The organism is Agrococcus sp. TSP3-2-1 (assembly GCF_049897585.1).
In the GTDB taxonomy this organism is placed as follows: domain Bacteria; phylum Actinomycetota; class Actinomycetes; order Actinomycetales; family Microbacteriaceae; genus Agrococcus.
This window is the reverse complement of record NZ_JAFCWN010000001.1, coordinates 110,259-163,461: the sequence shown is the minus strand read 5'-3', so window position 1 is coordinate 163,461 and position 53,203 is coordinate 110,259. Positions and strand designations below refer to the sequence as shown.

Here is a 53,203-nt window from a genome sequence, read left to right as displayed (position 1 = left end):
GCTCGGCATCTGCCTCGGCCACCAGATCATCGGCCGCGCGCTCGGCGGTGTGCACCGCGAGGGCGTCGTCGACGCCGTCGGCATCCTCGACATCGAGCTCCTCGAGCCCGACCCGTGGCTCGGCGACCACGTCGGCCAGCTCGGCGCCATGCGCTGGAACAGCGACGTCGTGTCGCTCCCGCCGGGCGCGCAGCTGCTCGCGCGCAGCGCGACCGTCGACAACGACGCGTTCCGCTACGGCTCGGCGCTCGGCATGCAGTTCCACCTCGAGGCCGACGACCGCGTCATGCGGCTCTGGGACTCCGTGGCGTCGCCGACGCTCTCGGAGCTGCGCGACCCGGATGCCGTAGCCGAGTGGCGCGCACACCTCGCGAGCGACGAGACCCTGCTGGGCGTCGTCGAGCGCGGCTTCGGCGCGTTCGCGGAGGCGTGCGCCGCGCGACTCTGACGGCCGCGCCGCACCATCGGGGTCAGCCGGCGAGCTGGACCGTCGCCTCGGTCGGCCCGCCGCAGCGCTCGGTGCCGCCGACCCGCACCCAATCGGGCTGCACCACCGCCTCGGTCAGCACCGCGCCGTCCTCGCCGAGCGCGCGGAGCCTCAGCCGCTCGCCAGGGTCGTACAGCATGAACGTCGCGAGCTCGTCCCCGACGGTGACGCGGCCGGCTCCGATCTCGGGTTCGCCCTCGACGCCGCAGCCCGCCTCCGGGCACACCTCGAGCGCCGCGATGCCGTCGGCGGCCGACCCGAGCTCGACGTGCAACGTGCTCGAGTAGCCGACAGCGGTGCAGGCGGCACCGAACCCGCAGCCGGTCGTGCCTGCGACGACGGCGAGCGTCGCAGCGAGCGCTCCCAGTGCGCGGCGCACGGCTACACGACCGGGCGCAGCAGGCCGACCGGCTCGCCCGCGCTGCGCTGCACGAGGCCGAGCGGCTCGCTGAGCCGCTCGAGCGAACCCTCCGGGATCGCGCCGGCCCGCTCGAGCATCGCGAGGGCGACCGGTGCGCCGGCTCGCCGCGCGCCGTCGGCGCTCTTCACGACCGCGGTCGTGCCATCGGGAGCGACCATCGCTTGCGTGCCCTCCGCGCCGAACTTCGTCGCGCAGCGCGTACCCTCGATCACGACCGCATCGGGTCGGCCCGCGCCGTCGATAAGGGTGGGATGCCCCCGCATCGCGTCGCCGACGAAGCGTTGCGCACCGATGCCGTCGGGCGCGAGGCGCCGGAAGGCTCGCGCGAGCCCGACCGGGGTGGTCGCGAACACCAGCGCGCCGCAGCCGTCGCGCGCCGTACCGAGCACGCGCTCGCCGGTGGCGCGGTCGATGCCGTCCCTGAGGATGGTCGTGAGCGGGTGCGACGCCTCCCAGTAGCCATCCGGGGCCCCTAGAGCGCGCGCTACGGCGGCGAACGCGATGTGCTTGCCGACGCACATGTGCGCGAAGCGCCGCAGGGTGCCGTCCGGCGCCTTCATCGGCGGGCAGCGCAGCGACTCCTCGTCGACGCCGAGCGCGACCGCCATCGCTTGCGCGGCGGTGATGTGCTCCTCGTCGGCCCAGTGGCTCGCGCTCGCGAGCGCCGCGTGCGCGGGCTCGAGCTCGACGAGGCCCCGCTCGAGCAGCGTCGCCGCGAACAGGGGTTTGAGCGCACTGCGCGCGAGGAACGGTCGCTCGACCGGGCCGTGCGCCTCGATGACGCGGCCTTCGGGATCGATCAGCACGGCGACGCCGCGGTGCTCCGACTCGACGAATCCGTCGCGCTCGACGACGGCGAGGAGCTCGGTGGCTGGCATTCGCCCAGGCTAGTGCGCGACGCCTGCGCCTTCGATGCGCAGCAGCCGTCGCTTCGCCTCGACCCCGCCGACGTACTGCCCGAGCGCGCCGTCGCTGCGCACCACCCGGTGGCACGGGATGGCGACCGGGAGCGGATTGCGACGGCACGCTGTGCCGACCGCGCGCACGGCTCGGGGCGAGCCGGCGGCCGCCGCGACCTCGGCGTAGCTGCGCGTCTCGCCGTAGGGGATCTCGCGCAGCCGCTCGATCACGTCGCGACCGAAGCCGCGGGCGAGCGAGAGATCGAGCGGGCCGCCGAACGCGCGAGCACGGCCCGCGATGAGGTCGTCGATCGCGTGCGCCGCGGCGTCGAGGCGCGCGGGCGCCTCGAGGATGCGCGGGCTGAGGACGGTCGCGAGCCGCTCGAGGGTCGCGTCGGGCGCATCGCCATCGAACGTCACCGAGACGAGCCCCACCGGTGTGCTCGCGAGCAGCAGGGCGCCGAGCTCGGTGTCGAGGGAGCGGTAGGCGACGTCGAGCAGCCCCCGCTCGCCGGCGCGATCCGCGAGCCTCGACCGCAGCGCGGCGACCCGGTCGGCGGAGGGCTCGAGCTGGACGGCCGGGAACGGCGTTCGCGACGAGACCTGATCGATCATCGCTCCTCCTCCAGCAGCACCCGCAGCCGCCGGACGCCGTCGGACGACGCGCGACGCACCGCATCCGTCGAGGACTGCAGGTGCGCGGCGACCTCCGCGAACGGCAGCCCGCCGAGGTGGTGCAGCACGACCGCCTCGCGCTGACGCTGCGGCAGCTGCGCGAGCGCGCGAGCGAGGTCGAGGTCGCGCGCGCGACTGGGCGCGATGCGCTCCGGCACCTCGCCGACCACGAGTCTCGAGCGCCGTCGCAGCACGTCGATCGCCTTCCGGTGCGCGATCGTCACGAGCCAGCCCTCGATGCGCTCGTCGTGCGCCAGTGTCGGGTAGGCCTCGAGCGCGGCGAGGAACGTCTCGCTCCACGCGTCATCGGCATCGGCCTCGTCGAGGAGCGCCCGGCACACCCGCCACACGCGAGCGCCGTGCCGCTCGACGATCCTCTCGAACGGCGCACGGCTCACGCGACCGAATCTAGCCGCGCGCGCCGCTCGTGATCGAGCAGGTAGCGCTTGCGCTCGACACCGCCCGCGTAGCCGGTGAGCGCACCGGTCGAGCCGACCACGCGGTGGCACGGCACGACGATCGAGAGGGGGTTGCGGCTGTTCGCGAGCCCGACGGCGCGCACGGCGGTCGGCTGGCCGATGCGGGCCGCGATCCAGCCGTAGGTGCGCGTCTCCCCGTAGGGAATCTCGCGGAGCGCCTCCCACACGCGCACCTGGAAGGCGCTGCCGGCGGGGTCGAGGGGCAGCTCGAACGCCTCCCGCTCCCCCGACCAGTACTCGTCGAGCTGTCGCACGGCATCCGCGAACACCGCGTCGTCGCGGTCGCCGAAGCCGGCCGGGTCGGGCGCGGGCCGATGCTCGGGCATGTAGACGCCCGAGAGCGCGCCGTCGCGGGCGACGAGGGTCAGCTCGCCGATCGGGCTGTCGATGGTGGTGTGCGTCATGGCCGTATTCCTCTCACACCCTGCCAACGCGCGAGGGGCGGGGAATGTGAGGTTGTGGATGGCAGCGGATGCGCGGGCCGCCCGTGCACGCCGCCTAGGCTCGGAGCATGGAGATCGCGCTCGTCCGGCACGGCCAGACGGACTGGAACCTCGCCGGCCGGCTGCAAGGCACGAGCGACATCCCGCTCAACGAGACCGGCATCGCGCAGGCGCACACCGCGGCCAGGCTGCTCGCGGCCGAGACGCCCGGCGAAGGCCGGTGGGATGCCGTGGTCTCGTCGACCCTCGAGCGCGCAGCCGTGACGGCCGACATCATCGCCGCGGAGCTCGACCTCGAGGTCGGCGGCCGCTTCGCGAGCCTCATCGAGCGCGCCTATGGCGAGGTCGAAGGACTCACGAAAGACGAGGCGATCGCGCGCTTCGGCACCGACTGGCCGGGCGAGGAGGACTTCGACGACCTGCAGCGGCGAGCGGTGGCGGCGATCGACGACGTCGCGGCACGCAATCCCGTCGGAGCGCTCGTGATCGTCTCGCACGGCACCTTCATCCGTGCGTTCGCCGACCACGTCACGGGCCTCGAGACCCGCACGCCCGACAACGCGCACTCCGTGCGCTTCCGCGGCACGCCCGGCGCGTGGACGCTCGTCGACGGGCTGGTGCTCGCGTGAGCCTGGACGCGCTCCGTGCGGCGCTGCCGGAGCACGTGCTCGTCACCGACCCGGTCGCACTCGAGATCGCGCGCGCCGACAAGTCGGGCCACCGCTCCCTCGCCGCGCCGCTCGCGATCGTCGAGGCGGAGGCGGTCGAGCACGTGCAGGCGGCGCTGCGCTGGGCGAGCGAGCATCGCGTGCCGGTCGTGCCGCGCGGCGCGGGCACCGGTCTCGCGGGCGGCGCGATCGCGGGCGAGGGCGAGCTCGTCGTCTCGGTCGACCGCATGCGGCGCCTGCTCGACGTCTCGCTCGTCGACCAGTCCTGCGTGGTCGAGCCGGGCATCCGGAACGCCGAGCTGGGCGAGCTGCTCGCCGAGCACGGCCTGTGGTGGCCGCCCGACCCGGCGAGCCGCGCGATCTCGACGGTGGGCGGCAACATCGCCACGAACGCCGGCGGGCTGCTGTGCGCGAAGTACGGCGTGACGCGCGAGTGGGTGCTCGCGCTCGACGTCGTGCTGGCCGACGGCAGCCTCATCCCCACCGGTCACCGCACCGTCAAGGGCGTCACCGGGCTCGACGTCACGGCGCTCATGATCGGCTCGGAGGGGACGCTCGGCATCGTCGTCGGTGCGACGCTCAAGCTGCGCCCGCTCGTCGAGGGCGGCATCTGGACGGTCGGCGCCTTCTTCGACGACGAGGCCGTCGCCGCCGCCGCGTGCACCGCGGTGACGGCCGCGCGCATCCGCCCCGCCATCATGGAGCTCGTCGGGCGCGACGCCGTCTCGATGCTCGCCGCCTACACCGGGCAGCCGATGGAGGGCGCGTTCGTGCTCGTGCAGACCGACGACCTCGGCGCCGCCGCGACCTCGGAGGCGGTCGCCGCGATCCTCGCCGCGCACGGCGGGCGGGTCGAGCGCACCGACGACGCGGCGCGGTCGGATGTCCTGGTGCAGGTGCGCAGGCAGGTGCACTTCGCGCTCGAGTCGTTCGGCACGGTGCTCGTCGAGGACGTCTCGGTGCCGAGATCGCGGCTCGCGGACATGTTCCGGGCGTGCGACGAGGCATCCGCTCGGCACGGCGTGCGGCTCGCGACGACCGCGCACGCCGGCGACGGCAACCTCCACCCGACGTTCGTCTTCGACGGCACCGAGCCGAGCGACGAGATCTGGGCGTGCGCGAACGAGGTGTTCGAGGCGGCGATCGCGATGGGCGGCACGCTCACCGGCGAGCACGGCGTGGGCATCCTGAAGCGCCGCTGGCTCATCGACGAGCTCGGCGAGCGGCAGCTCGAGCTGCAGCGCGCGGTGCGGGCCGCCTTCGACCCGCTCGGCATCCTGAACCCCGGCAAAGCCGTCTGACGCCTTCCCGTTCGTCGAGTAGGCCGAAGGCCGTATCGAGACGATCGCAACGATCTCGATACGGCCGCGGCCTACTCGATCAGCGGTGGCGGGTCAGCGGACGGCGACCAGGTCGCACACGAAGATGAGCGCCTCGTTCGGGCCGATCACGCCGCCCGCGCCGCGCTCGCCGTAGGCGAGGTGAGGCGGGATGACGAGCTTGCGGCGGCCGCCGACGCGCATGCCGAGGATGCCCTGCTCCCAGCCCTTGATGACCATGCCGACGCCGAGCGGGAACTCGAGCGGGGCGCCGCGGTTGTAGGAGGCGTCGAACTCCTCGCCGGTCGAGTGCGTCACGCCGACGTAGTGCACGCTCACCTGCTTGCCGTTCACCGCCTCCTCGCCGTCGCCGACGGTGATGTCGGTGATCTCGAGGTCAGCGGGCGCGGGGCCCTCGGGGGCGTCGATCTCGGGCTTCTCAGTCATGCGCCCATCCTCGCACGCGCCCGCCCGAGTGCCTCCGCGCATCCGACCACCCGACCTCCAGCCTGCGCGCGTAGCCTGGGGCCACTCGCCCGCCGACGGAGGGCGCGACGCGAACTCAAGGAGGACTCCATGGCCATCACCTCGAACGCGAGCACCAGCTGGAACGGGCCGCTCAGCAGCGGCTCCGGCACGACCACGCTCGGCACCGGCTCGAGCTTCGACCTCACGTGGAAGGCGCGCGCCGAGGAGGGCGGCGCCTCGACGCCCGAGGAGTTCATCGCCGCCGCGCACGCCTCCTGCTACGCGATGGCGCTCTCCCACGCGCTCGAGGAGGCCGGCCACGCGCCCGAGTCGCTCAGCACGAGCGCGAAGGTCTCGTTCGAGCCCGGCAAGGGCATCACGACGAGCGTGCTGACGGTGAGCGGGAAGGTGCCCGGCATCGACCAGGATCAGTTCGCGAAGCACGCCGAGGAGGCCAAGGCCGGCTGCCCGGTCTCGCAGGCGCTCGCGGGCATCGAGATCCAGCTCGAGAGCGCCACGCTCGAGGGCTGAGAAAGCCATCGCGGAAGCGGGTGGGATGCCTTACATTCAGCAGTAGACCCGCGCAGGGGCCTCGACGGGCCTGCGAGGGAACCACCCACCACCACTCGCAAAGGAACGCCAATGGGCTTCAAGCAGCTTCCCACCCACCTCCTCCTCTCGCCGCTGGGCGAGGATGACTTCATCATCATGGGCGGAGAGGACGACTTCATCATCATGGGCGGCGGCAGCTCCAAGTAGCCTCGCCCCGACCCCCGCGGCCGCGGTGCTGACAACGATGTCGGCCCGCGGCCGCGCTGCGTCCGGGGGCTGTCCGCTCAGCGCGACGGCGGCGGGATGAGCGCGAGCAGCTCCCACACGGTGTGCGCGGCGGCCAGCCCGGTGATGCCCGCGTGGTCGTGGGCGGGCAGCACCTCGACGACGTCGCCGCCCACGATGTCGAGCCCACGCAGCTCGCGCAGCACGCCGAAGAGCTCGCGGGTGCTGATGCCGGCGACCTCCGGCGTGCCGGTGCCCGGCGCGTGCGCCGGATCCAGCACGTCGATGTCGATCGACACATACACCGGCCCGGTGCCGAGGCGGTCCCGGATGCGCTCGGCGAGCTGCTCGGGCGAGTGGCGGGCGAAGTCGTCGCTCCGGATGATCGCGAACCCGGCCCGCGCGTCGTCGTCGAGCTCGCTCGGGTCGTAGATGCCGCCGCGGATGCCGACGTGCTGGCAGTGCTCGAGATCGAGCAGCCCCTCCTCCGCGGCGCGGCGGAACGGCGAGCCGTGCCAGATGCTCGCGCCGTGCAGCGTGTCCCAAGTGTCGAGGTGCGCGTCGAAGTGGAGCACCGCGAGCGGGCCGTGGCGCTCGGCGGCCGCCCGCAGCAGCGGCAGCGCGATCGTGTGGTCGCCGCCGATCGCCACGACGGTCGTGCCGCCCTGCACGAGCGTCCGCGCCTGCTCGTGGATCGCCTCGACGGCCGCCTCGATGTCGTAGGGTCCGACCCGCAGGTCGCCGCCGTCGACCACCTGTCGGTCGCGGAACGGGAACGACTCGTGCACCTGGTGGTACGGATGCAGCTGGCGCGAGTGCTCCCGCACGTGCGCCGGCCCGAAGCGCGCGCCCGGGCGGAAGCTCGTGCCCGAGTCGAACGGGATGCCGACGACGGCGACGTCGGCGTGCTCGACCTCGTGCAGCTGCGGCAGCAGCGCGAAGGTGGCGATGCCCGCGTAGCGCGGCAGCCCCGGGTCGTCCCGCTGACCGATCATGTCGTCTCCCTGTCCGGCCCGGTCGAGGCGCACGACCGTGCCGGATGCGGTCGCTCTCGTCGCGATTCTGGCACGCGACAGTCGCCCTCGTGCCACCGAGCGGCCCGGATGCGAGCACACCGAGGAGCACGAGAGAATGGTGGCGGAGGTGCGGCAGTGGACCACGAGGGCACGCAGGGCGACGGATCGGCGATCGACGCGATCGAGCGCTATGCGCGCCGGGCTGCGCGGATCGGCAGGATCGCCGCCGAGGAGCGCACCCCGCACGAGGAGGCGCACGAGATCGCTCGAGCGACGGCGCTGCTCGCGGCGCGCGACTACGGGCGCGACGCCGCGCGGGCGCGGCTCCGCCGCTCGCCGCTCCTGCACGGCCTCCTCGCGGTCGTCGTGCTCATCCCGGTGGCGAGCGCCTTCATGCCCGACGGCCGCGGGCTCACGCTCTTCTCCCTGCTGTCGCTCGTGTACGTCGCCGTGCACGTGGCCGAGCTCACGGTCGGCAGCCCCGTGCACCGCTTCGCCGGCCGGCTGCCCGCCGCGGTGCAGCAGTTCCTCTCTCCGCACCAGGTGCTCTTCGAGCAGGCGGTGCTGCACGCCTACACCGAGCGGAGCCGCGAGCTCGGCGCGGTCGGCTGCTCGTGCGGCGTGCACGACGACGCCCCCTGACATCATCCGCAGGGACGACGCGCGATCCGTCGCCGGTGCGATGTGGCGCCACGCTCGCGTCGGCTGTGATGGAGGAATGAAGAGACGCCTCCCCGCCATCGCCGCCCTCGCGGCGGCCTCGCTCGCCACGGCAGCCCTGACCGGCTGCACGAGCCTCACCGACACGCTCGAGCGCGTCCACAGCGAGTCGTTCGACACGCGCGCCGCGGCGTCCGACGGCTGGGTCGGCGTGACGATGCCGGAGTGGCTCCCGGAAGATGCGTCGAGCATCCGCACCACGGCGACCACGAACGAGAGCAGCGCGGTCATCGCGTTCTCCGGTGGTGAGCCGAGCGGATGCGCGGAGGGCACTCGCTCGACGCTCCCGTTCGATGGGCGCTACGGCGGGTTCGCGGATGCGAGCGAGCTGCCCGAGGCGGTGCTCTGGTGCGGCCCGTACGAGGTGCACGAGACGACCGAGGGGTGGCTCGCCTGGTTCAACGCCACCGAGCAGGGGCAGACGCCCGACTCCTGAGCGCCGGTGCCGGGCTCAGCCCTTCGGGTGGCGCTCCCGCTCGAACGTCAGGTCGAGCGACCACGAGGGTGGCTCGCCCTCGGCGTGCAGCCGCTGGGAGTGCGGCTCGAGGCTGTTCCGGAACAGCGCGGGCACCGTGAAGCCGTCACCGCTCGCGAGCAGCCGTCCCCGTGCGTCGAGCAGGAGCGCGTGGCGCACCACGCCCTCGTCATCCGGGGCGCTCGTCCACCGCAGCTCGGTCGCCGACGGCCAGCGCTCGAGCAGCCGCGCTCGCAGCCCGTTCATCGCCGCCGCGAGACCCTCGGCCATCCGCTCGTACGCTGCTCGAGCGACCTCCGGGTCGGGCGTGAGCTCGCTGTCGTCGAAGTCCATGGTGCTCGCGATCCTGGCACCGCTCTGAGCCGTGCCCGTCCCGACGCGCGAGCGCACGCATCCGGGAACCACGAAGGCCACTCGCTCTCGCAAGTGGCCTCCTACTGTCTCAACACAGTGCGCGCCCGGAGGGACTCGAACCCCCAACCTTCTGATCCGTAGTCAGATGCTCTATCCGTTGAGCTACGGGCGCTTGGCCGAACGGCCAGGGATCAGACTACCTGATCCCTGGCCGTCAGCGCGAATCGAGCCGCGTCACGAGGACGCGACCAGGCTCACAGGGGGCGAATGTTCGCGGCCTGCGGGCCCTTGTTGCCCTCGACGATCTCGAACTCGACTGCCTGAGCCTCTTCGAGGGTCTTGAAGCCGTTGGACTGGATCTGGCTGTAGTGAGCGAACAGATCCTTGCCGCCGTCGTCCGGAGCGATGAAGCCGAAGCCCTTGCCGGAGTCGAACCACTTGACGGTGCCGGTTGCCATATTTCCTTCAATCATGCTGTGCGGCCGGAGCCGCGTTCAAAAGCGCCGAGCAAGATCCGCCCTGCGCCGTCCTCAGCGTAGCGTCGATCACCGACGCCGCGCTGAGAACTTTTCCGCCGGCTTGCGCCGGAGGAACGAGCGAGGCCCCGCGTTCCAGAAGGAAGCGGGGCCTCAGTCCGTGGAGACGGAGGGATTTGAACCCTCGGTCCCCTATTGGGGACTCCACCTTAGCAGGGTGGTGCACTAGGCCGGACTATGCGACGTCTCCGTGGCCCGCGGTGGGCAGGCCGACCGCAAGTCTAGCAAAGCGGGGAACGGTCTCGATACGCGCGCTACTCGACCAGCGGGGCGGTCAGCCGCCGAAGGGCACGACGCACGACTCCTGCGACGCGTCCTGGCCGATGACGCCCTCGAGCTCGTCGGTCGGCGTCGGCGTGGGCGTCGTGCCGGGTTCGGCGCTCTCGGTCGGCTCAGGCGTCCCGGTCGGATCAGGGGTGGCGGATGCCGTGGGCCCGGCCGTCGGCGCGGGCGTCTGGTCGGTCGATCCCACACCGAGCGAGTCCTCGCCGAGCTCGATCGGCAGGTCGAGCCGGATGCGGCGCATGAGCTCCTCGGCGCGCTCCTCGTCGGGGACGACGCGCGCCCCCTCCGGCACGTTCGGGAAGAGCACGAACTGCATCGTCTCGAGCGGGATGTCGGCGAGCACGCGCGCCATCGACACCATCGTGCCGATGTCGCCGAGGCCCGACGAGAGCGTCATGTTCTCGATCGCGACCTGCGAGATCGCGTAGAGGCGCGTGAAGTCGGTGAGCACCGCATCCGACTGGAGCGTGCGCACGAGCGACGAGAGGAACACCTGCTGCGACGAGATGCGCGCGAGGTCGGAGCCGTCGCCGACGCCGTGCCGCGAGCGGAGGAACTGCAGCGCCCGCTCCCCCTCGAGCTCGTGGACGCCGGCCTCCTCGATCTGGAGGCCCGTCCACGGGTCGTCGATCGGGCCGGCGAAGCAGACCGGCACGCCGCCGACCGCGGTCGACATGTTGATGACGCCCTGGAAGGTGATCATCGCCGCGTACGGCACGTCCATGCCCGTGAGGCTCTCGACCACCGTCGCGACGCACGCGAGCCCGCCGCGGCCGAGCGCCTGGTTGAACTGCACGTTGCGCGCGGCCGGCACCGTCTCGCCCGTCTCCGGGTCCTCGCACGCGGGGAAGTCGACGAGCAGGTCGCGCGGGAAGGAGACGACGCGGGCGCGGCTGTGATCCTCGTTCACGTGCAGGAGCATCGTGACGTCGTTGAGCTTGCCGCCGTCGTAGGCCGACTCGCCGAACTCCTCGCCCTGCCCCTCGCGCTGGTCGGAGCCGACCATCAGGATCGTGAACCCGCCCTCGTAGGGCGCGAATCCGGCTTGCGCGGGCGGCACGTCGGCGGCGAGGTCGACCGTCGTGATCCCGGTCGTGACGCGCAGCACCGAGATGCCGACGACGCCGACGAGCGCGGCGAGCACGACGGCCAGGCCCAGCGCGATCCAGCGGAAGAGGTGCGCGGCCCCCGAGTGACGGCGCAGCCGCCCGTGGCGCGGCGTCATCGACGACGTGTCGACGACGGTCGTCGCGCGCTCGGCTGCCATGGGGCGCCCTCCAGGTCTCGGTCTCGTGCGGAGGGCGTGGGATTCGAACCCACGAGGCATCGCTGCCCACCGGTTTTCAAGACCGGCTCCATCGGCCGCTCGGACAGCCCTCCAGGCGCCTCGCGCGGGCTGGGTGCGCGGCGGGGCCTCGGGCGATTGTACGGCGCGATCGGATGCGTCGACTACGTCGCGCGCGTGACAACCCTGTGGCGGGCGGTCGCGCGGGTGCGCGGCGGCGGCTACGCGCGGACGAGCAGCCCCTCGAGCACCTCCGCGAGACCGTCGTCGTGCACGTCGGAGGTCGACTCGTTCGCGGCCGCCTTGACCTCGTCGGGCGCTTGCCCCATCGCGACGGCGCGGCCGCCGCCCGCGGCGACCCACTCGAACATCTCGATGTCGTTGCGGCCGTCGCCGACCGCGAGGATGCGCTCGCGCGGGATCCCGAGCAGGCTCGCGACGCGCTCGAGGCCCGTCGCCTTCGTCACGCCGTCGGGGGCGATGTCGAGCCACGACGAGTAGCCGATCGCGTAGGAGACCTTGTGGAGGCCCATCCGCTCGACGATCTCGAGGAACTCGTCGACCTCGTGGTCGGGGCTCATCACCACGACGCGCATCGCCGGCTGCTGGAAGAGGTCGTCGAACTCGACCTGCTCGGCCTCGTCGAGGTTCCAGTCGTGCATGCCGTTCGTGTAGCGACGGTGGCCGGCCGCATCCTCGACCATGTACGCGCCGCTCGGCAGCCCCTGCGAGATGGTGCGGAGCGCCTCCTCGGGGTCGAAGGTCTCGACGTGCAGCGGCTCGTAGCGGCCGTCCTTGCGCTCGAGCACGAGCGCGCCGTTCGCAGAGACGAGGTGGCTCGGCTCGATGCCGAGCCGCTCGGCCGTCGACTCGGTCGTGGACTGCGAGCGACCGGTCGCGAGCACGACGACGTGACCGGCGTCGACGACCGCACGGATCGCATCCGCCACTCGGGGCGAGAGCGAGTCGTCCTCGTGCACGACGGTGCCGTCGATGTCGAGCGCGATGAGCAGCGGCTCCATCAGGCACCCACCGTCGCGGGCTCGACGGGCTCGATGACGGCGAGGCCGCCGAGGTAGGGCTGCAGCGCCTCGGGCACGCGCACCGAGCCGTCGGCCTGCTGGTGCGTCTCGAGGATCGCGACGAGCCAGCGGGTCGTGGCGGCGGTGCCGTTGAGCGTCGCGACCGGCGCCGTCTTGCCGCTCTCGGTGCGGTAGCGCGTGCCGAGCCGGCGCGACTGGAAGGTCGTGCAGTTCGAGGTGGAGGTGAGCTCGCGGTACTGCTGCTGGCTCGGGATCCACGCCTCGATGTCGAACTTGCGCGCGGCGGAGGAGCCGAGGTCGCCCGCGGCGACGTCGATCACCCGGTAGTCGAGCTCGCACGCCTGCAGCATGCGCTCCTGGAGGGCGCGCATCCGGTCATGCTCCGCCTCGGCCTCGTCGGGCTTGACGTACGAGAACATCTCGAGCTTGTTGAACTGGTGCACGCGCAGGATGCCGCGGGTGTCGCGGCCCGCGGAGCCCGCCTCGCGGCGGTAGCACGTCGACCAGCCGGCGTAGCGCTTGGGCGCGTCGACGTCGATGATCTCGTCGGCGTGGAAGCCCGCGAGCGCCACCTCGGAGGTGCCGGTGAGGTAGAGGTCGTCGGCGGGCAGGTGGTAGACCTCGTCGGCGTGCTCGCCGAGGAAGCCGGTGCCGCGCATGATCTCCGGGCGCACGAGCGTCGGCGTCGTGAGCGGCGTGAAGCCGTCGGCGAGCACCTGGTCGAGGCCGAGCAGCATGAGCGCGAGCTCGAGACGCATGCCGATGCCCGTGAGGTAGTAGAAGCGAGAGCCGGCGACCTTCGCGCCGCGCGCGATGTCGAAGGCCTTGAGGCTCTCGCCGAGCTCGACGTGGTCGCGCGGCTCGAAGTCGAAGGAGCGCTCCTCGCCGTGCGTCGCGAGGGTGACGAAGTTCGCCTCCTCGCCCGCGGGCACGTCGGGGTGCACGAGGTTGCCGAGCCGCGAGACGGCGGTGTCGAAGGCGGCCTCGGCCTCGCTGACGCGCGCTTGCGCCTCCTTCACGCCGGCGGCGAGCGACTTGCCCTGCTCGATGAGCGCGGGGCGGTCCTCCTTGGCGGCCTGGCCGACGAGCTTGCCGTGCGCGTTCTGCTCGGCGCGCAGCCGCTCGAACTCCGTGATGGCGGCGCGGCGGGCGGCCTCGGCGGTCAGCGCGTCGTCGACGTGCGAGACGGGGTCGCCGCGGCGCTCCTGGCTCTCGCGCACGAGGTCGGGCCGGTCGCGCAGCAGCTGGGGATCGATCACCCCTCCAGTCTAGGAGCCGCGGGTGAACGGACCGTCGGAGCCGCGACGCCTCGGGATTCGTCCCGGATGCACGGGGTACTGTGCCGACATGCGCGCAGGCATCGTCTACAACCCGGTGAAGGTGGATCGCGACACCCTCGCCCGGCAGGTCGAGACCGCCGAGCCGATCGAGTGGTCGGAGCCGCTCTGGTTCGAGACGGATGCGGACGACTCCGGCCGCGCCGCGGTCAAGGCAGCGCTCGCCGAGGAGATCGACCTGCTCATCGTCGCGGGCGGCGATGGCACCGTGCGGGTCGCGGCCGACGAGATCACGAGCACCGACGTGCCGCTCGCGATCGTGCCGGCCGGTACCGGCAACCTGCTCGCCCGGAACCTCGGCATCGACGTGACGAACGTCGGCAACGCGCTGGCGACCGCGTTCGGCGGCGCCGAGCGCGAGATCGACCTCGGCGAGCTCGAGATCCAGGCGCCCGACGGCACGCGCTCGAAGCACGCGTTCGCGGTCATGGTCGGCTTCGGCCTTGACGCCGAGATGATCGACAAGACCGACGAGGGCCTCAAGAAGAAGGTGGGCTGGCTCGCCTACGTGGATGCGGCCGGTCGCGTGATCTCGTCGCTCGACAAGGTGCGGGTCGCGGTGCGGCTCGACGGCGGTCGCACGACGCGCTCGACGGTCAACACGATGCTGATCGGCAACTGCGGCACGGTGACGAACGGCATCATCATCCTGCCCGACGCCGCGATCGACGACGGGATGCTCGACATCGCGCTCGTGCGCCCGCGCGGCGTGCGCGGCTGGGCGCAGGTCGCCGGCTACATCGCCCGCAACAACCTCATCGTGACCAAGCTGCTGCGCCGCCGCGGCCACCTCGGGCGGCAGCGCACCGGCGCGGCGCTCGGCTACGGCCAGGCGAAGGAGACGCACGCGCGACTCGACGAGCCGCGCGCGGTGCAGGTCGACGGCGACGTCGTCGGCGAGGCGATCGCGCTCCGGGCGACGATCCGCGAGGACGCGCTCGTCGTGCGGGTGCCGCGCGAGCACGCGCGCGACGAGGGCCCGGCGGTCTGACACCCCGGCCGTTCGTCGAGCAGCCCGGCCGCTCCACCCGTTGGTCGAGCAGCCCGGCCGCTCCACCCGTTGGTCGAGTAGCCCGGCCGCAGGCCGGGTGTATCGAGACCGGGACCACCGCGGCGACAGGCATGGTCTCGATACGCGCCCTCCGGGCGCTACTCGACCAGCGGCTGAAGGGGCTCACCCGCGACGAGGCCCCGCAGCCAGTCGCGCGCCTCGACGAACGAGCGATCGGTGTAGCGGGGCTCGACGTGGATGCGCTGCCCGTCGGCCCGCGGGTACGAGCCCAGGAACGTCACCGACGGCGAGAAGCGCTTGAGGCCGAGCAGCGCATCCGCCACCCGCTCGTCCTTGATGTGCCCGTCGGCGTCGATGACGAAGCGGTAGCGGCCGAGCCGGTCGCCGATCGGCCGCGACTGGATGAGCGAGAGGTTGACGCCGCGGGTCGCGAACTGCTCGAGCATGTCGAGCAGCATGCCCGGCTCGTCGCTCGGCAGCTCGACGACGAGGCTCGTCTTGTCGGCGCCGGTCGGCTCCCCCGGCGCGCCCGCGCGACCGACGAACAGGAACCGGGTCACCGCATCCGGGTTGTCGCCGATCCGGTCGGCGAGCACGTCGAGGCCCTCGACCCAGTCGCCGATCGTGGGCGTCGAGAGCGCCGCCTGGGCGCCGCTCGCGCCGAGGTCGGCGGCGGCCGTGACGTTCGACGCCGCCGGGAGGTGGGCGCGGCCGGGCAGCTCGCGCTGCAGCCAGCCGGAGCACTGCGCCCACGCGACCGGGTGGGCGGCGACGACGCGGATGTCGTCGAGGCGCGTGCCGGGCAGCGAGACGAGCGAGAAGTTCACGCTCACGACGTGCTCCGAGAGGATGCGCAGGCCCGGGGTGGCGGCGAGCGCGTCCTGCGCTGCGGTGACACCGCCCTCGATGGAGTTCTCGATCGCGATCATCGCCGCATCGGAGCGGCCCTCGGCGACGGCAGCGAGCGCCTCGGCGACGTTCGCGACCGGCACCCGCTCGGTCTGCTCGAGCCCGGGCACCTGCTCGAGCGCCGCCTCGGTGAACGTGCCGCGGGGCCCGAGGAATGTCACGACGCGAGGCTGGGTCATGCCTCCAGCCTAGGTCGGTCGCGCGAGCCCGCCGCGCTCACGCGGCGGCGAGCGAGCGGATCGCGGCGAGCGTGCGCTCGATGTCGGCCGGCGACGTCGCCCACGACGACATCGCGCAGCGGAGCGCCGCGCGGCCCCGCCACTGGGCGCCGGTGACGACCGCGGTGCCCTCGGCGAGGATCGCGGCGCCGAGGGCCGTCGTCTGCTCGTCGGAGGGCATCCGGAACATCACCTGGGTGTAGCCGACCTCGTGCAGCAGCTCGATGCCGTCGATCTGCGCGAGGCCCTCGGCCATCGCGACGGCGTTGTCGTGGAGTCGCTCGATGAGCTCGGCGACGCCCGCGCGGCCGAGGCTGCGCAGCGCCGCCCACGCCGGCACGCCTCGCGCGCGGCGGGAGAGCTCGGGCGTGACGTCCCACGGGTCGAGGCCGGTGTAGACGAGGTAGTCGCCGCCGGTGCGGAGCGCCGCGATCGAGTCGGCCGGGTCGCGCACGATCGCCATGCCGCAGTCGTACGGCACGTTGAGGGTCTTGTGCGCATCCGTCGCCCACGAGTCGGCCGCCTCCATGCCCGCCGTGAGGTGCCGCAGGCGCGGGCTCGTCGCCGCCCACAGCCCGAACGCGCCGTCGACGTGCACCCACGCGCCCCGGTCGTGCGCGATCGGGATGAGCGCGGCGACGTCGTCGAACGCGCCGGTGTGCACCTCGCCCGCCTGCAGGCAGACGATGAGCGGCTCCTCGCTCTCGCCGAGCGCCGGTTCGAGCTGGTCGGGCAGCATGCGGCCCTCGTCGTCGGCGGGCACCACGACGATGTCAGCGCGGCCGATGCCGAGGAAGCGCACCGCGCGGTCGATCGAGCCGTGCCGGTCGGCACCCACGACGACGCGCACGGCAGGCGAGGTTCGCGACCTGGCCGCCGGTGACGAAGCCGACGCTCGCGCCCTCGGGCAGGCCGAAGAGGTCGAGCATCCACTGCCCCGCGATGCGCTCGAGCGCGACGGTCGTGGGCGTGAGCATCGCCGAGCCGGAGTTCTGGTCCCATGCGGAGACGAGCCAGTCGGCCGCGAGCGCCGCGGGGAGCGTGCCGCCGATCACGAAGCCGAAGAAGCGGGGGCCCGGGATTCCGACGAGGCCCGGGTCAGCGCCGGCCGCGAGCTGCTCGACGACCGCGGCCGGGTCGGCGCCGGCCTCCGGCAGCGGGCCGCCGAACACTTCGAGCATCTCCTCGAGCGTCGCGCGCGGCCACACCGGCCGCTCCTCGAGCGAGCGGAGCCAGTCGAGCGCGGCGGCGTGCGCGGCCTCGAGCGCCCGCTCGCGGTCGTCCGCGCCGTCGCGTGCGTCCACGGCGGCCAGTGTGGCACCGGCCCTGCACCCCGACAACGGGCGACTTCGGCGACCTCGGCCTTCTTCCCCGTGCACAACGCAAGCCCGGGATGACCGATCAGCGGCGGATGCGCGACCCCGCGCTGGGGCGCGGCGGCACCGAGCCGCCGGGCTTGCGTTGTGCACGGGGCGCGGCGCGGCGGCAGTCAGCAGGCGCGCGCGACCTGCCGCCGCCCAGCGGCCGGTGCTTGGATGGGCCCATGAGCAGAGCCGGCACCGTTGCCCAGCCCCAGGACCTCATCGACGTCGCCGCCCTCGAGCGCGCCTACTTCGAGCTCGTCCCCGACGTCTCGAACCCCGACCAGGCGGTCGCGTTCGGCACGAGCGGACACCGCGGCAGCGCGTTCGACGCAGCCTTCAACGAGACGCACATCCTCGCGATCACGCAGGCGATCTGCGAGTACCGCGCCGAGCAGGGCATCACGGGCCCGCTCTTCATCGGCCGCGACACCCACGGCCTCTCACTGCCCGCCGAGCGCACCGCGCTCGAGGTGCTCGTCGCGAACGGCGTGCGGGTGATGGCGGATGCGCGGGGCTCGGTGACCCCGACCCCAGCGGTCTCGCGCGCGATCCTCGCGTACAACCGGGACGCATCCGCTGACGCCGGGAATGAGGGCCGCGCAGACGGCATCGTCGTCACCCCGAGCCACAACCCGCCGCGCGACGGCGGCTTCAAGTACAACCCGCCGCACGGCGGGCCGGCCGACTCCGACGCGACGGGCTGGATCGCGAAGCGCGCGAACGAGCTCATCGCTGGCGGGCTCGCGGGCGTCAAGCGCGTCGAGGTGACGGGCGGGAGCGACCCGCGGGTCGAGCTGTACGACTTCCGCGAGGAGTACGTGAACGCGCTCGGCCGCGCGATCGACTTCGACGCGATCAAGGCATCCGGCATCCGCATCGGCGCCGATCCGCTCGGGGGTGCGGCGGTCGACTACTACGGCGCGATCGCCGAGCGCTACGGCATCGACCTGACCGTCACCAACCCATCCGTCGATCCGACCTGGGCGTTCATGACGCTCGACTGGGACGAGAAGATCCGCATGGACTGCTCGAGCCCCAACGCGATGGCCTCGGTGCTCGCGCGCAAGGACGAGTTCGACATCCTCACCGGCAACGACGCCGACGCCGACCGGCACGGCATCGTGACGCCCGACGGCGGGCTCATGAACCCCAACCACTTCCTCGCGGTCGCGATCGAGTACCTCTTCGCGCACCGGCCGCAGTGGCGCGCCGACGCGGCGATCGGCAAGACGCTCGTGTCGTCGTCGATGATCGACCGGGTGGCGGATGCGCTCGGTCGCCGGCTCTGGGAGGTGCCGGTCGGCTTCAAGTGGTTCGTGCCGGGGCTCGTCGACGGCTCGGTCGGCTTCGGCGGCGAGGAGAGCGCGGGCGCGTCGTTCCTGCAGGCCGACGGGACCGTGTGGACGACCGACAAGGACGGCATCCTGCTGTGCCTGCTGGCGTCGGAGATCCGCGCGGTGACCGGCAAGTCGCCGTCGCAGCTCTACGGCGAGCTGACGGCGCGCTTCGGCGCGCCGGTGTACGAGCGGGTGGATGCGCCGGCGACGCGCGAGAAGAAGGCGCGGCTGGGCAAGCTCACGGGCGACGCCGTCGCCGCGACGGAGCTCGCGGGCGACCCGATCGTCGCGAAGCTCACGGCTGCGCCCGGCAACGGCGCCGCGATCGGCGGGCTCAAGGTCGTGACGGAACGGGCGTGGTTCGCTGCTCGCCCGTCGGGCACCGAGGACGTCTACAAGATCTACGCCGAGTCGTTCGCCGGCCCCGAGCATCTCCGGCAGGTGCAGGCGGAGGCGAAGGCGATCGTCGACTCGGCGCTGGGCGGCTAGTCCGTCCGTCGACGGGGGCTGCTGCGCCCGACAGGGGCTGGCGTGCCCGCCCCTATCGGGCGGAACGGCCCCGGTCGCGAAGGCGCTCGTACCGCGACCGGCGTTCGTTCGCGGTGCTCGAGCTCGCGGCACTCGCGCGCCGAGCCGCGCTGCTCAGTGGGTGGCGCCGAGCTCGACGATCAGCACGCCGAGCGCGATGAGCGCGATGCCCGCGAGCATCGTGCGCGTGAGCGGCTCGCGGAAGAGCACGCGGCTCAGCACCGCGGTGAGCGCGACGCCGACCGCCGTCCAGATGCCGTAGGCCACGCCGAGCGGCATGCCGTTCGCGAGCGACACCGACAGCAGCGTGAAGGCGACGAGGTAGCAGGCCGCCACGACGAACGACCAGCGCCGCTTGGGTCGCTCCCCGACCGTCGCCATCCGCAGCGAGAGCGTGCCGCCGACCTCGGCGACGATCGACGCGATGAGCGCGAGCCAGGCGATCACGAGGCCGCCTCCTGGGCATGGCGCTGCGCCCGCTGCGAGCCGACCTCGACGAGCAGCACGCCGCCCATGATGAGCGCGATGCCGGCGCCCATGAGCGGCGTGAGCGCCTCGCCGAACAGCAGCGCCGAGGCGACCGCCGTGATGACGACGCCGCACGCGCCCCAGATGCCGTAGCCGACGCCGAGCCGCATGCCGGCGCGGAGGGCGAGGCCGAGGCACGCGAAGGCGCCGCAGTACCCGACCGCTACGGCCGCGTAGAGCGCCGGCGCGTCGAGCGCGGCCTTGAGCGAGAGGGTCGCGGTGACCTCGAGGGCGATGGCTGCGGCGAGGAGGAGCCAGCGCTTCACGGGCGGATCCGTCTCGATACGCGGCCTGCGGCCGCTACTCGACGAACGGGGGGGGGTAAGGGCGGCCGCTGCTCGACGAACGGGGGTCGGGGCGGCCGCTACTCGACGAACGGGGTAGGTCACCGGGCGAAGGAGTCCGTGACGATGCGCACGTCGGGGCCCAGCGCATCCGTCACGAGCTCGATGCCCGACTCGACCGTGAGCTCGTCGCGCCACGCCGAGCGCGTGATCGGCTCGGCCGCGTCGACGAGCGGGTGCAGCTGCAGGTTGCGGCGGTGGATCCAGTCCTGCGAGCGGAACTGCTGCGGAGTGAGGTCGAAGTGCATGTAGATCGGCACGGCCGCGGGGTCGACGACCTCGACAGGCCCGCCCGGCTCCCCCACGAGCTCGAACTGCGCGACCGCGCTCACGACGCGCGGGATCGCCATCTGCGTCGTCACCGAGTTGCCGAGCGAGTAGTAGACGAACGCGCGCGAGCCGTCGGCGCGCTCGAGCCACTCCGCCTCCTGGAGCACGTGCGGGTGCGTGCCGAGGATGACCTCCGCGCCGAGGTCGGCGAGCCGCTGCGCCTGCTCGCGCTGCCGTGCGTTGACGACGTCCGAGTACTCGTCGCCCCAGTGCACCGCGATGATTGTCGCGTCGGCGACCTCTTCGGCCTCGGCCATCTGCTGCTCGACGAGCGGGTCGTCGAGCCAGGTGACGACGAAGTCGTTCGTGGGCGTGTTCGAGAGGTCGACGAAGTTGAGGAAGGCGACCGTCATGCCGTTCACCTCGGCAGTCGGCACCTCCGCCTGCTCCTCCGGCGAGCGGAAGCCGCCCGAGAACAGCAGCGGGTCGAGCTCGTCCCACACCGCGCGCGTGCGGTCGACGCCCTCCTGCCCGCGGTCGAACGTGTGGTTGTTGCCGAAGCCGATCATGTTGCAGCCCGCGTCGGCGATCCCCTCGGCGAACTCGCGCGGCGCGTTGAACGCCGGGAAGTACGTCAGCCCCAGCTCGACGCCGCCGGAGGGCGCCTCCTGGTTGCAGTAGACGAGGTCGCTGTCGGCCCAGATCGGCCGCGCGGCGTCGAAGAACTGCCCGTAGTCGTACCCGCCGTCGTCGGTGCGCGCATCCATCGTCACCGAGTCGTGCGGCAGGATGTCGCCCATCGCGCTCACCGAGACGGTGATCGGTTCAGGGGTGGGCGTCGGGGTCGCGGATGCCGTGGGCTCGGCCGCGCCGTCGGTGGCCGTGGGCGCGGGGTCGAGCGCGCCCTGCTGGCAACCGGTCAGCACGAGTGCGGCCGCCGCCGCGATCGCGAGCAGCCCGCGCTGCGCTCGCGCATGCCCGCCGCGCACGATGGATCGGCCGGTGCTCACGCGCTCGCTCATGCCATCCAGGCTAGACGCGGCGGATGCAGCGGCGGTCGCGCCTCAGCGCTCGATCGCGACGGCGATGCAGACGACGACCGTGCCGACGAGCAGCAGCCACGACAGCGGCGAGCCGAGGGAGCCGCGACGGCTGCCCCCTCGCCGGTGCGAGGTCGAGCCGCTCGGCGAGCCGCCGAACGAGCCGCCGCCGCCTCGGACGCCGCCGCCCGAGAAGCGGAACGAGCCGCCGCGGAAGCCTCCACCGCCGCCCCGGAACCGAGGGCGCGCGCTGCGCTTCGCCACCCGCTCAGCCGCCGAGGTAGGAGAACAGGAACGCGATGACGATGATCGCCATGATCAGGCCGAACGCCGACCAGGACCCGCCACCGTCGCCGCCGCGACGCCGGTAGGAGCCGGAGCTGCCGCTCGAGCTCCAGTTCCACGAACTGCTGCCCCGCGAGCGGCTCGACGAGCGGCCGAACGAGCCGCCGCCGCCGCGCCGCGATCCACCGCCCGAGAAGCTCCGCCGCGACGAGCTGCGGCCGAAGCCACCCCCGCCGCCCCTGCGCCCACCGCTCACACTGCGCTTCGCCATGGCGCCACGCTACGGGGCTTCGCTCATCGACCGCCGAGGAGCGTGATCCCGGCCGCGACCGCGAGGATGAGCGAGCTGCGCGACCACGGCGCCGCGCCGCCCTCGGCCCGGTCGCCGCCCGTGCCGGAGCTCCACAGGTCGAGTCCTCCCGAGCCGCTCGAGCTGCCGCTCGAGGTCCAGCTCCAGGAGCTGCTGCTGGGCGTCGAGCCGCCTTCGCCATGGCGGCACGCTACGGCGCGTAGTCGGGCGCGGGCTCGAGCCCGAAGTGCTCCTCGAGGGTCGCGGCGCCGCTCTCGTGCATCGAGGTCGAGACCTCGACGCCGACGTAGCGGAGGTGCCACGGCTCCCACTCGTAGCCGGTGATGTGCTCGAGCCCCCGCGGGTAGCGCACGACGAAGCCGTGCTGCCACGCGTGCTCGGCGAGCCAGCGCCCGGCGGCCGTGTCGCCGAAGCACGTCGCGAGCCGGCACGCGCCGCCCGTGCCGGAGACGTCGATCGCGAGCCCCGTCTGGTGCTCGCTGTGACCGGGCCGGGCGCTCGTCGTGTCCGCCTCCGCCTGCCCGTAGCGGGCGACGTAGCCGCTGTAGAGCTCGGCCTGCCGCTCGTAGCCGCGGTAGGAGGAGAACACGAACGTCCCCTCCCCGATCGCTGCGCGCATCGCCTGCGACATCGCCGCGAGCGCCGCGTCGAGCTCGGGCCGCACGAGCTCGCCGCCCTCCTGCGCGCTCGAGACGGCGACGAGCTCCGGCCGGTGGTCGGGCGGCTGCAGCGGCCGCCGCTTGTTCACGACGACCTGCAGGCTCGCGCCGGTGTCGATGTCGAAGGCGGATGCGTCGGGCTCCGCCGGCGCGGGCGTCGCGCTCGGCGTCGGTGCCGGCTCGGGCGCCGCCGCGGGCACCGACGCGGCCGGCGACGACGCGGCGGGCGCCGGCTCGGCGGTCGTCGGCTCGGCGGTCGTCGGCTCGGCGGTCGCAGTCGGCTCCGGCGCCCCGGCGGCGCCGCAGCCCGTCAGCACGAGCGCTGCTGCCACCACCACCACGACTCGACGCACGCATCCATCGTGCCATCCGCCTCGCGACGCCGGCGCAGACTGGCGCGCGACTAGATCATTCGGTAGACTAACGATCTTCCCGAGAGCTGAGGACCCCTATGCCGCAGCGCGATCCGCGCGCCGCCGAGAGCACCGCTGTGCCCGGCGACCCCCTCATGACCCGCCGCCAGATCATGCTCGTGCTGGTCGGCCTGATGATCGCCATGTTCCTGTCGTCGCTGTCGCAGACGGTCGTCGGCACGTCCATGCGCACCATCGCGGACGACCTGCACGGGCTCGACCTGCAGGTGTGGGTCGTGACGGCATTCCTCATCGTCTCGACGATCGTGACGCCGATCTACGGCAAGCTCAGCGACATCTTCGGGCGCCGACCGCTCTTCCTCGCGGCGATCGTGCTGTTCCTCGTCGGCTCCATCCTGTGCTCGTTCGCGCAGGACATGATCCAGCTCGCCGCCTTCCGCGCCGTCCAGGGCCTCGGCGCCGGCGGCCTCATGGCGCTGCCGCTCACGATCATGGCGGATGTGCTGAGCCCGCGGGAGCGGGCGAAGTACCAGGGCTACTTCCTCGCCGTCTTCGGCGTCTCGTCCATCCTCGGCCCGCTCATCGGCGGCATGTTCGCCGGCGCCGACGAGATCCTCGCGCTCGACGGGTGGCGCTGGGTGTTCCTGTTCAACCTGCCCATCGGCGTCGCGGCGCTGTGGATGGTGTGGCGCTACCTGCACCTGCCCGCGCACCATGAGCGCGTGCGCATCGACTGGTGGGGGGCCGCGCTGCTCGTCGTCGGCGTCGTGCCGCTCCTGCTCGTCGCCGAGCAGGGCCGCGTGTGGGGCTGGACGTCGGTCAGCTCGATCGCGTGCTTCGCGGTCGGGGTCGTCGGGCTCGTCGCCTTCGTGCTCGTCGAGCGCCGCATGGGCGCCGCCGCCCTCATCCCGCTGCACCTGTTCGGCAACCGCGCCTTCTCGATGGCCACGCTGCTCGGCGTCCTCAGCGGCTTCGGCATGTTCGCCGGCATGATGATCATCCCGTTCGTGCTGCAGATCGTGCACGGCATGAACCCGACCGAGGCCGGGTTGGCGACGCTGCCGCTCATCGTCGGGCTCATGATCGCGTCGATCGCGTCGGGCCAGATCATCGCCCGCACGGGTCGCTACGGCGCCTTCCCGGTGCTCGGCCTCGCCTCCATGGCGATCGCCTACGGCGTGCTCGTGACCCTCCAGTGGGACAGCCCGCTCTGGGTGCTGCTGCTCGGGCAGCTGCTGCTCGGCCTCGGCCTCGGCCAGGTCAACCAGACGCTCACGATCGCGAGCCAGAACGCGGTGCAGCCGAAGGACATGGGCGTCGCGACGAGCTCGGCGACGTTCTTCCGGCAGCTCGGCGGCACCGCGGGCGTCGCGGTCGTCTTCTCGATGCTCTTCGCCCGCCTGCCCGAGACGCTCCAGACGGCGTTCGGGCGCCGCGACCTGCGCGCCGAACTCGAGGCAGCGGTGCAGGATCCCTCCGTGCTCGCCGACCCCGGCAACGCCCGCATCCTCGAGGTGCTCGCGCGCCCCGAGCAGATCGGCGGCGCGCTCAACGAGGATTCGTCGTTCCTCAACACCGCCGACCCGCGGCTCGCTGCCCCGTTCCTCGACGGCTTCTCGAACGCATCCAGCGGGCCCTTCTGGGTCGCGCTCGCGGTCGTCGGGGTCGCGCTCGTCATCGCGCTCTTCTTCCGCGTGCCGCCGCTGCGGCAGAAGTCGGCCATGGAGGAGGCGATGGAGGAGCGTGCCGCGCAAGCGCAGCTCGAGGCGGATGCGTCGGCCCCGGGCTCGATCGCCCCTCCCGTCACGACCGCGTCGAATCCGGTCGTGCGGACGCCCCGCGGTCGGGACGAGCCCTCCAGCGACTCCTGAGGCGCCTCCCAGGGAGCGTCCGTAGGTTGAATGGCGGAGCGACCGCTCCACGATCAAGGAGGTTGAGATGGGTCTCGACGACAAGATCTCGAACGCTGCCCAGGAGGCAGTCGGCAAGGCCAAGCAGGGCATCGGCGACGCGACGGACAACGAGCGCCTCGAGGCCGAGGGCCACAAGGACGAGGCGCGCGCCAACGCCAAGCAGGCGGGCGAGCACATGAAGGACGCCGGCAAGGACGTCAAGGACACCTTCAAGTAGGTCTCCGGTTGCGAAGGGGGCGAGCGCGTGCGCTCGCCCCCTTCGCGTACCTCAGTAGTTGAGCTCGTCGAGCTTCGCCGCGTCGATCTCGATGCCGAAGTCGCGCGCCTGCGCCTGGATCTTCTGCGCGCGGGCGAGGCGCGGCAGGTCGCTGCCGTCGCTGATCTTGCCGCCCGACTCCTCGAAGGCGCGCACGAAGCCGTGCGCCCACGCGACCTCGTCGGGGCTCGGGGCGAGGCCCGCGTTCACCATCGGCGCTTGCTCCTGGGTGAGCATGAGCTTCCCCGACATGCCCATCTCCTTCGCGAGCCGAGTGCCGGCGTCGAGGGCGTCCATCACGAGCGTCGGGCCGTCGATCGGCGCAGGCAGTCGCGCGGCGCGCGACGCGATCACGAGCTGCGAGCGCGCGTACGCGAGCGCGATCGGGTCATCGCCGGTCGCGGTGTCTCGCTTGAAGTCGCCCGTGCCGAACGCGAGCCGGAAGGTCGAGGGCGCGTTCGCGATCTGCTCGACGTGGAGCACGCCGCGGGCGGTCTCCACGAGCGCGAGGATGCGCGTCCCCTCGGGCAGGCGGTCGGCGGTGTCGTTCACGTGGCTCGCGGACTCCGTCTTCGCGAGCATGACGCCCTCGAGGCCGGGCGCCTGCTCGAGCTCGGCGAGGTCGGTGCTCCAGAAGTCGCTCGCGGCGTCGTTGATGCGCACCCACGCGCGGTGGCCCGTCGAGAGCCACTCGACGGTGTCCGCGCGGGCCTGCGCCTTGTCCTTCGCGGCGACGGCGTCCTCGATGTCGATGATGATGGCATCCGCCTCGCTCTCCTGGGCGATCTGGAAGAGCTCCGGCTTGGAAGCCGGCACGAGCAGCCAGGAGCGGGCGATGGCGGGAGAGATGTCGGTGGGAGGCACGTGCTCCAGGCTAACCCGCGCGCTGCCGCGCGGCGGCGACGCCACTGGCTAGGCTCGCGGCATGTCGATGATGTACTCCGGCGGGCTCGGCATCGCCGGCCTCGTGCTCGGTCTGCTGCTCATCGCGGGCGGCATCGTGCTGCTCGTGATCGGCTCCCGGCGACGCGACGACTCCACATCGCGGCCGCCGCTCGCGATCGGCGTGACGCTGCTCGTGCTCGGTACCGCGCTCGCGGTGCCGACGCTGCTGTGGACCCTGATGCTCCTCATGGCGTGACCGGTGCCTGGGCGATCGTCCAGGATCCGCTCCTAGGCTCGGCGGCATGGACGCCATCTTCGGAATGTCGCAGGGAGTCGCCACCTGGGTGCTGGCGCTGGGCCTCGGCGCGCTCGTGCTGGGCACCCTGCTGCTCACGAGCGGGCGCCGTCGCCGCGAGAAGCAGGAGCACGGCTCGCAGAACCGCGTGCTCGCGATCGTGCTGATCGTCGCCGGCGCGATCGCCGCGATCCTCGGGGCGATCTCGTGGATCATGGCGCTCACGACGGGCGGCTGACCCGCCTCGGCCAGCCGGGCTCGGGCAGCCGACCCATCAGTCGGCGCGGCCCCGCAACCGGTCGATCTCGCGCCGCTCGCGGCTCGAGGGGCGACCGGCGCCCCGCGGCCGGAAGGGCACCTGCGCGACGTCGATCGCGCTCGGCCGGGGCGGCGAGCGGTCCTCGATCGCGTCGGCGGCGAGCGGCGCGCTCACGCGCTTCGCGAGCAGCTGCTTGACGATCACGATGCGGTCGAAGCCGTGGATGCGCACGCGCACCTCGTCGCCGACGCGCACCGGCTGCGCCGCCTTCGCCGCGTTCCCGTTGAGCTTCACGTGACCGCCGCGGCACGCCTCGGTCGCGGCTGCACGGGTCTTGACGAGCCGCACCGCCCAGAGCCAGACGTCGAGCCGCACGCGCTCGCTCATGCCTCGGTCAGCACCTCGAGCACCGCGGCGCCGTAGCGCTCGAGCTTCGACTCGCCCACGCCCGAGATGGTCGAGAGCTCGACCATCGTGCGCGGGCGCCGCTCGGCGATCGCCGCGAGCGTCTTGTCGTTGAACACGACGTAGGCGGGCACCGCCTGCTCCTTCGCCGTGCTGGCGCGCCACGAGCGGAGCGACTGGAACACCGCCTGCGCGTCGTCGTCGAGCTGCGCAGTGCTCTCCGAGCGGCGCGCGACCTTCGCCGGCGCCTTCACCTCGTGGCGCAGCCGCACCTCGCGCTCGCCGGCGAGCACGGCGGCCGAGCCTGCAGTGAGCGCGAGCACGCCGTACTCCCCCTGCGGCTGCAGCAGCCCCTGCGCGAGCAGCTGGCGCACGACGCCGCGCCACTGCACGGCGCTCAGGTCGCTGCCGATGCCGTAGGTGGCGAGCTGGTCGTGGCCGAATCGACGGATGCGCTCGGTGTCGGCGCCGACGAGGATGTCGACGAGGTGGCCAGCGCCGAACGACTGCCGCCGCTCGCGCTCCAGACGCACGATCGTCGAGAGCAGCTTCTGCGCCGGGACGGTGCCGTCGTAGGAGTCGGGCGGCGTGAGGCACGTGTCGCAGTTGCCGCACGGCTCGCTCGGCTCGCCGAAGTAGGCGAGCAGCTGCACGCGGCGGCACTCGACGGTCTCGCACAGCGCGAGCATCGCGTCGAGGTGCATCGTCTGGTTGCGCTTTCGCTGCGCGTCGCCGTCACCGTCGGCGATCATCCGCCGCTGCTGCACGACGTCCTGCAGCCCGTAGGCGAGCCACGCGGTCGACGGCTCCCCGTCGCGACCCGCGCGCCCGGTCTCCTGGTAGTAGCCCTCGACCGACTTCGGCAGGTCGAGGTGGGCGACGAAGCGCACGTCGGGCTTGTCGATGCCCATGCCGAACGCGATCGTCGCGACCATCACGACGCCGTCCTCGCGCAGGAAGCGCTGCTGGTTCGCGGCGCGCGTGCCCGCGTCGAGGCCCGCGTGGTACGGGAGCGCGTCGATGCCCTGCGCGCGCAGCCAGTCGGCGGTCGACTCGACGGACTTGCGCGAGAGGCAGTAGACGATGCCGGCCGCGCCGGGGTGCTCGTCGCGGATGATGCGAAGCAGCTGCGCCTTCGCGTCCTGCTTGGGCGCGATGCGGTACTGGATGTTGGGGCGGTCGAAGCTCGAGACGAACACCTTCGCGCCGTGCAGCCCGAGCCGCTCCACGATCTCGGCGCGCGTCTCGACCGTCGCGGTCGCGGTGAGCGCGACGCGGGGCACGTCGGGCCAGCGCTCGCCGATCACCGAGAGCTGCAGGTAGTCGGGGCGGAAGTCGTGCCCCCACTGGCTCACGCAGTGCGCCTCGTCGATCGCGAAGAGGGCGATCGGGGCGGCGTCGAGCAGCGCACCCGCGACGGGGAGCCGCTCGGGCGCGAGGTAGAGCATGTCGAGCTCGCCCGCGAGCAGGCGGCGCTCGACGTCGCGCCGCTCGTCGGGGCTCTGCGTCGAGTTCAGGTAGGCGGCGCGCACGCCCAGCTGCTCGAGCGCATCGACCTGGTCGTGCATGAGCGCGATGAGGGGGCTGATGACGACGCCCGTGCCCTCGCGCACGAGCGAGGGGATCTGGTAGCAGAGGCTCTTGCCGCCGCCCGTGGGCATGAGCACGACGACGTCGCGCCCGGCGACGACCTCGTCGATGATCTCCGCCTGCTCGCCGCGGAACGCGTCGTAGCCCCAGACGCGCGTGAGCGCCTCGAGCGGCGTGGCCGCCTTCGCCGTCGCGGCGATGCCCGGCGCGCGGGTCGCGGGGCGGACGGCGGTGCGCACCGCGCCCGCGGGCGCGTCGGCGTCGCTCGGCGGCACCCAGCCGTCGGCCGGCTCGCTCCAGGACTCCCACGCCTCGGGGGCGTCGTCGTCGCTCGGCGGCACCCAGTCGTCGTGCCTCGCGTCCGTCACGCATCCCCCTCCGTGGCCCTGCCCATCCAGCCTAGGCGCGGTGACCGACACGACGTGCGGGGCGACGCCGGTCCTGTGGGCTCAGCGTCGGCGCTCGAGCCACTCCTCGAACGTGATGGAGCCCTTGTGCTGCTCGGTGAGGTTCGCACCCGAGCGCAGGTAGTCGAGCAGCGACGGTGGGAACGGGCCGTTGACGATGAGGCCGCGCGCGCCCGTGATGCGCTGCCACGACTTCGCGAGGTCGCGCGAGACGCGCACCTCGGGCCCTGCGATCTCGGTGAACCGCTTGCCGGTCGGCTCGAGCGCCTCCTGCGCGACGAGCGCCGCGACCTCGCTCACCGCGACCGGCTGCAGCCGGCCGCCGAGCGCGACCGGGATGGCGCCGAGCGCGGATCCGGCTTCGAACTGGTCGACCGACCACTCGTGGAACTGCGCCGCGCGCACGACCGACACCTCGAGGGGCGACTCGAGGTAGGCGAGCTCCTGCTGGCGCTTGCGGCGGTGGTAGCCGAGGCGCGAGCGCTCGACGCCGAGGATCGACAGCAGCACGACCCGGCCGACGCCGGCGCGCTCTGCCGCCTGCACGAGGTTGCGCGTGCCGATCGTGAAGGGGCGCAGGTCGAGCGGGTTGCGCGAGTTGAGCGCGTCGACGACGACGTCGGCGCCCGAGAGCGCCGCGTCGAGGCCCTCGCCCGTGACGACATCCGCCTTGACGCCGGGCGCGCCGGCGATCGCCCTACCCGAGCGCGACATCGGCGTCGGCAGCTCGCCCCGTCGGCCGATGGCTCGCACGATCGCCGAGCCCGCGTTCCCCGATCCACCCACGACGACGATCCGCATGCCCCCACCGTACGCCGGAAGCGCGCGCGGTGCAGTCGCCGAGGGCCCGGCACCGTCATCGGTCCGGGCCACTCGGATCACGCATCCGTCTGACGTGCGGATGCGTCGGGTCGACTACTCGGCGGCCGGCTCGGCCTCGGCGGCCGGCGCCGCCGTGAGCGTGTCGAGCAGGTCGTCGCCGGGGACCGCGGGGATCATCGGCGCCTCGATCTCGGCGCGGTCGAGCAGCTGCTGCGTGCGCTTGCGGCGCGCGGGAGCGATGACCGTCACGACCCGACCCGCGTTGCCCGCGCGGCCCGTGCGGCCGGCGCGGTGCAGGTAGGTCTTGTACTCGTCCGGCGGGTCGGCCTGCACGACGAGCGCGACGTCGTCGATGTGGATGCCGCGCGCGGCGACGTCGGTCGCGACGAGCACGTCGACCTTGCCGCGCTTGAGCTTCTCGAGCGAGCGGTTGCGCTTCGCCTGCGTCAGGTCGCCGTGCAGGCTCACCGCCGCGATGCCGGCGTCGCTGAACTGCTCGGTGAGCCGCTCGGCGTAGGCACGAGTGCGCGTGAAGACGATGATGCGGCCGGGGTTGGTGACGATCTGCTCGAGCACCGCGTCCTTGTCGTAGCGGTCGACGACGAGCACCTGGTGGTCGATCGTCGAGGTCGACTGCTCCTCACCGGCGACCTCGTGGACCGCCGGCTCGGGGAGGAACTCGCGCACGATCGTCTGCACCTCGGCGTCGAGCGTCGCCGAGAACAGCAGCTTCTGGCTGCCGGGTCGCGTCTGGCGGAGGATGCGCTGCACCGGCTCGAGGAAGCCGAGCTCGCACATGTGGTCGGCCTCGTCGACCACCGCGATCTCGACGGCCCCGAGGTTGAGCTTGCGCTGCTCGACGAGATCCTCGATGCGGCCGGGCGTGCCGATCAGGATGTCGACGCCGCGGCGGAGCGCCTCGACCTGGCTGTCCTGCTTCACGCCGCCGACGATCACGGTCGTGAAGATGCCGACGGCGCGGCCGAGGCCCATGACGGTGTGGTTGATCTGCTGCGCGAGCTCGCGGGTCGGGGCGAGGATGAGGGCGCGCGGCGGCCGGCCGAGCTCGCGGCGCTCCGGGCGGTTGCGCAGCAGCATCTCGACGATCGGGGCGCCGAACGCGATGGTCTTGCCGGAGCCGGTGCGGCCGCGGCCGAGCACGTCGCGCCCCGCGATCACATCGGGGATCGTGGCTGCCTGGATCGGGAAGGGCGACGCGGCGCCCATCGACTTGAGGGCTCCGGCGATCCCGGCGCCGAGGCCGAGGTCGACGAAGGAGACGCCCTCGACGTCGGCAGCGACGGTCGCGGTCGCGTCGAGCCGGTCGAGCACGACGTCCTCCTTCGGCGCGAAGGGCTTCGCGTCGGTCGAGGGGTAGTAGGTGCTGTCGCGGCGCTGCGGCCGGTCGTCGAAGCTGCGGCGCGGGCGCTCCTCGGGGCGGCGGTCGCCGCCTCGCTCGTCGCGGTCGCGGAAGCCGCGCTGCGGCCGCTCGTCGCGGTCGGAGCGGCGGTCGCCGCGCGGGGCGCGGTCGTCGGAGCTGCGGCGCGGGCGGTCGTCGCGGCTGCCGGAGCTGCGCTGCGGGCGCTCGTCGCGGTCGAACCGACGACGGTCGCCGGCGCGGTCGTCGAAGCGGCGCTGCTGCGGGCGTTCGTCACGGTCGAAGCGACGCTCGCCGCCACGCTCGTCGCGGTCGCCGAAGCCGCGCTGCGGGCGCTCGTCCCGATCGAAGCGACGGCGGTCGCCGCCACGCTCGTCGAAGCGGCGCTGCTGCGGGCGGTCGTCACGATCGAAGCGACGCTCGCCGCCACGCTCGTCGCGGTCGCCGAAGCCGCGACGCGGGCGCTCATCACGATCGAAGCGACGCTCGCCGCCGCGGTCGTCGAACCGTCGCTGCTGCGGGCGCTCGTCGCGGTCGAACCGGCGCTCGCCTCCGCGGCGCTCGTCGCGCCCGGCTCCGGCGCCGAAGCGGCCCCGGCCCTGGTGCTCGTCGCGGGCGCGGTCGAACCCGCGCGGCCGCTCGCCGCGGTGCACGCGGTCGTCGCGCTGCTGATCGCGACCGCCCTGCGCTGCCCCGCGGGTGCGGAAGGCGGGACCGCGGCGGTCGTCGCGCTTGCGCTCCTCCGGCGGGGTCCAGTTCGGGCGGCGCGATGCGCCCTGCGACCGCTGCTCGCGGTCCTCGCTCGTCCAGCGGCGCTTGGGCCGGGCGTCGCCGTCCTGCGCGGGGCGGTGGCCCCGGTGTCCCGGGCTGCGCGAGCCGGCACGCCCGGAGGGGCGGTCGTCGGATCGGCGGGCGCCCTGCGGGCGCGAGGAATTCTGTGCCATTGCTCGTCTCTTCTGCGCACGAGCGATCGATCGCACTCGCGCGGGTCATGCCGCATTCATCGCGGGGATCTGGTCGACCGCGAGGGTGCTCGCGGGATCTCCGGCCGCGGTGACAATCCATGCGGCGCACACGCGCCTGTCCCGAGCCGACCGACCCACTCTACGGCACGGCGCCCAGGAGCGACAGGGCGAGATCCGCGACTCAGCCCAGCTGGTCGTGCGCGCGCACGCCGCCCCGCATGACCGACGACGTCCACTGGCGGCCGTCGAACCAGCGCGCGTCGGCGCGCTGGAAGGGGTCGGCGTACCAGTCGGGCGGCACCTGCTCGGCCGCGACCGGCGCGAGCCCGATCGGCTGCGGCGCACCGTCGTGCGGCGAGTGCCCGGCGGGCGCGGACATCGCCCGCTGCTGCGCCTGCCACGCCTCGTAGGCCCGCACCTGCGCCTCGTGCGCCTCGCGCTCGAGGCGATCGAAGTCCGCCGGCGTCGGGATGGGCGGCGGTTCGCGGTCGGGCAGCTCGCGGCCGTACACGTCGCGCTCCACCGGCGCGCGCTGCCCGAACGACGGCGGCGCGCTCGCCGCACCCGGCGGCACGGCCGCGGACCGGTGGTCGGCGAGCGTCGGCTGCACGATCGCGCCCTGCTCCTGGCCGAAGTGCGTCGCGTGCGGCGGCACCGAGCCCGTCGAGCCGGGAGCGGGGCCGACGGGCGGCGACGAGGAGGTCGGCGGGTGGAAGCCGCTCGCCGCGCCCATCGCAGGGGCACCTGCCGGGCTCACGACCGCGCGGGCCGGGGTCGAGGTCGCCGCGGCGCCCGCAGCACCGTGCGTGACCGGCGCGGGCGGCACGGCGGGGCGAGGCGCCACCGTCGTGAGCACTCGCCCGTCGCGCGCCGCGTAGTAGTGCATCGACGAGTCAGCCGGCCACTGCCCCTCGATGCGCAGCTGCGCGTGGGCGCCGGGCCGCGCTGGCGGCACGAACGTCAATCGCGTGCCGGTGCCCGCGGGTGTGCGGACGGTGATGCGAGCTCCCTCGATGATGCCGTCGGCACGCGTGACGGAGATCGTGACCGGCAGGTCGCCCGCCGGCACGTGGAGCGTGATGTCGCCCCAGTCGAGCGGCGCCCGCAGGCCGCCGATGTCGAGCACCGGCGGATGCAGGAAGTCGTCGATGCGGCCGTCCGCGACGGCGGAGTGCACGATGAGGAAGCTGGGCACGGCATCCATCCTCCCTCGTCCCGTCACGACTGCGGCCCGCGACCGGACTGCGAGCCGCACTCATCTTGCCAGCGCCACCAGCGCGCTGGCTGTGAGCGGGATCAGCGCCTGCTGGCCGCCGCGAGCTCGCCGCGCCGCTCCGCGCGCGTGCCGCTGCCGATCCGCACGCGACGGCGCTCGATGGCGCCCTCCACGACGAGGTAGAGCACCGGCAGCACAATGAGCGTCAGCAGCGTCGACGAGATGAGGCCGCCGATCACGACGATCGCGAGCGGCTGCGAGATGAACCCGCCCTCGCCCGTGAGCCCCGCCGCCATCGGCACGAGTGCGAAGATCGTGGCGGCCGCCGTCATCAGGATCGGCCGGAGCCTGCGCTCCGCGCCCTCGACGATCGCCTCGCGCACCGGCCGGCCGCGATCGCGGTACTGGTTGACGAGGTCGATGAGCACGATCGCGTTCGTCACGACGATGCCGACGAGCATGAGCACGCCGACCATCGAGGCGACGCCGAGCGGCACGCCGGTGATGAGCTGCATCGCGATCGCACCGCTCGCGGCGAACGGCACCGAGATGAGCAGCAGGAACGGCTGCAGCAGGCTCTTGAACGTCGCGACCATGATGACGTAGACGAGCAGCACGGCGACGAGCGCCGCGATCCCGAGCTGGGTGAACGCATCCGTGATCTGGGTCGCGACACCGCCCACCGCTGCATTCGCGCCGTCGCTGAGCTCGAGCTCGGCGAGCGCGTCGGCGACCCCGGCCGACACCCCGCCGACGTCGGCGGCGTTCGGCGTGACGGTGACCGTCGCGGTGCGGGCGCCGTCGCTCGTCGAGATCGACACCGGCCCCTCGATCTGGGTCACCTCGGCGACGTCCGCGAGCGGCAGCGGCCCGTTCGGCGTCGGCAGCCGCAGCTCGCGCAGCTCGTCGAGGGTCGCGGCGGGCGCGATCGCGTCCATCCAGATCCGCACGAGCGAGCCCTCGAGCTGGATCTCGCCGATCGGCGTCGGCTGCATCGCCTGCGCGACGAGGCCCGAGACGGCCGCTTCGCTCAGCCCGAGGCTCGCGGCGAGCTCGCGGTCGACCGCGACCTGCACGAGCGGCTGCGCGCCCTCGAGCGAGTCGGTGACCTGCGAGACCCCGTCGAGGCCCGAGACGGCGTCGACGACGGATGCGGTGGCGGGCTCGAGCGCGTCGGTCGTGGGCGCCTGCACCTCGATCTCGATGTCGCCGCCGGCGAAGCCGCCCGACGAGCCGACCGTCACTTCGCCGTCTGCGCCGTCGCCGACCTCGAGGATGCGCTCCCTGAGCGCCTCCATGTCGGTGCCGTCGGCGGCGATGACGCCGTAGCTGACCGCACCGCCGCCGACCCCGCCGCCGGTGAAGCCCGCGAACCGGTTGGCGGTGCTCGAGACGGTCGCCGAGACGGTCTCGACGCCCTCGAGCCCCTGCAGCTCGTCCGAGAGCGACTCGGCCGCCGCGAGCTGGGCATCGAGCGACGCGCCCGGCTCGAGCTGCTGCGTGACGTTGACGGTCGTCTGACCGTCGTCGCCGAGGAAGTTCGTCGCGAGCAGCGGCAGCGCGGCGACGCTCGCGCCGAGCACGACGACCGCGCCGCCGAGCACGAGCCAGGGGCGCCGGAGGGTCGCGAGCAGGATGGGGCGGTAGCCGCGCCGCAAGCGGTCGGGACGCTCGGCGAGGGGCTGCGGCTCCGGCGCGGCCGCGGCGGCGACGGGGGCGGATGCGCTGCGCCGGCCGAGCAGGGAGCGTCGCGTCGGGCGCTCGGTCGCCGCGCTCGCGGCGGCGGCGCGCGCCGCGGCCTCCTCCGCCTCGACGACCTCCTTGGGCCGCTTGAGCAGCCAGTAGGCGAGCACCGGGACGATCGTGAGGGCGACGACGAGCGACGAGACGAGCGCGATCGTCACGGTGAGGGCGAAGGGCCGGAAGAGCTCGCCCGTGATGTCGCTCACGAAGGCGAGCGGCAGGAACACGATGACGGTCGTGAGCGTCGACGCGGTGATCGCGCCCGCGACCTCTCGCACCGCATCCAGGATCGCCTTCGAGCGCGACGGCTCGAAGCCCATGTGGCGCTTGATGTTCTCGATCACGACGATCGAGTCGTCGACGACGCGGCCGATCGAGAGCGTGAGCGCGCCGAGGGTCAGCACGTTGAGCGAGTACCCGGCGCCCCACATGCCGATGAAGGTCATGAGCACCGAGACCGGGATCGACACCGCGGTGACGATCGTCGACCGCACCGACCAGAGGAAGATGAGGATGACGAGCACCGCGAAGGCGAGGCCGAGCATGCCCTCGACCGCGAGCGCCTCGATCGACTGCTCGATGTAGGGCGCCTGGTCGAGCACGGTCGTGAAGGTGACGCCCTCGCCGAGCTCCGCCTGGAGCGTCGGCAGCAGGTCCTGCACGGCGTGCGAGACGTCGACGGTGTTGGCCGCTTGCGTCTTCGTGATCGAGAGGATGATCGCCGGCTCGCCGTCGACGATCGCGACCGAGGAGACGGGGTCGGTGTCGAGCGAGACGTCGGCGACGTCGCCGATCGCGATGTCGCCCGTGAGCGGCAGCGCCGCGACGTCGTCGACCGAGCCGAGCCGCGCGCCGATCTGCACGCTGAGCGTCTGCTCGCCGTCGTCGACCGTGCCGCCGGGCAGCAGCTGTCCGTGCTCGTCGATCGCGTCGGAGACGTCGAGGCGGCTGAGGCCAGCGGCCGCGAGCGCCGCGTCGTCGGGCGCGATCGTGACGCGCTGGCCGGGGGCGCCCTGCAGCTGCACCGCGCGCACGCCGTCGGTGCGCTCGAGCTGCGGGACCGCGATCGTCTCGATGCGGTCGACGAGCGCCGACTGCTCCCCGGGCCCCGAGACCGCGATGCGCAGCACCGGGAAGTCGGCGATCGAGCCGGTGAGCACGGTGGGCTCGGCGGTGTCGGGCAGCTGGCTCAGGATGCGGTTGACCGCCTGCTGCACGCGCTGCTCGGCCGTCGGGATGTTGGTGCCGTAGGTGAACTCGGCGAAGACGACGCTCAGCGACGTCGAGGAGGTGCCGCTCGTGCCCTCGAGCCCCGGCACGGACTGGACCGCCTGCTCGATCGGGGCGGTGACGTCCTCGCTCATGATCTCTGGGCTCGCGCCGACGACCGTGGTCGAGACGACGACGGCCGGCAGCTCGAGCTCGGGGGTCAGCTCGGTCTTGAGGCTCGACAGCGCGACGCCGCCGAAGATGGCGATGCAGATGGTCGCGAGCGCCACGAGCGCCCTGTTCTTGAGGCTGGCGAGCGAGAGCAGGTGCACTCGTCGATCCTGTCATCCCGGCGCTGCGGGGAGGGCCGCTCCGGCTGTGGATCGGCCTGCCCCGCGCACGGGTCGCGCTATGCCTTCCGGCGCTCGACGAACCGGCGCATCGCGTCGCGCACGTATGCGGCTCCCTCGGTCCCGCCGTAGTTCGCGGCGAACCGCTCATCGGCGACGTACATGTCCCCGAGGTTCGCGAACGCCTCGAGCGGCGGGGTCGCGGTCTGCCAGCCGGCACCGACCCAGGCGTAGTGGCGCTGCACGAGCGCCTGCACCTCGTCGGCGTCGACCGGCGTGCCGGCAGCGCGCGCGGCGGCGTAGCCGGCGGCGATGTCGACGTGCTCCTGGCCGAATCGGCGCTTGTCGTCCTCCGACATGCCCTTCCACCAGGCTTGGGAGCTCTCCCACGCCTTCCGGCCCCACCGCTCGGTGACCTCCTGCTCGTACCGGCTCTGGTCGAACCCGTCGAGCGCTTCCTCTGCCGTCATGGCGGCTCCTTCCTCTCGTGCCCGCAGCGTCTGCTCGACCGCGCGGATCTGCCTGCGGATGCGGTCGGCCTCCCGACCGAGGTCGGCGAGGTGGCTGCGCAGCGCCTCCTCGTCGGAGGCGCGCTGCAGGCTCTCGGCGATCGCCGGGATCCCGACGCCCAGTCCGCGCAGCAGCAGGATCCGCTGCAGCCGGGCGAGCGACGCCTCGTCGTACCAGCGCATCCCGCTCGCGTCGGTGCGGGCGGGGGCGAGGATGCCGACGGCGTCGTAGTGCCGCAGGGTGCGGCTCGAGACGCCGGCGAGCTTCGCGATGCGCTGGATCGACCACTCCATGCCGACGACGCTAGGGGTTGACGCAGCGTCAATGGCAAGCGCGATGCGCTGCGCGGTCTACCGTTGCGGCATGCGCCTCCTGCCCTCGATCGTCGCGGTCGCGATCGGCGGCGCCGTCGGCACCGCTGCCCGCGCGCTGCTCCAGGCAGCCATGCCCGGCGGGTGGGCGCTGCTGCTCGCGAACGTGCTCGGGAGCCTGCTGCTCGGCATCGCGACCGCCGCGCTCGCCGGAGCTCCCGCGTGGCTGCGACACGGGATCGGTGCCGGCGCGCTCGGCGGCTTCACGACGTTCAGCGCGATCGCCGTCGCGAGCGTCTCGGCGAGCGCCTCGAGCAGCGGCTGGGCCACGATCGTCCCGGCGCTGCCGGGCATCGGCATCGCGCTCGGCATGCTGCTCGCGGGGCTCGCCGCAGCCTGGGCGGGCCTCGCGATCGGCCGCCGCCTCGTGCGCGGGCAGGCTGCGTGAGCCCGCTCGAGCTGCTCGGCACCGCCGCCGCGGGCGGGATCGGCGCGGTCGTGCGCTTCCTCGCCGGTGCGCTGCCGCACCGCCGGCCCGTGCGGGCGACGATCGCGGTCAACCTGGTCGCGAGCCTGCTCGCCGGCGCCCTCACGGGCCTGCTCGTGCTCGACGACACGTGGCGGGCGGTCCTCGTCACCGGGTTCTGCGGCGGCCTCTCCACCTACTCGGCGTTCGCGGTGCAGGCGGTCGAGCAGCTCGAGCACCGCCGCAGCGGTGCCGCGGTCGGCACGATCGCGGTGACGATCGTGGGCGGCGCGATCGCCGCATCCGCGGGCCTCCTGGCGGGCGCGCTGCTCGTGCCGGCGCTCCCGGCGTGAGCCCGGGCACCCTATCCCCACCCGCATCCGCCCACACGGCGACAAGCGGGCGCGATGCTACGATGGAGGTTGGACTTAGCATCGCAGTTCTCACATCGTTCGTCGGCTCTCGGCCGGCGCCGTCCGCAAGGGGGGTCCAGCATGGGTCGTGGTCGTCAGAAGGCCAAGCACACGAAGCTGGCACGTGAGCTGAAGTCATTCAGCCCGAACATCAACTACTCCGTGCTCCAGCAGGAGCTGGGGGGAGCCCCCGCCGACGACGAGCTCGTCGACAAGTGGGCCGACTACGCCGACTACGCCCCCGAGGCCGGCGATGACTACGTCGACGAGCGTCAGCAGGGGCGCAGCGCCTGAGCCGGTCGCACGCACCCCGGCCGCGCCCGCGGCTCTGAGTCCCTGACGCGAAGGAGCCGATTGTGACGACGCACGGCATCACGAACGCCAAGCTGCAGGAGCCCGTCGAGGTCGGCAGCCACGCGACCGCCACGGCTCCCGTCTTCGAGTCCCTCTCGGTGCTCGACATGTTCAAGATCGGCATCGGCCCCTCCTCGTCGCACACGATCGGCCCCATGCGGGCTGCGCTCGACTTCGTCGCGCAAGCGGATGCGTCCGGCCGCTTCGATGAGATCGTGCGGCTGCGCGTCGACCTGCTCGGCTCGCTCGGCGCGACCGGCTCGGGGCACGGCACCGACACCGCGGTCATGCTCGGCCTCGCCGGGCTCGCGCCCGACACCGTCGAGACGCCGCAGATCGCCGCGACCCTCGACGGCATCCGCTCGAGCGGCGAGCTGCTGCTCGGCAGTCGCCGAGCCGTGCCGTTCGACGAGTCGAAGGTCTTCGTCTTCCGCCCGCTCACGGTGCGCCGCGAGCACCCGAACGCCCTCCGCATCACGGCCTACGACGCATCCGATCAGACGGTCGCGACCGCCGGCTACTACTCGATCGGCGGCGGCTTCGTCATGCGCCACGACGAGGGCGACGTGCTCTCGCCCGTGCCCGCGCCCGCGACGCAGCACCACCCGGTGCCCTACCCCTTCAGCCACGGCGACGAGCTCGTCGAGCTGTGCGAGCGCACGGGGCTCTCGGTGCACGAGCTCATGCTCGCGAACGAGGAGGCGTGGCGGCCGCGCGACGAGACGATCGCGCAGCTCGAGCGCATCTGGCAGGTGATGCAGGAGTGCGTCGCGCACGGCATCGAGACCGACGGCATCCTGCCGGGCGGGCTCGACGTCAAGCGCCGCGCGCGGGATTGGCACGCGAAGCTGCTCGAGCGCGACGCCGCCCCGAAGTCGGGCCGCCCCGACCTGCTCGAGGGCATGGAGTGGGTCAACCTCTACGCCCTCGCGGTCAACGAGGAGAACGCGGCGGGAGCGCGCGTCGTGACCGCGCCGACGAACGGGGCGGCCGGCATCATCCCGGCCGTGATGCACTACGCCGACCGGTTCGCGAACTGCGTCGACGACGAGGTCTCGTGGCACGTGCGGTTCCTGCTCGTCGCGGGCGCGATCGGCATCATCATCAAGTCGAACGCGTCGATCTCGGGTGCCGAGGTCGGCTGCCAGGGCGAGGTCGGCTCGGCGTGCGCGATGGCCGCGGCCGGCTTCGCCGCCGTGCTGGGCGCGACGCCCGCCCAGATCGAGAACGCGGCAGAGATCGGCATCGAGCACAACCTCGGCCTCACGTGCGACCCGATCAAGGGGCTCGTGCAGATCCCCTGCATCGAGCGGAACGCGATGGCGAGCGTCAAGGCGATCAACGCCGCCCGCATGGCGAAGCAGGGCGACGGCACGCACTACGTGAGCCTCGACACCGCCGTCGAGACGATGCGCCGCACCGGCGCCGACATGAGCGACAAGTACAAGGAGACCGCGCTCGGCGGTCTCGCGGTGGCCTTCATCGAGTGCTGACGGCCGCACCGGCCGAGGAGCAGGAGGACGAGCGATGGGCGCGAAGCGACGCGAGGCGCGGGCGATGGCTGCGCTCGAGCGACCCGGTGCGCGGGCGGGCATCGCCGCGGCCGCGGTGTGGGGCCTCGCCTGGAAGGGCGCGTCGCTCTGGCGAGCCGCGCAGGACGGCAGCAAGCCGTGGTTCGCGACGCTGCTCGTGACGAACACGCTCGGCGTGCTCGACGCCGTCTACCTCTTCGGCGTCAGCCGTCGCCGACGGTAGCGCCGGCTCGGGCCGAGCGAGCGGTCCGCGCTGCGCGCCCCCCTCGCTCGACCGCCGCGCTCAGTAGCCGTACTGCGTCGCGAAGATCGCGGCGAAGAGGACCGTGATCGCGATGGGCCAGAAGACGAAGGCCCAGATGAAGCCGAGGATCGACGTCACGAGTCCCCAGATCGCCATGGTCTTGCCCGCCGGCTCCTTGGCGAGGCCCATGCCCGACAGGATGCCGCCCGCGATCGCGTTGATGAACAGCGGGATGACGATGCTCGAGATGCCGAGGATGAGGCCCCACACCGACAGCTTGCGCTCGGTCGAGACCGGGGCGGCGCCGTACGCGCCGTACGCGTCGTACGAGGGGACCGCGGCGTACGCCTGACCGGCGTCGTAGGGCTGGTAGCCGGTCGAAGCGGCAGGCTGGTAGCCGCTCTGGCTCGTGGGCTCGTAGCTCGGCTGGGCGGGCTGCTCAGGGGGCGTGTACGTCATGCGATGGTCCTCGATGCTCGGTGGGCGTGCGTCGCGAGCGCGGGGCTCGACCCACCAGCCTAGAGCCGCGCCGGGACGACGGCGCAACCCGGTGAGCGGCACTGGTCAGGGAGCAGCGCTCATGCTCGTGAAGAGCACGCCGAGCACGCCGAGCAGCGGCAGCAGGTAGAACAGCAGCACCCACAGCAGGCCGACGCCGGAGGTGATGAGGCCCGTGATCGCCATCCCGCGACCGGCGGGCTCTCGCCGCAGCGCGATGAAGCCGAAGACGAGGCCGATGATCGGCACCACGACGAGCGCCCAGGCGAAGACGGCCGAGGTGATGCCGAGCACCATCGCCGTGATCGAGAGGCCCCGCTGCGGGACTTGCGCGTTGGGGTAGACCGGGGCGCGATAGACCGGCACGCCGTACGGCGTGTAGCTCGCGACCTGCGCGGCGGCCGGGTGGATGAGCTGCGCGTCGCCGCTGTGATCGAGGGGCGTCGAGTAGCGCTGCGCGACGTTCGGGGCGATGTACGCGGTCTGCCGCCACGCCGGCCCCTGCTGACCCATGGTCGGCGTGGCCGGGAGTCCCATGTCGGGCTGCGGCGCCGCGCTGCGTCGGCGGTCGCCAGCCGGAGCGGCAGGCTCCGGCGGAGACTGCTCGGACGTCGCGGAGCCGTCCTGCCAGCTCTCCGGCGACGCGTCTTGCCGGGGCCGGAAGCGGTCGACGTCTTCGGACACGTCGCCACCTCCTGCTTCGAGCACACGCTCATCCGTCGATTCCTCAGAACGCTACGCGTCGTGGCTCAAGATTCCCTGGACGCCGCGTGCGCAGCGCCTCCGCGACGAGGAGGTCAGCGGAAGGCGCCCGCGAGCCGCACTGCGCCGCCATCGACGCCCTTCGCGCCCTGCACCCACTCGGCGAGGTCGCGCGGCGCCTGCTCGACGCGGCCGACGACCGACGCGGCGATGCCGGCGTGGCGACTCGCGACGAGCACGCGGTCGGCATCCGCCGCGTCGACGACCACGAGCATCCCGAGACCGAGGTTCCAGGTGCCCTCCGCGTCCTCGAGCGCGAAGCCGCCGAGGCCGGCGAGCGCGCCGAAGACGGCCGGCACGTCCCACGCGGCGCGGTCGACCTCGACCGCGAGCCCTCGAGGCAGCACCCGTGCGAGGTTCGCGGCGATCCCGCCGCCGGTGACGTGCGAGATCGCGCGGATGCCGAGCCCCTGCTCGAGCAACCCGAGCAGCGGCAGCGTGTAGAGCCGGGTGGGCTCCAGCAGCGCCTCGGCCGCGACGCCGCCGAGCTCGTCGACCCGGTCGGTGAGCCCGAGGCCGCGCTCGGCGAGCACGTGGCGCACGAGGCTGAAGCCGTTCGAGTGCAGCCCGGAGGAGGCCATGCCGACCACGACGTCGCCCGCGCCGACGCGCTCGGCGCCGAGCACCGCATCCGCCTCGACGATCCCCACCGCGGCGCCCGCGATGTCGTAGTCGTCCGGAGCCATGACGCCGGGGTGCTCAGCCGTCTCGCCGCCCACGAGCGCCGTGCCGGTCGCCTCGCACGCCTCGGCGATGCCGCGCACGATGTCGGCGATGCGCTCGGGCACGACCCGGCCGCACGCGATGTAGTCGGTCATGAACAGCGGCTTCGCGCCGACCACGACGATGTCGTCGACGACCATGCCGACGAGGTCCTGCCCGATCGTGTCGTGCTTGTCGATCGCCTGCGCGAGCGCGAGCTTCGTGCCGACGCCGTCGGTCGAGGTCGCGAGCAGCGGCTTCGCGTACGAACCGGCCGCCGAGAGGTCGAAGAGCCCGGCGAAGCCGCCGACGCCGCCGAGCACGCCCGCGCCGTGCGTGCGCGAGACCGCCGCCTTCATGAGCTCGACCGCGCGGTCGCCCGCCTCGGTGTCGACGCCGGCGGACGCATACGGATCGGTCATGTGACCAGGGTACTTGGCCGCGCGATCACCGCTCGGCCCCGGCCGCGCGCACGGATGGCAGGATGGGCGCGGCACACCCACCACGTCGACGGAGACACCATGCGCGCACTCGTGACCCGAGGCCGGCCGGGGCTCGAGCTCACCGAGCTGCCCGAGCCCGAGACCCCACCGGGCCACGTGAAGGTGCGCGTGCTGCGCGCCGGCATCTGCGGCACCGACCTGCACATCGACGCATGGGATGCGTGGGCGCAGTCGGCGGTCGCCCCCGGCCTGACCGTGGGCCATGAGTTCTGCGGCGAGATCGTCGAGGTCGGCGAGGGCGTGACCGACTTCGCGGTCGGGCAGCTCATGAGCGGCGAGGGCCACGTCGTCTGCGGGCACTGCCGCAACTGCCGCGCGGGGCGCCGGCACCTGTGCATCCGCACGTCGAACCTCGGGGTGCAGCGCGACGGCTGCTTCGCCGAGCTCGTCGTGCTGCCGTCGTCGAACGTGTGGGTGCACCCGGGCCTGACCACCGCGACCGCGACCGCCGACCAGCTCGACGTCTTCGGGATCTACGACCCGTTCGGCAACGCCGTCCACACCGCGCTCAAGTTCCCGGTGATCGGCGAGGACGTGCTCGTCACCGGCGCCGGCCCGATCGGCCTCATGGCGGCGATGGTCGCGCGGCACGCGGGCGCACGGCACATCGTCATCACCGACATCGCCGAGCCGCGGCTCGAGCTCGCCCGCTCGCTCGGCTTCCGCGCGCTCAACCCGCGCGAGGCGTCGATCACGGACGTGCAGCGCGAGCTCGGCATGCAGGAGGGCTTCGACGTCGCCCTCGAGATGTCGGGCTCGCCCACCGCGCTCGTCGGCATCATCGAGAACCTCAACTTCGGCGGCCGCATCGCGATGCTCGGCCTCCCCGCCGAGCCGATCGAGGTCGACTTCGCCAAGGTCGTCTCGCACATGCTCACCATCCAGGGCATCTACGGCCGCGAGATGTTCGAGACCTGGTACGCGATGGCCGCGATGTCGCAGACCGGCCTCGACGTCTCCCCCGTCATCACCGACCGCTTCGCCTTCGCCGACTGGGAGGCCGCGTTCGAACGCGCGCGATCCGGCGGCGCTGGCAAGGTCATCCTCGACTTCACCGACAACCGCTGAGGAGCGTTCCCCGTGTACTCCATCCGTGCATCCATCGCCGACGAGCTCGCCGAGATCGAGGCCGCGGGCCTCACGAAGCGCGAGCGCGCGATCGACTCACCGCAAGCGGCGAGCGTCGTGGCGAACGGCGCCGAGGTGCTGAACTTCTGCTCCAACAACTACCTCGGGCTCGCCGACGACCCGCGCATCGTCGAGGCGGCGAAGGCCGCGCTCGACGAGTGGGGGTTCGGGATGGCCTCCGTGCGGTTCATCTGCGGCACCCAGACCCAGCACCTCGAGCTCGAGTCGCGGCTCGCGTCGTTCCTCGGCCAGGAGGCGTGCATCCTCTACTCGTCGTGCTTCGACGCCAACGGCGGCCTGTTCGAGACGCTGCTGGGCGCCGACGACGCCGTGATCTCGGACGCGCTCAACCACGCGTCGATCATCGACGGCATCCGCCTCTCGAAGGCGAAGCGCTACCGCTACGCCAACCGCGACATGGCCGAGCTCGAGGCGCACCTGCAGGACGCGCAAGGTGCGCGCCGCCGTCTCATCGTCACCGACGGCGTCTTCTCGATGGACGGCTACCTCGCCCCGCTCGAGGCGATCTGCGACCTCGCGGAGCGCTACGACGCGATGGTGATGGTCGACGACTCGCACGCGGTCGGCTTCACCGGCGCGACGGGCGCCGGCACGCCCGAGCTCGCCGGAGTGCAGCACCGCGTCGACATCATCTCCGGCACGCTCGGCAAGGCGCTCGGCGGCGCCTCCGGCGGCTACATCGCGGCCCGCGCCGAGATCGTCGACCTGCTGCGGCAGCGCTCGCGCCCGTACCTGTTCTCGAACGCGCTCGCGCCGTCGGTCGTCGCGGGGTCGCTCAAGGCGCTCGACCTCGTGGAGGGCGCCGGCGAGCTGCGACAGCAGCTGCGCCGCAACACCGAGCGGTTCCGCGCCGGCATGGAGCAGGCGGGCTTCGAGCTGCTGCCGGGCGAGCACCCGATCACCGCCGTGATGTTCCACGATGCGCGGCTCGCGGCCGAGATGGCGGATGCGATGCTCGAGGAGGGCGTGTACGTCACCGCGTTCTCGTTCCCCGTCGTGCCCCGCGGTGAGGCGCGCATCCGCGTGCAGCTCTCCGCCGCCCACTCGGACGCCGACGTCGACCGCGCGGTCGCGGCCTTCGCCGCGGCGCGCGAGCGCGTCGCCGGCTGAGGTCGAATCGCGACGACCGACGACCGACGCCCGGGACGGGCGTCGGCGCTGGGGTCGCGGCGACGACCCGAAAGGGTCGTCGCCCTCAGCTCCACCGCGCTAGAAGACCGGCTTGCCGCCCGTGACGCCGAGCACGGTGCCCGAGACGTAGCTCGCCTCGTCGCTCGCGAGGTAGACGAACGCGGTCGCGACCTCGATCGGCTGCCCCGGTCGGCCGAGCGGCGCGTTCATGCCGAAGTCCTTCACCGAGGGCTTCGTCGAGGGCTGCAGCGGGGTCCAGATCGGACCCGGCGCGACGGCATTCACACGGATGCCCTTCTCGCCGAGCTGCGCGGCGAGGTTCACGGTGAAGTTGTTGATCGCCGCCTTCGTCGACGCGTAGTCGAGCAGCGTCTCGGACGGGTCGAAGGCCTGGATCGACGAGCAGTTGATGATGCTCGCGCCCTCCCCCAAGTGCGGCAGCACGGCACGCGTGAGGTTGAACATCGCGAAGATGTTCGTCTCGAACGTCTGCCGCAGCTGCTCGTCGGAGATGTCGGCGAGCGACTCCTGCGCCATCTGGTAGCCCGCGTTGTTGACGAGGATGTCGAGGCCGCCGAGCTCGTCGACCGCCCGCTGCGCGAGGTCGAGGTTCGCCTGCTCGGTGCGCTGGTCGGTGGCGATGAGCACCGCCTTGCGGCCCGCCGCCTCGATCTGGCGGCCCGTCTCCTCGGCGTCCTCCTGCTCCTGCGGGAGGTAGGCGATCGCGACGTCCGCGCCCTCCTTCGCGAAGGCGATGGCGGTCGCGCGGCCGATGCCGGAGTCGCCGCCCGTGATGAGCGCGCGCTTGCCCTCGAGCCGGCCGCGGCCGACGTAGCTCGTCTCGCCGTGGTCGGGCACGGGCTGCAGCTTGTCCGTCCAGCCGGGCCACTCCTGGGTCTGCTCAGGCAGATTCTTGATGGATTCGGTGTCGAAGCTCATGTCGCCCACTGTGCCGCCGCAATCTGGACGTCGCTTGGGTGCTCGCCGAGCGCATCCGCCCGATCCCGAGTCGGCGCGCGACGCTCGGTAGGCTTGGGTGTCAATCCCGCGACAGAAGGAGCTCGCCTGTGTGCGGCATCGTCGGCATCGTCTCCGACTCGAGCGTCAACCAGCAGGTGTACGACGCTCTCGCGCTCCTCCAGCACCGCGGGCAGGACTCGACCGGCATCGCGACCGCCGAGGGCCGCTCGATCCACTTGAAGAAGGCCAAGGGCCAGGTGCGCGAGGCGTTCCGCACGCGCGACATGCGCGCGCTGCTCGGCGACTACGGCCTCGGCCACGTGCGCTACGCGACCCGCGGCGAGGCGGCGAACGAGCTCGAGGCGCAGCCCTTCTACGTCAACGCGCCCTACGGCATCGTGCTCGTCCACAACGGCAACCTCACGAACTCGCGCGAGCTCGAGCGCGAGCTCGCGACGGTCGACCACCGGCACGTCAACACCGGCAGCGACACCGAGATGCTCGTCAACGTGCTGGGCAGCGAGCTGCAGTCGCTCGTCAGCGGCGGCGAGCTCGACGCCGACCGGCTCTTCACCGCCGTGCGTCGCACGCACGAGCGCATCCAGGGCTCCTACGGCGTCATCGCGCTCATCGCCGGGCACGGCCTGCTCGCCTTCCGCGACCCCTTCGGCATCCGGCCGCTCGTGCTCGGCCGGCGCACGAGCGAGCGCGGCCGCAGCGAATGGATGGTCGCGAGCGAGTCAGTGGCGCTCACGGGCTCGGGCTTCCACGTCGAGCGCGACGTCGCGCCCGGCGAGGCGATCTTCATCACGCCCGACGGCGAGCTCGCCTCCGCGATGACGCACGACTCGCCCGTGCTGCTGCCGTGCGCGTTCGAGTACGTCTACCTCGCCCGCCCCGACTCGGTCATGAACGGCGTGAACGTGTACGAGTCGCGGCTCCGCATGGGCGAGCGGCTCGCCGACACGATCGCGAAGTACACGCCGTCGGGTGCGATCGACGTCGTCATGCCCATCCCCGACTCCTCGCGCCCCGCCGCGATGGAGGTCGCCCGGCGGCTCGGCATCGAGTACCGCGAGGGCTTCTACAAGAACCGCTACGTCGGCCGCACGTTCATCATGCCCGGCCAGCAGGAGCGGAAGAAGTCGGTCAGGCAGAAGCTCAACGCGCTCGAGAGCGAGTTCCGCGGCAAGAACGTGCTCGTCGTCGACGACTCGATCGTGCGCGGCACGACGAGCCGCGAGATCGTCGAGATGATGCGCTCGGTCGGCACCAACACCGTCACCTTCACGTCCGCCGCGCCGCCCGTGCGCTACCCGCACGTCTACGGCATCAACATGCCCTCGCGCGGCGAGCTCATCGCCTCAGGACGCTCGATCCCGCAGGTGAACGAGGCGCTCGGCAGCGACTTCCTCGTCTACCAGGAGGTCGACGACCTGCAGCGGGCGATCCTCGACGGCTCGAGCATCGAGGGGCTCGAGATGTCGTGCTTCACGGGCGACTACGTCACCGGCTCGGTGACCGACGAGTACCTCCGCTGGGTGGAGCAGACGCAGCTCAGCTGAGCGGCTCGGCCGCGGGGACTCGCTCCGGCACCCAGCCGCCGAGGCTCGCGACGAGGCACGCGATCGCCGCGCCGAGCACGACGTCGGGCACGGGCACCGCGCCGAGCAGCAGCGCGGCGAGGGCCGCACCCGCGGCGGCCGCGAGCGCGAGCAGCACCGGCGTCGCGGGCGCGGAGCGCACGTGCGCGCGGCGCGCGAGCTCGGCGAGGGCGACGGATGCGGCGAGCGCGATCCCGAGGAGGGCGGCGGCCACGAGGTCGAGGGCTCCCGGGCGGGCGATCGGCGCAGCGAGCGCCGCGACGCCCCCGAGCGTCGCGACCACGGCGGCCGCCCGGTCGCCGAGGAGCCGCTCGGCGACCCGCGCGAGCGGCGGCCCCAGGATCGCGCCGAGCGCGAGGGTGAGCGCGACGGGCGCCGCCGGCTGCGGCTCGTCGGCGCCGATCGCCGAGAGTGCGGGCCGCAGGGCCGCGATCGCGCCGGCACCGGCCGCCGCGAGCAGGACGAGCGCGAGCACGCGCGCCGCGAGGGGCCGGCCGTCGGCCCGGCGGGCGGCGGCGGTCGCGACGGGCGGCTCATGAGCGGCGGCGGCGCGGCCCGGCGCATCCGGACGCACGCTCACGAGCAGTCCGAGGGCGAGGAGCTGCGCGCCCGCGGCCATGAGCAGCACGGCGGATGCGTCGAGCGTGGGCACGAGCGGCACTGCCGCGGCGAGCGCGGTGCCGGCCGCCGCGGCGAGCAGCGTCGGCGCGGGGCGCACCGCGGGTGCGAGCAGGGGCTCGTCGTCCGCGCCCCCGATCGCGGCGGCGAGCTGCGCGCCGGCCGCGAGTCCGAGCAGCGGCGCGAGCACGAGCCACGGCGCGAGGTCGAGCAGCAGCAGCGTCGCGGTCGCCGCGAGCACTGCGAGCGCGAGCGCGGCCGCGACCAGGGCCACCGGTCGGGAGGCGCCCGCGGCGGTCGAGGCGCGCGCGAGCAGCGGTGCGGCGAGCAGCCCGAGCGCCGCGCCGGCGAGCGCCGTCGCACTGCCGAGGGCGAGCGCTCCGGGCGATCCCGCCGCGAGCGCGACGCTCGCGAGTGCCGCGAAGCCGGCGCCGAAGCCGATCCAGGCGAGCGCGTGCGCGACCGCGCTCCGCGCGCGCCCGCTCGGCATCAGGCTTGGCCGGGGCGGTCGTCCTCACGGCGCTCCGGGTCGCCGGCGCCGGGGACAGCGGGATCGACGGGGCCTGCGCCAGCGACCGGCGCGTCGCCGCCCAGCCGCTCGAAGCGCGCCTCGAGGGCGTCGTCATCGGCGGTCGTCAGCGCATCCGGCCGCCGCACCTCGACGCGCTCGGCGACCGTCGCGGTCGCCCGCTTCGAGAGGGAGCGGTCGATGATCACCGCGACGAGGGCGCCGAGCGCTCCGCCGAGCACGAAGCCGGCGACGATCATGAGCCCGATGACCGGGGTCGTGTCGACCGCGAGGCCGTTCTCGTCGACCGCCGGCGGCATCGCCGACGCGATGAGCCACCCGGCGACCGCGCCGACGAGGGCGCCGACCGCCATGAAGACGCTGTACTTCGGGGAGCGCCGCACCGTCACGTCGAACTGCTCGGCCGTGCCGGCCGGGTCGCCGGCTGCATCGCCCTGGGGCGTCCGATCGTGCGTCGCATCCATGGCAACCAGCATCCCACGCCGCGCACCGGCAGCGCTCGCGCCACTGCCCCGTCGGTCCCCCGCGTCGCGCTTCCGTCGTGCATCCCCGGCTAGTGTCTGGCGTGGGGCGCATCGCCCCTTGCGTCGACCCATGCACAACGAGGTGAACCATGTCCAACGCGACCGCTGAGAAGCGATCGGGCGCGCCGCTCGCGCGCGCCATGCGGCCCATCAACAACGTCGTCGAGCGGTGGATCCCGTCGGCGCTCGTCTTCGCGATCGTGCTGACGCTCGTCGTCGCGCTGCTCGCGCTGACGGTGACGCAGACGAATCCCGTCGACCTCGTCAAGAGCTGGGGCGACGGCCTCTCGGGGCTCCTCGCCTTCATGACGCAGATGGCGCTCATCCTGCTCCTCGGGCACATGCTCGCCAACACCAGGCCGGTGCGGAAGCTGCTCTCGAAGCTCGCGTCGCTGCCGCAGACGCCCGTGCAGGCCTACCTGTTCGTCTTCGTGGTCGCCTCGGTCGCATCCCTCATCACCTGGGGCCTCGGGCTCGTGGTCGGCGGCCTGCTCGCCCGCGAGGTCGCGGCCTCCGGCAGGGAGCGCGGTCTGCGGCTGCACTTCCCGATGCTCGTCGCGGCCGGCTTCTCGGGCTTCGTGGTGTGGCACATGGGCTACTCGGGCTCGGGCCCGCTCACGGCGGCGACGCCCGACTCGTTCATCGCCGAGCACCTCGGCGGCGAGGTCGTGCCGATCACCGAGACGACGTTCGCGCTCCCGAACCTGATCGGCGCCGTCGCGACGATCGTCGTCGTGGCGGTCGCGCTCGCGCTCGTCGCGCCGCGCGGCAAGGACCGGATCGTCGAGCTCGAGATGGACCTGCGCGAGCAGCTCGTCGAGACCGAGGAGGACGTCGTCACCCCCGCCGACCGGATCGACGCGAGCCGCATCGTCACGCTGCTCGTGGGCGCCGCGCTCGTGTTCTACCTCGTCGTGCACTTCGTGCAGGGCGGCACGCTCACCCTCGACATCGTCAACTGGTCGTTCCTCGCGCTCATCTTCCTGCTCGTGAAGAACCCGTTCGAGATCATCCGGCTGACGAAGGAGGCGGCCTCGAACGTCGGCGAGATCCTGCTGCAGTTCCCGCTCTATGCGGGCATCCTCGGCATGATGACCGGCTCTGGCCTCATCCAGGTCTTCTCCGACTGGTTCGTCGCCATCTCGACGCCGACGACCTTCGGCGTGCTCGCGCTGCTCTCGGCCGGCCTCGTGAACTTCTTCGTGCCCTCGGGCGGCGGGCAGTTCGCGGTGCAGGCGCCCATCCTGCTCGACGCGGCGGAGCGCATCGGCGTCGACCCGGCGATCCCGATCATGGCGGTCGCGTACGGCGACCAGTGGACCAACATGATCCAGCCGTTCTGGGCGCTGCCGCTGCTCGCGATCGCGGGCCTCAAGATGCGCGACATCCTCGGCTACACGACGGTGACGCTCATCGCGTCGGGACTCGTGTTCGCGGCGATCCTGCTCATCTGGTCGCTGTGACCGATCGCCGCTGGCGCTCGCCGACGGCGGGCGTCAGCGGCGATGCCGCAGCAGCGAGTCGAGGGTCAGCGAGGTCTTCGACAGCGCCGACGTCGACAGCGACGAGCTGGTGAGCGAGGAGCCGCGTCGGCGGATGCGCTCGGTGTCGGCCGCGTCGAGGCGGCCGATGAGCGCCGAGACCTCGTCCGAGGGGTTCGGCAGCTGACGCTGCTGCACGCGAGCGGCCTCGTCGACCGCCGCCTGGCGCACGCGCTGCGCCGCGCTCTTCCCGGCATCCTGCAGACCGCGTGCCTGCTGCGAGCGGGAGTCGACCTGCTGCCGCAGCTGCTCGATGCGCGCGAGCCGATCGGCGCCGGGCGCCTGCTGCCCGACCTGCTGCGCCGCGGGGCGCTGCCCTGGCTGCTGCATCGGCTGCTGCATCGGCTGCTGCTGCCGCTGCTGCGCTGGCGCCTGCTGCGGCACGCGCTGCCGGTCATGCGGCGCCTGCCACTGCGAGCTCGCGAAGACGTTGGGCTGCTCCCCCGAGCGGCGGGCGCGCTCGGCCTCCACCTCGCGCGCGGCGGCGTCGATGCGCTCGCGCCACGACTGCGGCACGCGATCCTGCAGGTGCTGCGCCTGCGCCGTCGCCTGCGTGCGGCGCTGATCGACCTCGCGCCGCACCTGCTGCGCGCCGGTGCGCACCTGCTCCTGCGCGCGCTTGCTCGCGGTGCGGGCGAGGCTCATGAGCGCGTTCCAGCCGCCGCGCAGCAGCAGGAAGCCGACGAAGGTCGCGCCGGCCGCGAGCAGCAGCGGACCGCCCGCTTGCTCGAGCGCGCCTTCGACGCCCGTGATGAGCGACACCTGCGCGACCCAGCCGATCCACTGGATGAGCGCCGGCACGCCGTTGAAGAGCAGCACGATGCCGATGATGAGCAGGACGATCGGGCCGATGAAGCCTTGCGGACGGACGACCTGTGCCATGGGGCAAGTATGGCGCTGGCGCTACCGAGCGGGTAGGCGGATCACCGGCAGCCACGCCGAGACGTCGGCGCGCACGCCCGAGGCGTGCACGGCTCCGCGACCCACCGCATCCGCCCACGTCTCCCTGCCCGTCGCGAGCGCGAGCCATGTCGCCGGGTCGGTCTCGATGACGTTCGGCGGCGTGCCGCGCGTGTGGCCGGGCCCCTCGACCGCCTGCACCGCGCCGAAGGGCGGCACCCGCACCTCGACGCTCTTGCCCGGCGCGCGCTCGGCGAGGCACTGGAGCGAGTAGCGCACCGCGAGCGCGCGGTCCTGCCGGCTCGGCTCGGGGGCGAGCGCGGCGCGCACGGCGTCGATGCCGTCGAGGTCGGGGATGCGCTTGGGCATGCCGCCAGGCTACGCGGCGGCGCCGACGCGGGCGGGTCAGGCGGTCGCCGGCATCGCGGCCGCCCGCGGCCGGGTCGCGCGCAGCCACGCGAGCCCGAGCAGCACGAGCAGCGTCACGTCGACGACGTCGCCGCCGTAGTACATGAGCTGCGAGGCGACGCGCGCATCGGCCGCCTCGACGCCCGCGGGCGGCTGCCCGTAGACGCGCTTCGCGAGCATCGAGTGCACGGCCATGAACGCGAGCAGCACGGCGGCGCGCACGCCGGTCGACGCGCGATGCGGATCGGGGTCGACGCCGACGAGCGCGGCGGTGAGCAGGTAGCCGGCGAGCAGCAGGTGGAGGTGCACGATCCCGTGCACGAGGGCGGATGCGTGCATGAGGCCGTACAGGTCGGTCGCGTAGAGCGCCCAGAGACCTCCGGCGTTGAGCGCGGCAGCCGCCACCGGGTGGGTGAGGAGGCGCAGCGGCGCGCTGCGCAGCACGCGCGAGAGGCGGCGCGCCGCGGTCACGGGGAGCGCCCGCAGCAGCAGCGTGACGGGCGCTCCGAGCACGAGCAGCAGCGGCGCGAGCATGCCGAGCAGCAGGTGGGCGAGCATGTGGCCGGTGAGGCTCGAGTGCGCGGCGAGCGCGATCGGGCCGAGCGTCGCAGCGCCCGCGGATGCCACGCCGAGCATCCAGCTCGTCGTGCGCAGCACCGGCCACGGTCCGCGGCGGCGAGCGGCACGCAGCGCCCGCAGGTAGCCGCCGACGGCGACGAGCAGCGCGGCGACGATGAGCGCGTCGTGCAGCGCCCACGACGCGTCGGCCGCGAGCGGCACCGCGCCGTCGTGACCGCCGTGGCTCGGCACGCTCAAGGCTCCGTCGGCGCCCGCGAGCGCCGCAGCACGACGAGCCCGATCGCGAGCACGACGATCGCCGAGCCGATCCAGGCGATGTCGTACGGCAGCAGGTCGACGTCGTAGCGCACCTGGTGGATGCCGAGCAGCTTGTGGTTGACGACCGCGTCGAGCAGCTGGAAGCCGCC

General features: G+C 73.0%; 60 protein-coding genes and 3 tRNA genes (2 of these 63 only partly in view). 21 read left to right on the top strand and 42 right to left on the bottom strand.

Annotated elements, in window-relative coordinates; all coding sequences use genetic code 11:
• On the top strand, positions 1 to 448 hold the 3' portion of the coding sequence (locus tag ACP7BI_RS00875) for a type 1 glutamine amidotransferase (protein WP_425843006.1). It extends 242 nt beyond the left edge of the window; the window shows 448 of its 690 coding nt (coding positions 243-690); the start codon falls outside the window, past its left edge; the stop codon is at positions 446 to 448.
• A gap of 22 nt (positions 449 to 470) precedes the next feature.
• Here the strand turns inward: ACP7BI_RS00875 and ACP7BI_RS00870 are convergent, their stop codons facing one another.
• The 5 genes from ACP7BI_RS00870 to ACP7BI_RS00850 are packed head-to-tail and all read right to left on the bottom strand — an operon-like array spanning position 471 to position 3,365.
• The gene (locus ACP7BI_RS00870; RefSeq protein ID WP_425843004.1) at positions 471 to 866 is read right to left on the bottom strand and encodes a hypothetical protein; all 396 of its coding nucleotides are present in this window, start codon (positions 864 to 866) and stop codon (positions 471 to 473) included.
• 2 nt (positions 867 to 868) lie between these two features.
• Positions 869 to 1,786 (bottom strand): asparaginase, encoded by a 918-nt coding sequence (locus ACP7BI_RS00865; RefSeq protein WP_425843002.1) that lies wholly within the window; start codon positions 1,784 to 1,786, stop codon positions 869 to 871.
• A 9-nt stretch (positions 1,787 to 1,795) separates the two neighbouring features.
• Complete coding sequence (locus ACP7BI_RS00860) at positions 1,796 to 2,422, bottom strand: methylated-DNA--[protein]-cysteine S-methyltransferase (RefSeq protein ID WP_425843000.1); 627 nt, start codon at positions 2,420 to 2,422, stop codon at positions 1,796 to 1,798.
• Positions 2,419 to 2,880, bottom strand: coding sequence for an RNA polymerase sigma factor (locus ACP7BI_RS00855; protein WP_425842998.1), 462 nt, complete (start codon positions 2,878 to 2,880; stop codon positions 2,419 to 2,421). Before ACP7BI_RS00855 ends, ACP7BI_RS00860 begins: the two co-directional genes overlap by 4 nt.
• Entirely contained in the window at positions 2,877 to 3,365 is a 489-nt protein-coding gene (locus tag ACP7BI_RS00850) for a methylated-DNA--[protein]-cysteine S-methyltransferase (protein ID WP_425842996.1), read from the bottom strand. The genes ACP7BI_RS00855 and ACP7BI_RS00850 overlap by 4 nt, the downstream gene beginning before the upstream one ends.
• A gap of 107 nt (positions 3,366 to 3,472) precedes the next feature.
• On the opposite strand from ACP7BI_RS00850, the gene ACP7BI_RS00845 reads away from it, so the two are divergent.
• Both ACP7BI_RS00845 and ACP7BI_RS00840 read left to right on the top strand, forming a co-directional pair.
• Entirely contained in the window at positions 3,473 to 4,033 is a 561-nt protein-coding gene (locus ACP7BI_RS00845) for a histidine phosphatase family protein (RefSeq protein ID WP_425842994.1), read from the top strand.
• Positions 4,030 to 5,373: an FAD-binding oxidoreductase gene (locus tag ACP7BI_RS00840; RefSeq protein WP_425842992.1), complete on the top strand. Its 1,344-nt coding sequence runs from the start codon at positions 4,030 to 4,032 to the stop codon at positions 5,371 to 5,373. Before ACP7BI_RS00845 ends, ACP7BI_RS00840 begins: the two co-directional genes overlap by 4 nt.
• 93 nt (positions 5,374 to 5,466) lie before the next feature.
• On the opposite strand, the gene ACP7BI_RS00835 is transcribed toward ACP7BI_RS00840, so the two are convergent.
• A complete protein-coding gene (locus ACP7BI_RS00835; RefSeq protein ID WP_026372692.1) occupies positions 5,467 to 5,838 on the bottom strand; it encodes an FKBP-type peptidyl-prolyl cis-trans isomerase in 372 nt (123 codons plus the stop codon).
• A 129-nt stretch (positions 5,839 to 5,967) separates the two neighbouring features.
• Here ACP7BI_RS00835 and ACP7BI_RS00830 point away from each other — a divergent pair, with 129 nt between their 5' ends.
• Entirely contained in the window at positions 5,968 to 6,390 is a 423-nt protein-coding gene (locus ACP7BI_RS00830) for an OsmC family peroxiredoxin (RefSeq protein ID WP_425842990.1), read from the top strand.
• Between the two features lie 305 nt (positions 6,391 to 6,695).
• Here the strand turns inward: ACP7BI_RS00830 and speB are convergent, their stop codons facing one another.
• On the bottom strand, positions 6,696 to 7,631 hold the full coding sequence (gene speB / locus ACP7BI_RS00825) for an agmatinase (protein ID WP_425842988.1): 936 nt from the start codon (positions 7,629 to 7,631) through the stop codon (positions 6,696 to 6,698).
• Positions 7,632 to 7,787: 156 nt separating this feature from the next.
• On the opposite strand from speB, the gene ACP7BI_RS00820 reads away from it, so the two are divergent.
• A complete protein-coding gene (locus ACP7BI_RS00820) occupies positions 7,788 to 8,294 on the top strand; it encodes a hypothetical protein (protein WP_425842986.1) in 507 nt (168 codons plus the stop codon).
• Positions 8,295 to 8,370: 76 nt separating this feature from the next.
• A complete protein-coding gene (locus tag ACP7BI_RS00815; protein WP_425842984.1) occupies positions 8,371 to 8,808 on the top strand; it encodes a hypothetical protein in 438 nt (145 codons plus the stop codon).
• A gap of 15 nt (positions 8,809 to 8,823) precedes the next feature.
• Here ACP7BI_RS00815 and ACP7BI_RS00810 read toward each other — a convergent pair whose 3' ends face one another.
• The 8 genes from ACP7BI_RS00810 to serS form a co-directional block, all read right to left on the bottom strand.
• Positions 8,824 to 9,180 (bottom strand): hypothetical protein, encoded by a 357-nt coding sequence (locus ACP7BI_RS00810; protein ID WP_425842982.1) that lies wholly within the window; start codon positions 9,178 to 9,180, stop codon positions 8,824 to 8,826.
• Between the two features lie 120 nt (positions 9,181 to 9,300).
• A tRNA-Arg gene (locus tag ACP7BI_RS00805) sits at positions 9,301 to 9,373 on the bottom strand.
• Positions 9,374 to 9,455: 82 nt separating this feature from the next.
• Complete coding sequence (locus ACP7BI_RS00800; protein ID WP_092666090.1) at positions 9,456 to 9,659, bottom strand: cold-shock protein; 204 nt, start codon at positions 9,657 to 9,659, stop codon at positions 9,456 to 9,458.
• A 179-nt stretch (positions 9,660 to 9,838) separates the two neighbouring features.
• A tRNA-Ser gene (locus ACP7BI_RS00795) sits at positions 9,839 to 9,927 on the bottom strand.
• 84 nt (positions 9,928 to 10,011) lie between these two features.
• Positions 10,012 to 11,289, bottom strand: coding sequence for an LCP family protein (locus ACP7BI_RS00790; RefSeq protein WP_425842980.1), 1,278 nt, complete (start codon positions 11,287 to 11,289; stop codon positions 10,012 to 10,014).
• A 28-nt stretch (positions 11,290 to 11,317) separates the two neighbouring features.
• Positions 11,318 to 11,402, bottom strand: a tRNA-Ser gene (locus ACP7BI_RS00785).
• A gap of 126 nt (positions 11,403 to 11,528) precedes the next feature.
• A complete protein-coding gene (locus ACP7BI_RS00780) occupies positions 11,529 to 12,329 on the bottom strand; it encodes an HAD family hydrolase (RefSeq protein ID WP_425842978.1) in 801 nt (266 codons plus the stop codon).
• On the bottom strand, positions 12,329 to 13,609 hold the full coding sequence (gene serS, locus ACP7BI_RS00775; RefSeq protein WP_425842976.1) for a serine--tRNA ligase: 1,281 nt from the start codon (positions 13,607 to 13,609) through the stop codon (positions 12,329 to 12,331). The genes ACP7BI_RS00780 and serS overlap by 1 nt, the downstream gene beginning before the upstream one ends.
• Before the next feature lie 88 nt (positions 13,610 to 13,697).
• Between serS and ACP7BI_RS00770 the strand changes: the two genes are divergently transcribed.
• A complete protein-coding gene (locus tag ACP7BI_RS00770) occupies positions 13,698 to 14,678 on the top strand; it encodes a diacylglycerol/lipid kinase family protein (RefSeq protein WP_425842974.1) in 981 nt (326 codons plus the stop codon).
• Between the two features lie 158 nt (positions 14,679 to 14,836).
• On the opposite strand, the gene pheA is transcribed toward ACP7BI_RS00770, so the two are convergent.
• Genes pheA through ACP7BI_RS00755 form a run of 3 tightly spaced genes read right to left on the bottom strand, consistent with a single transcriptional unit; the run spans position 14,837 to position 17,130 of the window.
• Entirely contained in the window at positions 14,837 to 15,787 is a 951-nt protein-coding gene (gene pheA / locus ACP7BI_RS00765) for a prephenate dehydratase (RefSeq protein ID WP_425842972.1), read from the bottom strand.
• Between the two features lie 37 nt (positions 15,788 to 15,824).
• Positions 15,825 to 16,676 carry a pyridoxal phosphate-dependent decarboxylase family protein gene (locus tag ACP7BI_RS00760; protein ID WP_425842970.1) on the bottom strand — a complete coding sequence of 284 codons (852 nt, stop codon included), beginning with the start codon at positions 16,674 to 16,676 and terminating at the stop codon, positions 15,825 to 15,827.
• Positions 16,600 to 17,130, bottom strand: a complete 531-nt coding sequence (locus ACP7BI_RS00755; protein WP_425842968.1) for a hypothetical protein — start codon at positions 17,128 to 17,130, stop codon at positions 16,600 to 16,602. Before ACP7BI_RS00755 ends, ACP7BI_RS00760 begins: the two co-directional genes overlap by 77 nt.
• Before the next feature lie 239 nt (positions 17,131 to 17,369).
• Between ACP7BI_RS00755 and pgm the strand changes: the two genes are divergently transcribed.
• Positions 17,370 to 19,016, top strand: coding sequence for a phosphoglucomutase (alpha-D-glucose-1,6-bisphosphate-dependent) (pgm, locus tag ACP7BI_RS00750; protein ID WP_425842966.1), 1,647 nt, complete (start codon positions 17,370 to 17,372; stop codon positions 19,014 to 19,016).
• A gap of 153 nt (positions 19,017 to 19,169) precedes the next feature.
• Here the strand turns inward: pgm and ACP7BI_RS00745 are convergent, their stop codons facing one another.
• From ACP7BI_RS00745 to ACP7BI_RS00720, 6 genes are all read right to left on the bottom strand, one after another.
• A complete protein-coding gene (locus tag ACP7BI_RS00745) occupies positions 19,170 to 19,499 on the bottom strand; it encodes a DMT family transporter (protein WP_425843535.1) in 330 nt (109 codons plus the stop codon).
• A complete protein-coding gene (locus tag ACP7BI_RS00740; RefSeq protein ID WP_425842964.1) occupies positions 19,499 to 19,849 on the bottom strand; it encodes a DMT family transporter in 351 nt (116 codons plus the stop codon). The genes ACP7BI_RS00745 and ACP7BI_RS00740 overlap by 1 nt, the downstream gene beginning before the upstream one ends.
• 119 nt (positions 19,850 to 19,968) lie before the next feature.
• Positions 19,969 to 21,219 carry a CapA family protein gene (locus ACP7BI_RS00735; RefSeq protein ID WP_425842962.1) on the bottom strand — a complete coding sequence of 417 codons (1,251 nt, stop codon included), beginning with the start codon at positions 21,217 to 21,219 and terminating at the stop codon, positions 19,969 to 19,971.
• Between the two features lie 42 nt (positions 21,220 to 21,261).
• The gene (locus tag ACP7BI_RS00730) at positions 21,262 to 21,501 is read right to left on the bottom strand and encodes a hypothetical protein (RefSeq protein WP_425842960.1); all 240 of its coding nucleotides are present in this window, start codon (positions 21,499 to 21,501) and stop codon (positions 21,262 to 21,264) included.
• A 4-nt stretch (positions 21,502 to 21,505) separates the two neighbouring features.
• Positions 21,506 to 21,793 (bottom strand): hypothetical protein, encoded by a 288-nt coding sequence (locus tag ACP7BI_RS00725; protein ID WP_026372707.1) that lies wholly within the window; start codon positions 21,791 to 21,793, stop codon positions 21,506 to 21,508.
• A gap of 229 nt (positions 21,794 to 22,022) precedes the next feature.
• A complete protein-coding gene (locus tag ACP7BI_RS00720; protein ID WP_425842958.1) occupies positions 22,023 to 22,844 on the bottom strand; it encodes a M15 family metallopeptidase in 822 nt (273 codons plus the stop codon).
• A 98-nt stretch (positions 22,845 to 22,942) separates the two neighbouring features.
• On the opposite strand from ACP7BI_RS00720, the gene ACP7BI_RS00715 reads away from it, so the two are divergent.
• Both ACP7BI_RS00715 and ACP7BI_RS00710 read left to right on the top strand, forming a co-directional pair.
• Positions 22,943 to 24,736, top strand: coding sequence for an MDR family MFS transporter (locus ACP7BI_RS00715; protein WP_425842956.1), 1,794 nt, complete (start codon positions 22,943 to 22,945; stop codon positions 24,734 to 24,736).
• Between the two features lie 67 nt (positions 24,737 to 24,803).
• Positions 24,804 to 24,995, top strand: a complete 192-nt coding sequence (locus ACP7BI_RS00710; RefSeq protein ID WP_425842955.1) for a CsbD family protein — start codon at positions 24,804 to 24,806, stop codon at positions 24,993 to 24,995.
• 51 nt (positions 24,996 to 25,046) lie between these two features.
• On the opposite strand, the gene ACP7BI_RS00705 is transcribed toward ACP7BI_RS00710, so the two are convergent.
• Positions 25,047 to 25,898 (bottom strand): HpcH/HpaI aldolase/citrate lyase family protein, encoded by an 852-nt coding sequence (locus ACP7BI_RS00705; protein WP_425842953.1) that lies wholly within the window; start codon positions 25,896 to 25,898, stop codon positions 25,047 to 25,049.
• A 61-nt stretch (positions 25,899 to 25,959) separates the two neighbouring features.
• On the opposite strand from ACP7BI_RS00705, the gene ACP7BI_RS00700 reads away from it, so the two are divergent.
• Together ACP7BI_RS00700 and ACP7BI_RS00695 are read left to right on the top strand one after the other, a co-directional pair.
• Positions 25,960 to 26,175, top strand: a complete 216-nt coding sequence (locus ACP7BI_RS00700; protein WP_425842951.1) for a hypothetical protein — start codon at positions 25,960 to 25,962, stop codon at positions 26,173 to 26,175.
• 46 nt (positions 26,176 to 26,221) lie between these two features.
• Entirely contained in the window at positions 26,222 to 26,452 is a 231-nt protein-coding gene (locus tag ACP7BI_RS00695) for a hypothetical protein (protein ID WP_026372711.1), read from the top strand.
• Between the two features lie 36 nt (positions 26,453 to 26,488).
• Here ACP7BI_RS00695 and ACP7BI_RS00690 read toward each other — a convergent pair whose 3' ends face one another.
• The 7 genes from ACP7BI_RS00690 to ACP7BI_RS00660 all read right to left on the bottom strand — a co-directional run bounded on the left by ACP7BI_RS00690 (position 26,489) and on the right by ACP7BI_RS00660 (position 37,361).
• Entirely contained in the window at positions 26,489 to 26,860 is a 372-nt protein-coding gene (locus ACP7BI_RS00690; RefSeq protein WP_425842949.1) for an RNA-binding S4 domain-containing protein, read from the bottom strand.
• Positions 26,857 to 28,836: a DNA helicase RecQ gene (recQ, locus tag ACP7BI_RS00685; RefSeq protein WP_425842947.1), complete on the bottom strand. Its 1,980-nt coding sequence runs from the start codon at positions 28,834 to 28,836 to the stop codon at positions 26,857 to 26,859. Before recQ ends, ACP7BI_RS00690 begins: the two co-directional genes overlap by 4 nt.
• Positions 28,837 to 28,917: 81 nt before the next feature.
• A complete protein-coding gene (locus tag ACP7BI_RS00680) occupies positions 28,918 to 29,676 on the bottom strand; it encodes an SDR family oxidoreductase (RefSeq protein WP_425842945.1) in 759 nt (252 codons plus the stop codon).
• Between the two features lie 114 nt (positions 29,677 to 29,790).
• Positions 29,791 to 32,019: a DEAD/DEAH box helicase gene (locus ACP7BI_RS00675; protein WP_425842943.1), complete on the bottom strand. Its 2,229-nt coding sequence runs from the start codon at positions 32,017 to 32,019 to the stop codon at positions 29,791 to 29,793.
• 202 nt (positions 32,020 to 32,221) lie between these two features.
• On the bottom strand, positions 32,222 to 33,235 hold the full coding sequence (locus ACP7BI_RS00670) for a DUF2510 domain-containing protein (protein ID WP_425842941.1): 1,014 nt from the start codon (positions 33,233 to 33,235) through the stop codon (positions 32,222 to 32,224).
• Positions 33,236 to 33,336: 101 nt separating this feature from the next.
• Positions 33,337 to 36,540, bottom strand: a complete 3,204-nt coding sequence (locus ACP7BI_RS00665; RefSeq protein ID WP_425842939.1) for an efflux RND transporter permease subunit — start codon at positions 36,538 to 36,540, stop codon at positions 33,337 to 33,339.
• A gap of 77 nt (positions 36,541 to 36,617) precedes the next feature.
• Positions 36,618 to 37,361, bottom strand: a complete 744-nt coding sequence (locus ACP7BI_RS00660; RefSeq protein WP_425842937.1) for a MerR family transcriptional regulator — start codon at positions 37,359 to 37,361, stop codon at positions 36,618 to 36,620.
• 70 nt (positions 37,362 to 37,431) lie between these two features.
• Here ACP7BI_RS00660 and ACP7BI_RS00655 point away from each other — a divergent pair, with 70 nt between their 5' ends.
• From ACP7BI_RS00655 to ACP7BI_RS00635, 5 genes are all read left to right on the top strand, one after another.
• Positions 37,432 to 37,827: a CrcB family protein gene (locus tag ACP7BI_RS00655; protein ID WP_425842935.1), complete on the top strand. Its 396-nt coding sequence runs from the start codon at positions 37,432 to 37,434 to the stop codon at positions 37,825 to 37,827.
• Positions 37,824 to 38,198, top strand: coding sequence for a fluoride efflux transporter FluC (locus tag ACP7BI_RS00650; protein WP_425842933.1), 375 nt, complete (start codon positions 37,824 to 37,826; stop codon positions 38,196 to 38,198). The genes ACP7BI_RS00655 and ACP7BI_RS00650 overlap by 4 nt, the downstream gene beginning before the upstream one ends.
• A 141-nt stretch (positions 38,199 to 38,339) precedes the next feature.
• Positions 38,340 to 38,552, top strand: a complete 213-nt coding sequence (locus tag ACP7BI_RS00645) for a DUF3073 domain-containing protein (protein ID WP_425842931.1) — start codon at positions 38,340 to 38,342, stop codon at positions 38,550 to 38,552.
• 167 nt (positions 38,553 to 38,719) lie between these two features.
• Entirely contained in the window at positions 38,720 to 40,105 is a 1,386-nt protein-coding gene (locus ACP7BI_RS00640; protein WP_425843534.1) for an L-serine ammonia-lyase, read from the top strand.
• A gap of 34 nt (positions 40,106 to 40,139) precedes the next feature.
• Positions 40,140 to 40,367 (top strand): DUF5652 family protein, encoded by a 228-nt coding sequence (locus ACP7BI_RS00635; protein WP_425842929.1) that lies wholly within the window; start codon positions 40,140 to 40,142, stop codon positions 40,365 to 40,367.
• Between the two features lie 60 nt (positions 40,368 to 40,427).
• On the opposite strand, the gene ACP7BI_RS00630 is transcribed toward ACP7BI_RS00635, so the two are convergent.
• From ACP7BI_RS00630 to purM, 3 genes are all read right to left on the bottom strand, one after another.
• Positions 40,428 to 40,847, bottom strand: a complete 420-nt coding sequence (locus tag ACP7BI_RS00630; protein WP_425842927.1) for a hypothetical protein — start codon at positions 40,845 to 40,847, stop codon at positions 40,428 to 40,430.
• A 105-nt stretch (positions 40,848 to 40,952) separates the two neighbouring features.
• Complete coding sequence (locus tag ACP7BI_RS00625) at positions 40,953 to 41,423, bottom strand: DUF4190 domain-containing protein (protein ID WP_425842925.1); 471 nt, start codon at positions 41,421 to 41,423, stop codon at positions 40,953 to 40,955.
• Positions 41,424 to 41,683: 260 nt separating this feature from the next.
• Complete coding sequence (purM, locus tag ACP7BI_RS00620) at positions 41,684 to 42,772, bottom strand: phosphoribosylformylglycinamidine cyclo-ligase (RefSeq protein ID WP_425842923.1); 1,089 nt, start codon at positions 42,770 to 42,772, stop codon at positions 41,684 to 41,686.
• Between the two features lie 99 nt (positions 42,773 to 42,871).
• On the opposite strand from purM, the gene tdh reads away from it, so the two are divergent.
• Positions 42,872 to 43,921, top strand: a complete 1,050-nt coding sequence (gene tdh / locus ACP7BI_RS00615) for an L-threonine 3-dehydrogenase (protein WP_425842922.1) — start codon at positions 42,872 to 42,874, stop codon at positions 43,919 to 43,921.
• 12 nt (positions 43,922 to 43,933) lie between these two features.
• Positions 43,934 to 45,112: a glycine C-acetyltransferase gene (locus ACP7BI_RS00610; protein ID WP_425842920.1), complete on the top strand. Its 1,179-nt coding sequence runs from the start codon at positions 43,934 to 43,936 to the stop codon at positions 45,110 to 45,112.
• Positions 45,113 to 45,211: 99 nt separating this feature from the next.
• Here the strand turns inward: ACP7BI_RS00610 and ACP7BI_RS00605 are convergent, their stop codons facing one another.
• Positions 45,212 to 46,072 carry an SDR family oxidoreductase gene (locus ACP7BI_RS00605; protein WP_425842918.1) on the bottom strand — a complete coding sequence of 287 codons (861 nt, stop codon included), beginning with the start codon at positions 46,070 to 46,072 and terminating at the stop codon, positions 45,212 to 45,214.
• A 128-nt stretch (positions 46,073 to 46,200) separates the two neighbouring features.
• Between ACP7BI_RS00605 and purF the strand changes: the two genes are divergently transcribed.
• Positions 46,201 to 47,658, top strand: a complete 1,458-nt coding sequence (purF, locus tag ACP7BI_RS00600) for an amidophosphoribosyltransferase (RefSeq protein WP_425842916.1) — start codon at positions 46,201 to 46,203, stop codon at positions 47,656 to 47,658.
• On the opposite strand, the gene ACP7BI_RS00595 is transcribed toward purF, so the two are convergent.
• Both ACP7BI_RS00595 and ACP7BI_RS00590 read right to left on the bottom strand, forming a co-directional pair.
• The gene (locus tag ACP7BI_RS00595) at positions 47,651 to 48,805 is read right to left on the bottom strand and encodes a hypothetical protein (protein WP_425842914.1); all 1,155 of its coding nucleotides are present in this window, start codon (positions 48,803 to 48,805) and stop codon (positions 47,651 to 47,653) included. The two genes, purF and ACP7BI_RS00595, sit on opposite strands and share 8 nt — an antisense overlap.
• A complete protein-coding gene (locus tag ACP7BI_RS00590) occupies positions 48,805 to 49,308 on the bottom strand; it encodes a hypothetical protein (protein WP_425842912.1) in 504 nt (167 codons plus the stop codon). The genes ACP7BI_RS00595 and ACP7BI_RS00590 overlap by 1 nt, the downstream gene beginning before the upstream one ends.
• 149 nt (positions 49,309 to 49,457) lie before the next feature.
• On the opposite strand from ACP7BI_RS00590, the gene ACP7BI_RS00585 reads away from it, so the two are divergent.
• Complete coding sequence (locus ACP7BI_RS00585) at positions 49,458 to 50,831, top strand: short-chain fatty acid transporter (RefSeq protein ID WP_425842910.1); 1,374 nt, start codon at positions 49,458 to 49,460, stop codon at positions 50,829 to 50,831.
• A gap of 33 nt (positions 50,832 to 50,864) precedes the next feature.
• Here the strand turns inward: ACP7BI_RS00585 and ACP7BI_RS00580 are convergent, their stop codons facing one another.
• The 4 genes in view from ACP7BI_RS00580 to ACP7BI_RS00565 are tightly spaced (at most 36 nt apart) and all read right to left on the bottom strand, a layout consistent with a single transcriptional unit that may run on beyond the window.
• Complete coding sequence (locus ACP7BI_RS00580; protein ID WP_425842908.1) at positions 50,865 to 51,791, bottom strand: hypothetical protein; 927 nt, start codon at positions 51,789 to 51,791, stop codon at positions 50,865 to 50,867.
• Positions 51,792 to 51,812: 21 nt separating this feature from the next.
• Entirely contained in the window at positions 51,813 to 52,178 is a 366-nt protein-coding gene (locus tag ACP7BI_RS00575; RefSeq protein ID WP_425842906.1) for a sterol carrier family protein, read from the bottom strand.
• 36 nt (positions 52,179 to 52,214) lie between these two features.
• The gene (locus ACP7BI_RS00570; protein ID WP_425842904.1) at positions 52,215 to 53,027 is read right to left on the bottom strand and encodes a cytochrome c oxidase assembly protein; all 813 of its coding nucleotides are present in this window, start codon (positions 53,025 to 53,027) and stop codon (positions 52,215 to 52,217) included.
• 2 nt (positions 53,028 to 53,029) lie between these two features.
• Positions 53,030 to 53,203, bottom strand: the 3' end of a protein-coding gene (locus ACP7BI_RS00565; RefSeq protein ID WP_425842902.1) for a DUF2243 domain-containing protein. It continues 333 nt past the right edge of the window; 174 of the gene's 507 nt are visible here — the last part of the coding sequence; the start codon falls outside the window, past its right edge; its stop codon occupies positions 53,030 to 53,032.

Coding starts and splice junctions, on each gene's coding strand:
- tdh (WP_425842922.1), top strand. CDS start 42,872: ATGCGCGCACTCGTGACCCGAGGCCGGCCGGGGCTCGAGCTCACCGAG.
- ACP7BI_RS00800 (WP_092666090.1), bottom strand. CDS start 9,659: ATGGCAACCGGCACCGTCAAGTGGTTCGACTCCGGCAAGGGCTTCGGC.
- ACP7BI_RS00580 (WP_425842908.1), bottom strand. CDS start 51,791: ATGGCACAGGTCGTCCGTCCGCAAGGCTTCATCGGCCCGATCGTCCTG.
- pheA (WP_425842972.1), bottom strand. CDS start 15,787: ATGACCCAGCCTCGCGTCGTGACATTCCTCGGGCCCCGCGGCACGTTC.
- ACP7BI_RS00710 (WP_425842955.1), top strand. CDS start 24,804: ATGGGTCTCGACGACAAGATCTCGAACGCTGCCCAGGAGGCAGTCGGC.
- ACP7BI_RS00655 (WP_425842935.1), top strand. CDS start 37,432: ATGCGCCTCCTGCCCTCGATCGTCGCGGTCGCGATCGGCGGCGCCGTC.
- ACP7BI_RS00850 (WP_425842996.1), bottom strand. CDS start 3,365: ATGACGCACACCACCATCGACAGCCCGATCGGCGAGCTGACCCTCGTC.
- ACP7BI_RS00865 (WP_425843002.1), bottom strand. CDS start 1,786: ATGCCAGCCACCGAGCTCCTCGCCGTCGTCGAGCGCGACGGATTCGTC.
- ACP7BI_RS00735 (WP_425842962.1), bottom strand. CDS start 21,219: ATGAGCGAGCGCGTGAGCACCGGCCGATCCATCGTGCGCGGCGGGCAT.
- ACP7BI_RS00815 (WP_425842984.1), top strand. CDS start 8,371: ATGAAGAGACGCCTCCCCGCCATCGCCGCCCTCGCGGCGGCCTCGCTC.
- ACP7BI_RS00830 (WP_425842990.1), top strand. CDS start 5,968: ATGGCCATCACCTCGAACGCGAGCACCAGCTGGAACGGGCCGCTCAGC.
- ACP7BI_RS00605 (WP_425842918.1), bottom strand. CDS start 46,072: ATGAGCTTCGACACCGAATCCATCAAGAATCTGCCTGAGCAGACCCAG.
- ACP7BI_RS00595 (WP_425842914.1), bottom strand. CDS start 48,805: ATGCCGAGCGGGCGCGCGCGGAGCGCGGTCGCGCACGCGCTCGCCTGG.
- ACP7BI_RS00585 (WP_425842910.1), top strand. CDS start 49,458: ATGTCCAACGCGACCGCTGAGAAGCGATCGGGCGCGCCGCTCGCGCGC.
- ACP7BI_RS00790 (WP_425842980.1), bottom strand. CDS start 11,289: ATGGCAGCCGAGCGCGCGACGACCGTCGTCGACACGTCGTCGATGACG.
- ACP7BI_RS00635 (WP_425842929.1), top strand. CDS start 40,140: ATGGGCGCGAAGCGACGCGAGGCGCGGGCGATGGCTGCGCTCGAGCGA.
- ACP7BI_RS00640 (WP_425843534.1), top strand. CDS start 38,720: ATGTTCAAGATCGGCATCGGCCCCTCCTCGTCGCACACGATCGGCCCC.
- ACP7BI_RS00630 (WP_425842927.1), bottom strand. CDS start 40,847: ATGACGTACACGCCCCCTGAGCAGCCCGCCCAGCCGAGCTACGAGCCC.
- ACP7BI_RS00660 (WP_425842937.1), bottom strand. CDS start 37,361: ATGGAGTGGTCGATCCAGCGCATCGCGAAGCTCGCCGGCGTCTCGAGC.
- ACP7BI_RS00810 (WP_425842982.1), bottom strand. CDS start 9,180: ATGGACTTCGACGACAGCGAGCTCACGCCCGACCCGGAGGTCGCTCGA.
- ACP7BI_RS00715 (WP_425842956.1), top strand. CDS start 22,943: ATGCCGCAGCGCGATCCGCGCGCCGCCGAGAGCACCGCTGTGCCCGGC.
- ACP7BI_RS00575 (WP_425842906.1), bottom strand. CDS start 52,178: ATGCCCAAGCGCATCCCCGACCTCGACGGCATCGACGCCGTGCGCGCC.
- ACP7BI_RS00835 (WP_026372692.1), bottom strand. CDS start 5,838: ATGACTGAGAAGCCCGAGATCGACGCCCCCGAGGGCCCCGCGCCCGCT.
- ACP7BI_RS00625 (WP_425842925.1), bottom strand. CDS start 41,423: ATGGGACTCCCGGCCACGCCGACCATGGGTCAGCAGGGGCCGGCGTGG.
- ACP7BI_RS00590 (WP_425842912.1), bottom strand. CDS start 49,308: ATGGATGCGACGCACGATCGGACGCCCCAGGGCGATGCAGCCGGCGAC.
- ACP7BI_RS00780 (WP_425842978.1), bottom strand. CDS start 12,329: ATGGAGCCGCTGCTCATCGCGCTCGACATCGACGGCACCGTCGTGCAC.
- ACP7BI_RS00700 (WP_425842951.1), top strand. CDS start 25,960: ATGTCGATGATGTACTCCGGCGGGCTCGGCATCGCCGGCCTCGTGCTC.
- ACP7BI_RS00695 (WP_026372711.1), top strand. CDS start 26,222: ATGGACGCCATCTTCGGAATGTCGCAGGGAGTCGCCACCTGGGTGCTG.
- purM (WP_425842923.1), bottom strand. CDS start 42,772: ATGACCGATCCGTATGCGTCCGCCGGCGTCGACACCGAGGCGGGCGAC.
- ACP7BI_RS00645 (WP_425842931.1), top strand. CDS start 38,340: ATGGGTCGTGGTCGTCAGAAGGCCAAGCACACGAAGCTGGCACGTGAG.
- ACP7BI_RS00860 (WP_425843000.1), bottom strand. CDS start 2,422: ATGATCGATCAGGTCTCGTCGCGAACGCCGTTCCCGGCCGTCCAGCTC.
- ACP7BI_RS00690 (WP_425842949.1), bottom strand. CDS start 26,860: ATGAGCGAGCGCGTGCGGCTCGACGTCTGGCTCTGGGCGGTGCGGCTC.
- speB (WP_425842988.1), bottom strand. CDS start 7,631: ATGATCGGTCAGCGGGACGACCCGGGGCTGCCGCGCTACGCGGGCATC.
- ACP7BI_RS00675 (WP_425842943.1), bottom strand. CDS start 32,019: ATGGCACAGAATTCCTCGCGCCCGCAGGGCGCCCGCCGATCCGACGAC.
- ACP7BI_RS00845 (WP_425842994.1), top strand. CDS start 3,473: ATGGAGATCGCGCTCGTCCGGCACGGCCAGACGGACTGGAACCTCGCC.
- ACP7BI_RS00680 (WP_425842945.1), bottom strand. CDS start 29,676: ATGCGGATCGTCGTCGTGGGTGGATCGGGGAACGCGGGCTCGGCGATC.
- ACP7BI_RS00770 (WP_425842974.1), top strand. CDS start 13,698: ATGCGCGCAGGCATCGTCTACAACCCGGTGAAGGTGGATCGCGACACC.
- ACP7BI_RS00725 (WP_026372707.1), bottom strand. CDS start 21,793: ATGGCGAAGCGCAGTGTGAGCGGTGGGCGCAGGGGCGGCGGGGGTGGC.
- pgm (WP_425842966.1), top strand. CDS start 17,370: ATGAGCAGAGCCGGCACCGTTGCCCAGCCCCAGGACCTCATCGACGTC.